A 55910-nucleotide genomic window follows, 5' to 3' on the forward strand; every position below is an offset into this window, starting at 1 on the left:
GCAGTGCGCGCCAACTGTCGCTGTGGTGACGGTCGGGGTGAGAGGAGTCGTCCCACCGACCAGGGTGTCGCGAGCGAAGGGCCGAAACGTCGAGGTGAGACGAGGCGACCGCCTCCTCCGGAAACGGTCACGAGAACGGATCCCGAACCGCCTGCACAACCCGGTCCATTTATTCCCGTGCGCCCAACCACCCGTCGATGACAGAGGGCGAACTCGAGTCGGAGACGGACAACCCCTACCTCCGAGCGCCGCCGACGGAGTTCACGCCGGTCGAGGAACTCTCACGCGAGGCGGCCGAGGAACAGGCGCGGCTCCTCCGCGAGGCGCTCCACGAACACGACCGCCGGTACTACGTCGAGGCAGATCCGGTGATCGCCGACCGGACGTACGACGCACTGTTCACCCGGCTGGAGAGCCTCGAAGCCGAGTTCGACCTCGCGACGCCCGACTCGCCCACACAGCGTGTCGGTGGCGAGCCGGTCGACGAACTCGACACGGTACCGCACGTCGCGCCGATGCTCTCGATCGACCAGTCCGTCGAGGAGCACGAGGTCAGGGAGTTCGACCGGCGGGTCCACGAGGCGGTCGGCGACGTCGCCTACGTCTGCGAACCGAAGTTCGACGGCCTCTCGGTCGAGGTGGTGTACGAGGACGGCGTCTTCGAGCGGGCGGCGACCCGCGGCGACGGCGAGAAGGGTGACGACGTCACCGCACAGGTACGGACCATCAGGGCGGTCCCCCTCCGCCTCCGGGGAGACCCGCCTCGAGAACTGGCCGTCCGCGGCGAAGTGTACATGCCCCGAGACGCGTTCACCCGGTACAACCGCGAGCGCGTCGAATCGGGCGACGAGCCGTTCGCCAACCCCCGGAACGCCGCCGCCGGCACCCTCCGGCAGCTCGACCCCTCGGTCGTCGCCGACCGGCCGCTCGCGTGTTTCTTCTACGACGTGATGGCCGCCAGCGACGGCGAAGAGCCAGAGACGCAGACCGAGTCGCTCGACCGGTTCGCGGCGTGGGGGCTCCCGGTGGCCGACAGAGTCGAGCGCGTCGACGACATCGACGCCGCCATCGCCTACCGGAACCGGCTCCGGGACGACCGCGACGACCTGGACTACGAGGTCGACGGCACGGTGATCAAAGTCGACGCGAGAGCGGCACGGAAGGAACTCGGGTCGACGTCCCGCGCCGTCCGGTGGGCGTTCGCCTACAAGTTCCCCGCACGCACCGAGGTGACGACCGTCGAGGACGTCGTCGTCCAGGTGGGGCGGACGGGACGGCTGACGCCCGTCGCACTCCTCGATCCCGTCGACGTCGGCGGCGTGACGGTGTCTCGGGCGACGCTGCACAACCCCGACGAGATCGAGAGTCTGGGGGTCGACGTCGGCGACCGCGTCCGCGTCAAGCGCGCGGGCGACGTCATCCCGCACGTCGACGAGGTTGTCGAGAAGCGTTCCGAGGGGGTGTTCGCGTTCCCCGACACCTGCCCCGTCTGCGACAGCCCGGTCGAGCGCGACGGCCCGCTAGCGTTCTGCACGGGCGGGTTGGCCTGCGAGGCGCAACTGGAGCGGACGATCCAGCACTACGGCTCGCGGAAGGGGCTGGACGTCGAGGGACTCGGCGGCGAGCGCGTCTCCCAACTGGTCGACGCCAGGCTCGTCACGGGGCTCGCTGATCTGTACCGGCTCTCCGTCGAGGAGCTCGCGGCGCTCGAAGGGTGGGGCCAGCGCAGCGCCGAGAAGCTCCTCGCCGAGATCGACGGCTCGCGGGCGCCGCCGCTGGACGACTTCCTCTCGGCGCTCGGCGTTCCCGAGGTCGGCCAGTCGACCGCGCGCAACATCGCCCGCGAGTTCGGCTCGATCGACGCGCTCCCGCTCGACGACGAGGGCGACTTCGACGCGTTCGAGGAGCGCCTGCAGACCGTCCCGGACGTGGGACCGACGGTCGCCCACCACGTCCGGGAGTTCTTCGAGAACCCCGAGAACCGCGCGGCCCTCCACGACCTGCTGGGAGAAGTCGATCCGCAGGACGTCGAAACGGACGACGGCGAGACACCGCTGGAGGGGCTGACGTTTGTCTTCACCGGGTCGCTGTCGGTCACTCGTGGCGAGGCGTCGGACCTCGTCGAGCGGCACGCCGGTCGCGTCACCTCGTCGGTGTCGTCGAACACCTCGTACCTCGTCGTCGGCGACTCCCCGGGGCAGACGAAGCGCGACGACGCCGAGACGAACGAGGTCCCCGAACTCTCGGAGGCGGAGTTCGAGACGGTGTTGCGAGAGCACGGGATCGACTATCCGCCGGCGTGAGACGCGTGACTGCGGAGGACGCCCGTTCCACGGGGTCACGACTCGGGCGGTAAATACGCCACAGGTGACACGCCAGCAACGTTTTTCTCGCTCACGCCCTGTAACAAGTGATGTCAACGCAACGACGGACCAGCAGTGAAGCGTACCGATGTCCGAAGTGTGACGGCGTTCTCGCGTACGCGGACGGGTCGTGGGGCTGTACAGACTGTCGGTACGTCCCCGGCCACGGCGCGGACTGAGACGCGACACGAACGAAAGCCCGACGCGGCGGTTACACGGCGGAGCCCCGTTCGGGGGCGGTCCCGGTGTCGGCAGTCGGTCGGCGTCGATGGAGGACGTCCGAGCCGGCGGTTCGGGAGCGGGAAGCGGCGAAGAAGCGGAGCGACTCGACGGAATCCGGCGCGGTGGCGCGTGCTGGCGCGACGGCGGTCGAGCACGGATGCGCGCGAGGGCCGGAACTGACGGTATCGACCGAAGAGAGGGTGGTATCGATCGAGGCGGTGGACGGGTCTCCCGGCCAGTCCGTCCCGCTCAGAGGTCCTGGTCGCGGAAGCCCCAGTAGCCGAGCACCGGCGGCACGACGATCCACGCGAGCAGCACGGCAAAGATGAACGGGCCGGAGAGGTACACCGGCACACCCTCCTGTAACACCTGCTGGGCCTGCATCTGCGTGAACAGCCCCTCCTTGACCAGGCGAGCCTGGATGGGGTCGCCGAAGTACACCTCCGCGACCAGCGTCTCGTACGCCCGGAGCGGGTTGAGGTATTTCACGAAGAGCCGCAGCTTCACCGTCAGCGCCCCCGACAGCGGCTCGAGCCCTGGAAGACGCTTGGCGACTTCGGTCAGGAGCTGTGGGAAGCCGCGGGCGACGAACGACCAGAGGAGCGCGAAGAGGAAGTACAGCCCGAGCGTCCCCAGCGTGGCCTGTCGTCCGGAGTCGGCGGAGGCGGAGACGCCGACACCGATGGAGACGAACGCCACCGCCAGGAGGGCGGTGAGTGCGACCTGCGGGAAGAAGTGGCCCGGGACGATCCGGGTGCCCGTCGCCAGGAGCGCGACGAGCGCGATGAGGAAGCCGACGAGCGCCGGAATGACGACCACGGCGCTCCGGCCGGCGATCTTCCCGGCGACGACGTCGCGGCGGTCGTGCGGGAGCGACAGCAGCAGTTTGAGCGTCCCGGACTCGCGCTCGTCGACGATCGCGCCGTAGGAGGTGATGAGGGCGATGAACGCGAGCGCGAAGGCGAGGAAGCCGGTGTACGAGAAGGAGAGGAAGCCCGAGGCGAACAGCCCGAACAGCGAGTCGGAGTTCGCGTCGGGGCCGGCGACGTAGACGTAAAACAGCACGGTCGTCCCGCCGAAGAAGAGGAGGAAAAAGGCCGAGAGTCCCCAGAGCCACCGCGAGCGGATGGCGTCCTCGAAGTCCTTCTGGGCGACGGCCTGCCAGCTCATGTGCGGACCTCCGTGTCGGCGTCCGACTCGGCGTCGGCGTCCTCTTCGGAGGGTTCGGCCGCCGCGTTCGAGGCAGCCTCCACGTCCGAGTCGGCTCCCGCGTCCGGGCCGGCCCGCCCGTCCGTCGGGTCGCCATCGTGCGTCGTGGCGGCGGGCCCATCGGAGCCACCCGACGCCTCGTCGGTGTACGCGAGGAAGAGGTCTTCGAGGGACGCCTCCTCGGTCTTGAAGTCCTCGACCGTCACCCCCGCCGATTCGAGCGCGTTGATGACGCGCGTCTTCGCGTCGCTCGAACAGGAGACAGTGAGTGTCTCGCCGTCGAGGCCGGCGTCGGTCACGCCGTCGAGTCCGCGGACGGAGTCGACCGCGCCGTCCACCCGACCGGCGACCGTGACGACGAGGCGGGTGTCGCCGCCGCGGGCGTCGCGGAGCCCTTCGATGCTGTCTTCGGCCACGAGTTCACCCTCGCGGAGGATGCCGACGCGGTCACAGACGGCCTCGACCTGGCCGAGGACGTGGCTCGAGAAGAAGATCGTCGTGCCGCGGTCGGCCTCCTCGCGGACGATGTCGCGCATCTCCTTCGCGCCCGCGGGGTCCAGCCCCGAGGAGGGCTCGTCGAGGACGAGCAGGTCCGGCTCTCCGACCAGCGCCATGCCGAGGACGAGTCGCTGGCGCATCCCCTTCGAGTACTCGTCGGCGCGGCGGTCGGCGGCGTCGGCGATGCCGACCCGGTCGAGAACGGCGTCGGGGTCGACCGAGACACCCTTCGACCGGGCGGCGAACTCGACGTGTTTTCGCCCGGTGAGCCGGGTGTACACGTCGTAGCCTTCGGGGAGCACGCCCGTCCGTGCGCGGACGGCGACGCTGTCGGCCTGGGCGTCCATGCCGAGGACGCGGACGCTCCCGGCGGAGGGCCTCACGAAGTCGAGGAGCATGTTGATCGTCGTCGATTTACCCGCGCCGTTGGGACCGAGGAAACCGTACACCTCGCCCTCCTCGACACGGAGAGAGAGGTCACGGACGGCGGTGACGTCTCCGAACCGCTTCGTCACCCCGTCGAGTTCGATGGCGGCCATGCAGGGGCTTTGTCCCACCACGCGGTAAAGCGTTTAGGTCCCGCTATCAGAGCTGACCTCCACTGCGGGGCCCGTCGTCGCCGTCGTCGGGCTACACCTCGTCACCGTCTCGGGCTACACCTCGTCGTCGGGGTCGTGTCTGTCGCGCATCCGCTCGGCCTCGGCGGCGTACCGGTCGCGGTCGACCGGATCGACCGGTGTCAACGACTCGACGGCGGCGTCGAGGGCCGCGGTGGTCCGGCTGCCCTGCTGTTGCATCACCGTCGCCGACCGTTCCTTGCGGAGGGCACGCTCGCCGTCCGGCGTGGCGTAGACGAGCGTGATGAGGTTCCGGTCGTCGTACGAGCGCTCAACCAGCCAGACGCGAGTCGACTCCGTCGCGTCGGTGGCGTCGTCAACGTCGGTCATACCGGGTACTCGAACCGACGGAATATACGCGCTCGCATCGACGGCGTCGATCCGCTCCGACGTGGCTCCGCGGCCCGATCGCCTGTGGCTCGGGAGTCCCCGGCGGACCCGTCACGCGCCTCGAACGGCGTTCGTGCCGGCCGACAGACCACATATCAACGAAGAGAACATACCCACGCGTTGTGGCTGGTAGTTAATACGGAGGCGGTCGATTTGGGTGACGATGGGGGACAGTCAGCACCAGGGGGATCAGGGAGACGTATTGACCAACCGACGACGTCGGTTGGTGCTCAGTCAACTACAGCGGCACGAGTCGATGACGCTCCGCGACCTCGCGGAACAGATCGCGGTCACCGACCAGGAGACGGACCTCGGATCGATGTGCGAGGAGGCCGTCACGGAGGTCGAAGTCGCACTCCACCACGTCCACGCGCCGAAGCTCGCGGAAGCGGGCTACGTCGACTACGACGCCCGGCGACAGCTCGTGGCACTGACCGGCAGTGGGCGACGGGTCCAGGTCGACACCGAGTGTGACGCGGGCCGGATCGAACCGTCGGAGACCGTCACGGTCGAACTCGGCATCGAGACGATCGAGAAGCTCCACGAGGCGATCACTCGGGACGAGCGGCTGAGCGCCCGAATGCGGTACGACGAGATCATCGGCACGCTCCTCGCCGACGCCGACCCCGGGACGGACCCGCGGGAAGACGAGACGGAAGCCCGGTAGGAGCGCCGTCCCGCTGTTTCGAACGAACGCCGACAGACACCGAGAGGCGCCGAGCCGCCGCTCCCGTCCACGCCGCAGACGGGGCGGACGGAGAAGCCTCAAGCCCGTCGGGGCGCTAGCGCGGCCGTGGAACCGAACGAGGTCCGCGCGCGGGCGAACGAACTGCCGCGGAGCCCGGGAGTGTACCAGTTTCTCGGGGGTGACACGACGCTGTACGTCGGGAAGGCGGTCGATCTCCGGGGTCGGGTCCGGTCGTACGCCGACCCGCGCGGGGAACGGATCCGGCGCATGGTCGCCGCGAGCGAGACGGTCGACGTCGCCGTCACCGAGACGGAGACGCAGGCGCTCCTCCTCGAGGCGAACCTCATCAAGCGCCACCAGCCGCGGTACAACGTCCGGCTGAAGGACGACAAGTCCTACCCGCTGGTTCAGCTGACCGACCATCCCGTCCCACGCATCGAGGTGACGCGCGACCCCGACCCCGGTGCGACGGTGTTCGGCCCGTTCACCCACAAGGGAAGAGTGGAGACGGTCGTCAAGGCGCTCCGGGAGACCTACGGGCTGCGCGGCTGCTCCGACCACAAGTACGCCGGGCGGGACCGTCCGTGTCTCGACTACGAGATGGGGCTCTGTTCGGCCCCCTGCACGGGCGAGATCGCCGAAGACGCCTATCGAGAAGACGTCCAGAGCGCAGTGCGGTTCTTCGAGGGCGAGACGGGCGTGCTCGCCGACCCGCTCTCGCGTGAGATGGAGGCCGCGGCGCAGGCACAGGAGTTCGAGCGGGCGGCGAACCTCCGGGACCGGCTCGCCGTGGTGGAGGCGTTCCACGGCGGCGGCGAGGAGGCCGTCAGCAGCCGGGGCGACGAACGCACCGTGGACGTCCTCGGGGCGACCGTCGAGGGCGACGCCGCGACGGTCGCACGTCTGCACGCCGAGCGCGGCCAGCTCGTCGACCGCTCTCGACACCGGCTCGACGCGCCCGAGGGGAGCGACGCGGCGGTGGCGACGCTGTTGGGCGCGTTCCTCCCGCAGTACTACGCCGAGCGGGAACTGCCGGACGCGATCCTCCTGTCCGAACGCCCCGACGACGAGGACGTCGTCGCCTGGCTCGAATCCGAGGGCGTCTCCGTGCGCGTTCCGGGGACGGGACGGGAGGCGAAACTCGTTGAACTCGCGCTGAAGAACGCCCGTCGCACCGAGGCGCGGACGGACGGGGTCGGTGCGCTCGCCGAGGCGTTCTCCATGCGGCGTCCCGAACGCATCGAGGGGTTCGACGTGAGCCACGCACAGGGCCGTGCCGTCGTCGGCAGCGACGTCTGTTTCGTCGGCGGCGACGCCGACACCGCAGCATACAGACGAAAGAAGCTCACGGAGGGCAACGACGACTACGAGCACATGCGCGAACTGGTCGCCTGGCGCGCCCGCCGCGCAGTCGAGGGCCGCGACGACCGACCCGACCCCGACCTCCTCCTCGTGGACGGTGGTCGCGGCCAGCTCGACGCCGCGCTCGCCGCGCTCGACGAGGTCGGCTGGGACCTGCCAGTGGTGGCGCTGGCCAAGGAGGAGGAGGTGGTGTTCACGCCCACCGACCGGTACGACTGGCCGACGACCGACCCGGGACTCCACCTGCTCCAGCGGGTCCGCGACGAGGCGCACCGCTTCGCCGTACAGTACCACCAGACGCTCCGCGACGATGTCTCGACCGTGCTGGACGACGTCCCCGGGATCGGCCCCGAGACGCGGACGAACCTGCTCCGACGGTTTGGTAGCGTCGACGCCATCAGGCGGGCCTCGGTCGACGACCTCACCGACGTCCCGGGCGTGGGCGAGAAGACGGCACGGACGCTCGGGGAACGCCTGTAGTCGGTCGACACGACGCCTGTCGTCGGGGCTATGCAGCCGCTGTCGCCGGGTCGAGAGCCGGATCGAGACGCTCGGGAGCGAGAGAGAGCCACACCGCGAGCACCGCCCACGGCACCACGACGACGACGCCCGTCACGGTCGGACCGAACAGGAGGGTCGGCGACGGACGCGAGAGGAGGACGCCGACGCCGCCGACCGCGTTGATCGCCCCGTGACCGAGCGCGGCGGGCCAGACGCTCCCGGACCGGAGCGTCACCCACGCGAGGAACGTCCCCGTGGCGGTCGTCATCCAGACCATCGCGAGCATTCCGATCCACGGCGCGCCGGGGTAGCCGACCCCGTAGTTGTACCCCATCGCGATCACCGGCCAGTGCCAGACGCCCCAGACGACGCCCAGGACGAGGACGGCGACCCGAGGACCGAGCGGGAGGAGCTTCGGGAGGAGGTAGCCGCGCCAGCCGAACTCCTCGCCGAACGCGAACAGCGTGTTGATCGCGGGGCCGATCGTGAGCGCCGCGAGGAGCTGCACGCCGACGAGCAGTTCGGGTGACAGCGGCGTCTCCGGCGGGAGCAGGTTCGAGACGGTCGAAAGCGTCGGATCGAACTGTCCGGGGAAGACCGCGAAGTAGAGGCCGACTCCGACCACCGTGAGTCCGGCGGGGGCGAACCAGGCGAGGAGGTACGAGCGGATCGCCGCGGGGAGGTTCGGCCGGAGGACACGCCGGGCCCCGTCGATCCCCTCGCCGGTCAGGAGACGCGTGAGGACGTGCGCGAGCGCGGGTGCGAACATGTAGCCGGTCGCGAGGAGGACGGTCGCGAGCGAGAAGCCGGCGGCGAGCGGCGGGCTGTTTCGGAGCCCACCCGTCGCCGCGATCAGTCCGCCGACGGCCCACGCGACCCCGAACGCGAGGGCGACGAAGAGGAGGACGCGACGGCGTTCGAACGTGTGAGGGCGGGAGAGCGAACCGGGGGCGGTCGCGGGCGGCGTGGAGGACGGGGACTGTGTGGCGGACGAGGACATGCGTATCGTTGCGTGCGTCGACCGCGGCCGTGTTCAGTGTAGCGGCGGGCTCGTCGGTGGTCGCACGCGAGGGTCGGCTCCCGTCACGGCGGGACTGTCTCGACGGCGCGTCAGGTCACGGACGAGGAAAACGGGGCGAGAGGGGGCGCCGACGCCGGCTCAGAGGTCGGCCGTCGTCTTCGCGTACTGCTCGGAGAGCTTCTCGCTCGCCTCCGCTAAGAGCGACTCCTCGTAGTCGTCGAGATCCCACTCGACGACCTCCTCGACGCCCTCGGAGCCGAGTTTGACCGGGACGCCGAAGGCGGTGTCCGACTGTCCGAACTCGCCGTCGAGTTTGACGGAGCCGGGGAGGACCTCGCCCGTGTCGCGGAGGACCGCCTCGGTCATGTGGGCGACGCCGGTCGCCGGACCCCACTCGGTCGCGCCCTTCCGAGAGATGACGTCCATCGCCGACTCTTTGAGATCCGAGAGGATCTCCTCCTTCTCGTCGTCGGAGAAGGAGGGGTCGGCGCCGTCGACGCGGACCTTCGAGAAGACGGGTACCTGGGCGTCGCCGTGTTCGCCCAGGATGGTCGCCTCGACGTTCCGGACGGGGACGTCGAAACGTTCGGAGAGGACGTAGCGGAAGCGTGCGGAGTCGAGTCGGCCGCCGAAGCCGATCACCTTCTCGCGGGCGCGGTCGCCGACCTCGTAGAGGTGGCGGTTGAGGAGGTCGACGGGGTTCGACGTCGTGATCGAGACGAAGTCGTCGTTGTACTCGGCCAGGGAGTCGTGGATGTCCGCCATGATGGGGGCGTTGTCACCCGCGAGGTCGATGCGCGTTTGCCCTTCCTTGCGCGGGATGCCCGCCGTGATGACGACGACGTCGGAGCCGGCGGTGGCCTCGTAGCCGCCCTGGACGACGCGCGTGTTCGAGTCGTAGGCGATGCCGTGGTTCGTGTCCGCGGCCTGCCCGACGGTCTTGTCCTCCATCTTCGGGATGTCGACGAGGACGAGCTCGTCGCAGACGTCCCGAAGCGCGATGTTGTAGCCGGCCGCTGCGCCGACCGTGCCGGCAGCGCCGACCACGCTCACTTTCGTCATACCACTTCGAAGGCCAACGGGACTCCGATTAAACGCTTCGGAACTACTGACAGCAGGGGTCGAACACGGCAGGCACCGACCCACGGGACGGCCGGTCGGCCCGGTGGCTTTTTCGACGCCAATCTCCTGCGTGGACGTATGAGCGACTTCGACAAGGAAGCGGAGCGAGAGAAGCTCCGCGAGAAGTACGAACGAGACCGGCAGAAACGCAAGGAGACCGAGCGGATGAGCCAGCTCCTCCTGCAGGGCGCGACGATGACGAACCACCACTGCGACACCTGCGGTGACCCCCTCTTCCGGTATCAGGGCCAGGAGTTCTGCGCGACGTGTGAGGGCCATGCCCAGGAGGCCGAAGCGCAGTCACAGGTGCAGGATGAAGCAGAGACCGCACCGGAGTCGGGACCCCCTCAGCGCACCGAGTCGTCACGGACGAGCGGAGCGGACGAGGGCGACGGCGGAGCCACGGCTGACGGCGAGAGGACGGCCGACGACGAACGAGCAGTGACGTCCGCGGCGGCGGATATCGACGCAGGAGGGCTGGCGACCGGGGACGAGGAGCCGACTCCGGACGCCCGGGCCGAATCGCCGCGAGCCGCCGAGGAGACCGCCAGCCGGTCCGAAGCCCCGGCAGCAGCCCGCGACGGTTCGTCGAACACTGGGACGCCGGGAGGAACGAGTCTGACGGGTGGTGAGGTGCCGACGACGACTGGGTCACCCGTGTCGCCAGCACCCACCCCACGCGACCAGGGATCGGGCCAGCAGGTCGAGGGCGATCTCGACGCGGCGCGCACGTCACTGGTCCGGACGCTGACGCGCCACGCCGAGCGGGCCGAAGCAGCTCAGGACCCCCGGCGGGCGACCGACCACCTGACGGCGGTTCGGGAGGCCGCCGAGGCACTCGCGGCGCTGGACGGGAGGCGGTGACGCGGATCCTCACCGCCGTCGACGGGAGCGGCACCGTCGGTCGGGCGATCCTCGGCAGCGCCGCCGAGACCGTCGTTCGCGCCGAATCGCTCCCTATCACGGTCGTCCCGTAACGGGCGGCCCACTCGGTCGGGGAACGAGGCGATCGGCGAGCTACCGGGTGGACGGCGGGCGAACAGCAGCGTCGCCTGTCCGGTCGTGGACCGGACGCCGACTCACTCCGGGCCGTTCTCGATGGCGAACTCGACGCCATCGGGCGTCACTCGCGCGGCGGCCGCACAGACGGGGTGGTCGAAGTCGAGGTCGTACGCCGCCGTCGCGGCGGCGGTGGCCGTGTCGGCCGCGAAGTCGAACGCGCGTGGGGCGTCTTCCTCGTAGGTGGCGACGAGTGTCGGTTCGTCGACCGCCTCGACGAGCAGTGCGTCGCGGCGGACGATGCCCACGGACGCCGCGTCGGCGGTGACGACGCCGGCGATCCGGGGCGTGTCGTAGTCGTCCTTCTCGAAGTCCAGCGCGAGCAGGGCGGTCGCGAGCGCGTCGCGTGCCGGATACCCCATGTCGACCTTCTCGGCGATGGGGTCGACGTGCGAGCCGTTGCCCAGGACGACTCCCTCGCCCGCCTCGCGGAGACAGTTGTACGAGACGTACGGGTTGTCCGTCTCCGCGGCGTCCGCCGTGGGACCGACGGTCAGCGTCCCCGCACGGTCGACGATGCGACGGTTCGGGAACGACCGCGACGAGACGCGGTACACACCCAGTCCGGGACCGACGACGACGAATCTCCCGACGTACATGCGCGAGAGTGCATAGCTCTGGGTCAAGTAGGTGACGGTGTGGACACGCTCGGCCCGTCGGCTCCGGGTCGAGTGGACGACGATACACGCACGTCCGGCGTCGCTGGCGGATCGAGACCTACTCGATCCCACTCGTACCGGAACCCGTGTTTCGTCCGGATCCTGGGAGTCGACCGCACTCTCGAAATGAAGCGACAGCGTTTTGTTTCGGTGACTCGTCCTCCCGCGTGCAGTCCCATGGGGTAGTGGCCAATCCTGTTGCCTTCTGGGGGCAACGACCCAGGTTCGAATCCTGGTGGGACTACTCAAATATTCTACATAATCCACACGTGGAGTGACCACGTTGGAGCCCACGCCTCTCGACTCGAAACGCCGGGGATAATTATCATCGAACGAAGATTTAGCCGGTGACGCTCTCACCCCACGGGTGGGAGCGGTTGATGAACTCGGCTCCTGGAGCGCACACTGCCGGCGCAGTTGCCGCCGCGATCGAGTACTTCCACGCTCGTCTCGACGATGAACTCTCTACCGATGCCGTAGACGTCGCGACCGCGCGAGAGTACTTCGTGGACGTTCGCGGGTGGAGCACGGAGACGGTCGAGACGAAACAGCTCGGGTACGCTCCAGCAGATCCGTCGGCGCTCCTCGACCACCTCATGCGTCGGGGGTTCGACCGCGACGCCATCCTCGGCACGGGGTTGTTCTGGAAGAACGGCCTGTCACCGATCTGTCGACGACTGTCCTCGCGGCGGGATTGGTTCTCTTGGGAATCGTGGTGGTGCTGTTCGGCGTTCGACCGCGTCGACGCGAGTCGGACCTGCAGTGACCGTTGGACTCCGACCAACCGGTAACTGTGTGTGAAGCGAGTCCGATAGACGAACGCTAGCTGTCCCGCGAATTCCTACCACTTCGACACAGCCGACAGCTTTTCGCGTCTTCACTCGGTGTTTTCACAGTGTGATACGCTGGTCCCCCAACGACGACCGCGTTCGCGAACCTGCTGTTCGACTCGACACGGAACCGCCCTGTTCGGGTCCGCGGCCCACGGAGCACTGTGACAATTGAACACGCCTCCGATACCGACGGCACCCCACTGACGTATCTCGGGGCGTTCGTCGTCGTGACGCTCGCGGTGAGCGGAACGGTCGCTGCAGTGACGATCACCGACACTGTCTCGAACGCCACAACCGTCCCGATCATGGTCACCCCCGCGGTGACTGCGCTGATCCTCCGTCGGCTCCAAGGGCGATCGATACGCACTACCATCATTGAGTCGCTCCGAGGGACAACACGCCTCTCTGTCGCGTTCGCGATCGGCTACCCGGTCGTGTTCATCGCTGCGGCGGCCGTCATCGCGCTCGGTACCGGACTGGGGACCTTCCAGCCCGGCGTTCAGAACGTCGTCGAACAGGGTCCGATCTATCTGTTTCCGCTGTTCGTGCTGGTGGCCGGGGCAATCACGTACGGCGAAGAACTCGGGTGGCGTGGCTACCTCCTGCCCGAGCTCACCGAGCGGGTTGGTGCGGTGGCCGCGACTGCGCTGGTCGGTCTCGTCTGGGCACTGTATCACCTGCCGGCGCTCTACTTCGGAGCCCAAGCGACCGGCCTCGGCGACCCGGTCACCGTCGCGGCCATCCAGATGGGAGCGGTATTCACGGCCGCCGCGTTCCCGGCTGCATACTCGTACTTCCTCTCGGAGGGGAGCGTAATTCCACCCGTGTTGTTCCACCTGACCTGGAACATCCTCAATCCGTGGGTGCTCGGGAACGTCTACACGAACGTGGAGGGGTTCGTCGCTGGACAGGTGATTCTCGTCAGCGGCGAGGGCGTGATTGGTCTTCTATTGGGCCTCGTGACACTGGCAGGGTTTGTTGCCCTCATCCGCCGACAATTCGACATCAACGGTAACGGAAGAAGTGAACGAAAGACGTCGCGCGGCACGTGAACGAGTGGTCTGACTGAGACGGGCTCCACTATTCCGTAGGTGAACTCCTCAACCACTGTCAGAAACTTCGTGCGAGATGCAGAGCATCAGTACAGCAGCCGCGGGGAGCGTATAGTGGATCGGGAGATGTCGAGGGTCGGTCTACGGTTCCAGCGACCCCCGATTCGACGGTCATTCGATCCGGGTTCTGAACTCGTCGAGGACCGAGGCCACCTCGTCGGGGCAGCTCAGCATCGGGAGGTGACCAGTGTCGAGTGTGACGACATCGTCGGTTCCGAGGGTAGTAGCCATCTTTGCCTGTTGGTCCGGCGTTATCGACTTGTCCGCACCCGTCTGAACGTATCGCGTCGGTACGTCAGGAATGATGCCGTCCACCGGATCGGTATAGAGATAGCGCGATTCGGGAACGAACTCAGTAACGATGCGGTCTGCTTGTTCGTCAGGTAACTCTGCACAGAGCGATCCACGGATAATTCGCTCCGGCGGCCGAGTTCCGGCGAACCGTAGTATGGCCTGCTGGACGACGCGCTGATGGAAGGGAAAACACGATAGGAACGACTGTCCGGGTTCCGGGATCCCCGCACTCAGACCGACGAAGCCCGTAAGACGATCTCCGAGCCGGGATGCGACCTCCATGCAGACTGCGCCACCGATCGAATGGGCGACGAGAATCACGCGAGACGTTTCCCACTCCTCGACTTGCTCGGTGACCGCTTCCGTGTAATCCGCTAACCGAAGGTCGTCTCGCACGGATTGATCGGCCTCCCGGGCGGGAAACACGGCTGATAATGTCGGAGCCTGCATGCGCGAGATCAGTTCATCCCAGACCCACACATCCAATCCGGCCCCGTGAACCAGCACGAATCCGACCTCCCCCGAAGAGTCGGCAGGTGCACTCATGTCCGACGTAATCCATCAGGCGGACATAAGTGTGCTCCGTGACATAGCCGATACGCGCGCTGTATTCAGCACGACCGCAGAAACCTAACTGAGTGTTGCCAGAAGAGGCGTGCAAGGTACAGAGGTTGAACGCAGCACGTCCAACCAAGTGGCGTTTAACCCCCCAATTATTTGTCATACGCCAAGAATAGATAGACACCTTATGAGCTCCGAAGGTGCTTCTCTCACCGGTACCGGCGACAAGCAAATCGCAGGAGCAAGAACTGGCGGGTTCTCGACACGGCTGTTCGTAACGATGCTGGGTATCGGTAGCCTCGGTATTGTAGGGTACATCCCGTTCGCATCAGCGGTTGGGTTACCCTCGGCAATACACGCACTGCAGGCGGGGTTGCTTTTCTTCGGAGCGTTCATCGGAGCCCGATACGCACGATCGTTAGGACTTGGGGCACCGTTCATTGAGGCGGCTCTCGCGGGCACTCTTCGCCCCCGGGCGGCTGTACGGTCACTCGTGCCCATGGTTGGAGTCGGTGTCGGTCTCGGAATTTTTGGGATCACGTACAATTTTGTTCTCACGGGGCCACTCGTCTTCGAGGCGTCGGGCGTCAATGTTTTCGAACCCATCGGACTCCCCCTGTCCGTTCAGTTGTTGGGTCCGCCGATATACGGAGGCATCACTGAGGAGATTATCTTCCGGTTCGGGTTCGTGACCGGAGCCGCCATCTTGGTCCAACGAGTACTACGCGCGGGCGGCCGGTCCAACGTCAGCAAGTCGGCTGTGCTCTGGACTGCGATCATTATCGTCGATATTCCGTTCGCGCTCGAACACCTCGTCTTCTACCCAGTCTTGACGCCGGCAATCGTCGCAGGGGTGTTCGGATCCACCGTGGTGCTCGGGACTGTCTTCGGCTGGCTCTACTGGAAGCGCGGGTTAGAGGCAGCCATGGTCGTTCATCTGTTTAGTAACGTGACGTACCTGATTATCGACACTGTGCTCCTCTGAGTCCAGATCAATGATACTCGAAACGTATCACCGGCTGAGAGTTCAACAAGGCCAGTGATTTGAGTATGACCACTGCTATGACAGTGAATCAGTCGAGCGGGTCGTTTTCAACACTCTCAGTGCGCGAAATATCGATGTATCTGATGGTCGCGTTTCTTCCGGTCGTTATCGCGCTGATACTAATCGAGTATATGGGTGTTGAAGGATTCCTTGATCGGGGACTTCTCATCCCGTTTTTCGCTGTCGGATTGGTAGCCCCGACCGCGGGAGCGTTTGTTGTGGCGTGGATGATGAGTGGGTCCTTCACACCAGTGTACAATCTGTTTGGCCGTCCAATCGGTTTCCGGACGGTCGCTCTCGCTCTGACCGGACAAGTCGTCGTGCTGGGAGGAACGTGGTTTCTGCTCGGACAAGTCTTCGGAGCTGATTTCGGCGTCATCGAGAACGTCACGACCCTTGTTGGGGTAAGTGTCACCTTCTTAGTCGGAGGGTTCACCGAGGAAATCGGGTGGCGCGGAACGCTTCAACCGGCACTTCAAGCGCGGTTCGGACCGTTGCCGGGAGTCTTGACGGTTGGTGCTGTTCACGGCGTCTGGCATCTGCCACTTCACGTAATCGAGGGAACCCCACCGGTCGGATTTACATTGATTCTCTGTGGATTGCTGGGGGCTGCAGTGTTCCACGGATGGGCATTCAATGCGGCCGAACGAGTCTATGCCCCAGCGTTCACTCACGCGTTGGGCAACATCATCGGACTCTGGACGACGCCGGCTCTCGTTCTGGCTGGAGAAATCGAACAAGCACTCATTATCGCATCTGGGTGGGTATTGCTTGGTATCATCGTTGCTGTAGCGACACGAGGACGGATCGGCCTCTCCAATCAGGCTCAAGGGAGTCGGTCTATCACCACGGAAGCCCGTTAGAACATGTTGATTACGCACAACGGGTGCGCTAAAGTGTTGGGCGAGGAATCTCCGTCAGACGGTCGTTAGAGAGGTGTCTGACCCCGTGGACTGTAATCGCACCCAGCGCCGCAATCCACAGCACGATCAGGACGAGCACGTTCGGAGAGACTCCTCCAGCACTCGTAATGGCAGGGCCGATAACGCCCTGGATGGCGTTCCATGTCGTGTGGAACAGCATTGCCAGCAACACGCTTCCTCGTGTGTTATTGTAGAGAACAGTGAGGAGAAACGTGAGTGGAAGGACACTCATGCCGTACAGAAAGAGAGAGGAACCCGCTTGATTCGTTCCTTGTGTGACGAACAACGGCAGATGCCACGTGGTCCAAATCACTCCGAGAACGACGCTTGCGATGGTCGCATTGAATCGCTTTTGAAGCAGGGGCAGCGCAATCCCGCGCCAGCCGGGCTCTTCGAGCCCTCCACGCAGGAAAGTTAAGAAAAAGATCGTGATGACCGAAGCAATCCCCGGTATACGTGCTGGGTCAAGCCCGCCGCCAAACACGACGCTTCCAACGGAAACGACACTGATGATTCCTATCGGGACAAGCACAGCATACGCCCACCACCGCAATGGAACCTGCCAGCGGACGAGTTGAGCGGCCCAGGGACGAACATCACCAGCAATCCAGGCGGTGATAGCAGCGGCGATCAACGGACCGAATCCGCCGATAAGTTGGAGAAGCATCGTCGCCGACGTTTCAACGAGTAAGACAGCGCCCCAGAACCCCCACGTCACGAGAAATGTGAGCGCGATATACGTGCTAAGGCGGTGGTTAGCAGCCCGTTGTCGGAGGGATGCGAGAGACGTCACAAGTCCGTCCTTTCTGTCCAACATCAAAGTAGTACTGTCTAACCCACCGCCCCTCATCTCCCGGATATTTAACAGTCACATACACGTGGAGCCGATAGATGAGTACATCACCCACTGCAAATTGGCGAACGACACTTCGTGGCACAGTGTCTCTGTTCCTGCTGGGGATGGTTGGCGTTCTCGTGGTCGCAGTGTCCGTGGTACCGACAGTACGGATGGTTCCAGAATTAGCGCGACTCCCCTATCCCCTACTCCTCCTTCTCGCTGCAGTGAACTCGACTGTCTTACTGGCTGTGTTCGTCACGCTGGGTACGTTGACGGCGCCAAAGATCAACCTTCACTCACACGTATTCAGCTGGGCGACGCGAGACGACTTCCAGTGGGAGACGTTTCGTACCTCAGTTCCTCAGGCCGTGGGAGTCGGGGTTAGCCTGTTCATCGTGGCGACACTCCTTGATGTCGTATTCACGCAGTTTGTGGCAATTGAGACTGCCACAGCCCTCTCGGATGCGGAGTCGCTACGGGCACTCGCAGAGTCGATCCCGATACGCCTGTTCTACGGTGGGATCACCGAAGAGCTACTGATTCGCTGGGGATTGATGGCCCCCATCGCGTGGGTAATCTGGCGCGTTCAGTCTCGAAATACAACCGGGAGCAACCCGCCCACCGAGACGACAATGTGGGCCGCACTTGTCCTCAGTTCAGTACTCTTCGGCGTCGGTCATTTGCCAGCCGCAGCTGCGACGTCTTCGCTTACCTTGCCGTATGTCGTACGGATCGTTTCTCTCAATGCGGTCGTTGGCATCGGATTCGGATGGCTGTACTGGCATCGTTCGCTCGAAACAGCGATGATCGCTCATATGATGTTTCACGTCACGCTCGTGGCGTTCTCGGCGACGCTCATAGTGCTCACATAGTTCATCAATTACTCACAATAGTCATCGAACCACTCTTCGCTTCGAGGAGGTCACTGTCACCCACGGAGCTGTATCGGTGCTCTCTCGATGGTCGGCATCGGAATCGTACTCCTGCTCCAAGGGGTGTCGGTCTCGCCGCATTTGAGGAATGGCTTCGTTGCCGGTGACAGCTCTCATCGCAGCCCATCTCGACGGACAGGCGACTCCCGTATTGGAAGTCACTGTCCAGTGGTGTCTGTGCGGACCTACCGAAGCTCCGGTACCCAGATTCTCCCCTCATCCTCGGCGAACGAGTCGGTCCAACGGACCCACGAGACGACGGCACCGATGCCTAAAAACACGGCGACCAGGCCGAGGAGGCCTGCTTCCGGCCCGAACGCACCACCTGTCACCACCGTCGGGCCTGTCTGTCTCGTCGCCACGACTTGCACGCCTGGGATGACGCCACTGACGGGGAACCCGTAGACAACACCTTGGACGTAGTTCCAAGTCAGGTGGACGCCCAGTGGAATCGCCAAGTCACCAGTGAGTACGTACCCCACCGCGAGAAACACCCCTCCAAAGGCGACGCCAGCACTACTGATCACTGTCGCATTGGGATTGTTCAGGTGCAGCACACCGAACAGAACAGAGGTAAGCAGCACGGCGACTGCGGTCCCGCCCCGCTCCGAGAGCGGGCCGAACCCGGCGAGGCCCTCCGCGAGGTTGGTCAACAGGATACCCCGAACGAGCAGTTCCTCCATAAGTGAGGTTCCAACGAATACCAACAATGTAGTGAATAACAAGACTGACGGCGCGAACCCTGGACTTGCAGTGAGGAATCCCGTAATCTGTATCCAGCCAAAAGCGAGTTCGATTACGAACACGAACGTCATCAGCGCGACCCCGAGGAACAGACCGAACCCAAGGTCGCGCCACCACGCCCGTCGAAACCGGAAGCCGTAGTCTCGCAACCGACGCCGGTCGACGAGAATTGCGGTCACGACCGCCGTGAGGACGGCAGTGAGCGCCCCGAACAGGCTGACGCTCGCTCGGATCGCCTCCCTAAAGTTCGTCTCGCCGAAGACGACGAACAGCCCGCCTTGGTACTGGTCCGAGATGGCTGCGAACAGACTCCCGGTGAGTTGCCCGACGAGGACGAACACGACGAGGGCTGTGAAGATGCGAAACGGCATCCGCAGTCGCCGTTCGTCTCGGTGCCAGACGAGCGAGAACACTCGAGCGGTGCCACGCGATATCGACACGACCGTCACTTCTGCCACCCTCTGTAAAAGCGTAGCGACGATCGAAGCGTCCCGACCAATCCTGCCCCGCCGTGCCGAGGCTCGTGCACGGAATCGGGTCGATTCGCAACCCCACGGACTTCACGATTCAAGATCGTGATTCGTTCGTACCGCTATGCGATACAAAGTGGGTTAGGACTCGTTCGATAGTTCCCCGGCGACCTGGTGAAACACGTCTGGCCAACTGCGTGATTGGAGACCGTATTCGACACCAGTGCGGACGATAACGAGCTGATTGGCTGGGGACACGTAGATGTACTGTCCGTGATCGCCGATCGCCGAGAAGTCCGGGGGGTCACCGTTCCGCTCGAGCCCCCACCACATGAACGAGTAGTACGAGTCCTCCGAATCGGTCGGCGCGCGCCCGGCCGGGTCGCGTCCCGTTGCGAGCGCCACCCAATCGGCCGAGAGAATCTTCTCGCCGTTCCACGCTCCCTCGTCGAGGAACAACTGCCCGAGCTTCGCAAAGTCGATCGCTCGGGCGTTGAGTCCCGCTTCCATCTTCTCGAACCCACTGTCCGTCGAGTCGAGACACCACGCCCCATCGAACTCCATTCCAAGTGGCTCCCACAGCCGGGTCTGTGTCCACTCGGTGACTGGCATCCCCGTCGTCCGTTCGAGGATCATCCCGAGCAACTGTGGGTGGTACTTGTTGTACTGGAAGTACTCTCCCGGTGAGTCGGCTATACGCGTGTTGTAGAGGCTGATGTATCGCTGATCCGGGTAGTAGGTGGTGAGTGGGTCGTCGCCGTTGAACAGCCCCCAGCGCGACGCCTCGTACGCAAGCCCTGATGACATCGAGAGGAGATGTCGGACCGTTATATCCCCGAATTCCGGATCACGGTCGGTGAGCTCGGGGAGGTACTCAGTTATCGGATCGTCAAGGCTCCCGATGTGTCCCTCTTCGATCGCGATTCCGACGAGCGTCGAAACGAACGACTTCGCGACCGAGAACGACGTGACCATCGAATCACGATGCCACTCGTTGAAGTACGACTCGTACACGATGCGACCGTTCTCGACCACGATGAACGCCTGCGTCGTGGTTTCGGCGAGGAAGGTTTCGAGATCATCAGTCGAAAGGACTTCTTCGAAGGTGTCTGCGACACGATTTTCGCCAGGTGCGTCTTCGAACTGAGTGGGCGAAGCTGCAGCTTTGAGCTGTCGTTGCGGGAAGTTGTCGAGATAGTCCCACACATCGGACTCCCGCCACGTCAACACACGCCGAACGTACTGTCTCGGGTAGACGACCGTCGCGATGGCAGCCCACAGTGTGGCGGCTACCGAGAGCGCGGCAGGAATTGCAAGAGTGGACTTCAGGAGATCTCTGCGGGATACTCGTCTCCTCACCCGAGAGACCAGCCGTCGTGGCGTGCCGTTGATACTATCAGTGTTCTCGACTCCCGGCTCACGCTGTCCATCCTCTGTGTCAGTGGAGGCTTTGGTACGCCAGAGGCTACTGGTCGCTGAATACAGGAGTCCAACGCCGAGGAGGCCAAGAGTTGCTCCAGCAACCGTTCTCGTTCCGGTCGCTGGTTGGATCCTTCCGACCCAGACTGCAACAGCTACAAACACCGCACCCCCGTACAGTTTTGCCAACTCCATCCCAAGTCTTCTGATTTACTCGCTACGTCTCAATCAAAGTATGGGACCGAACGCATTCATCACGTGATAGAGCGGTTCGATGTCTTCGTCCGGTTGGTCGTGCGCGACCACCTCGCTCAACAGTTGTTTGAACTGTCGGTCGAGGTTGTGTGTCGATGCCTCGAACGCCTCCGCCGCTGCTGCGACGTCTTCCGCTTCCATATAGAAACTCACGTAGTCCCCGTCAGGTCTCGATTCGAGAAACGCCGCTTCAGAGTAGACGTTCTCGTCTTGGAGTGTGGCGACTGGCTCGTTCCGTCGAGAGGTGGCCGTTTCCATCCACTCGTACAGTCGCTCTCGTTTCCCCTCTTTGAGTCGATAGCGGAGGAGCTATACTTCGGACATCCCCCGTGGCTTCCGGTTCCAGCGTGGTAAGGGCCGACCAGCTGAGGTACAGAGACGTTGACCGACTCGTGCTCTGTATTCAGCAGGACTGCTGAGAGCTATCACCGATTGAGGAGTTTTCACAAGGCCAAAAATATCGAATGCATGAGCAGGAACTACAGTAATCGCCCAGTCTGGGCGAATGACTCTAGTTTTAGTAGCATGGCTCTATGGGCGAAGAACGGACCTGTGGGTCAAAATAAAGGGTGTCTGCAGCACGGTCGCTCCCTCCTGTGGAGACGCCGTCACGACTCAAGGGTGGAGACGGGAGATCCGTTCAGTCGGGGAAACGGGCATCGGTCGTGGGGCCGTCCGCTCGTCGGTCGCTCAGGCACCCATGTTCGCCACCATCTCGGCGAACGAGGCGTCGAGGTCGGCGTGGTGGTGCACGACCTTCCACTCGCCCTTCTCCTTCCGGTAGACGTTGGTCGCTCGGCCTTCGAGGGACATCGGCTCACCCGCAAAGGTCCACGACACCGATTCGGTGCAAAGTTCGTACGCAGCGTTGCCGATGACGCGGATAACCTGGTCACTGCGGGTGAGCGTGCCATCCGTGCTCGCTGCCGCGACTCCCTCCCAGGACCCTCTGACAGCGTCCCAGCCCTCCTCCCGTCCACCGATCGGGTGCATGGTCGTCACGTCGTCCTCGTGTGACCAGATATCCCCCATGGAGCTGGCATCCCCGTTCGCCATCGCTTCCAGTGCACTGTAGAACTGGTCGGATGCTGCTCTGACGTCGTCTTCGGCCGCTACGCGTTTCGTGGACATTACAAACCTCAGTTCAATGACGACTCCTGAGTATATAAACTACATACGTCATGTGCTATCTCGGAGAGTCATATTTCTTATACGATGACCGCTTGAAAATTTAAATGTGTCTGACTGATCCCGATCGTGTCGGTTCTTCCGAGGAGATCGATCGCTGCATGTTTCGGTGACAGGCCGTTCGCCCTGTCCCTGGATGCAAGGCTCACTCTGTGCGTTCAGTGGTCTACGCCAACATTGTAGGTATTTTGGTATTTCGTCCGACTCAGTGGGTTCCACCTTAATCGAAGGAGGCTGCACTCCCAGTCGTTCGGCTTCGGTGAGGTACCGTTCTCTTCGATCACGGAGACGAGCGACCGAGCGTTCGGGGATTCCGGTGCGCCTACCGACCTCCCGAAGTGACGAGCCCCGACAAGGGGAGGAACCGCCCAAAGAGCCGTCTCGAACGTCCCTGGATTGGCCATCCATCGCTCACCCGCTTCGTCGAACCGACGTCTGAGGGATGGTCGTCTACTCGCCGGCGCGTCTCCCGCTTCGCACGTTCGATCTCCTCTCGCGTCCGACAGTCATCGGTCGCGGCTCTCATCGCCTCGACAGCGACGGGTACCCCACTTCGAGATCGACGTGTCCGCGTTCGACGGAGTGAAGCTCGACACCCACGTCGTCGAGGTCGGTTCGTGCGCTCGGCAGGAACGACAGCCGCCGAGAGAGGACCCCTGGAGACTGCGGAGAACCGATCAGCGGACAGATACGGCGGGACGCCACCGTATGCGACGTGGCTGGAGGGCCGACTACAGCCTCCGGGGCACCTGGGGATCGATGCCGTCCGGGCTTTACTCCACGGCGCGTGACTGGTACAGCGTCGGCAGTCCCGTCCCGTCGTCGTGGAATCGTCCAGCATCGCCGACCAGAGAGCTCGGTCTCGGGTATTTTCGTCCCGAGACGTGTACGAAACGCAGATCGATATACAGGCTTATTCCGGACCGTCCACGGACGTTACACACATGACCAACGAGTCCCCGCCCGCACTCGACGTGGTCAACGCCCTCCAGAGACGGTCGTCCCTCCTCGAACTGCTCGCCACGGAACCGTCCGACATCCGTGACCTCCGTGACGAACTCGACCTCTCGCGGTCGACGGTCTACAACGCGGTTCGGGAACTCGAATCGCTCGGCATCGTGACCCAGGTCGACGGTCGTTACCGACTCACGACGTTCGGGAGGGCCGCCTTCCAGCAGTACGACCAGTTCATCGCACGGTTCACTCGGCTCTGTGACGTCGGAACGGAACTCGCCGCGGTCCTCCCGTCGGTCGATGTTCCGCCGGACGTGTTCGTCGACGCCGACGTCGTGGCCGCCGAGTCACACGCCCCCGACCGACCGTTCGACGCCTTCGAACGGTTCATCGGGGCCTCCGACCGCGTTCGGGGATTCGCTCCGGTCACGGGCGCCCGCTACATCGATCTGGTCAACGACCAGCTCCGGTCCAGAGGAGTGACCGCCGACCTCGTCACCGAAGAACGGGTCGTCGAGTACATTCTGGCTCACCATCGGGCCGAACTCCTCGGTTCGCTCGCGCACGACGGCTTCCGGTTCTACCGGACGACCGAACGGCTCCCGTTCGGGCTCGTTCTCGTCGAGGAGCCCGATCCACGGCTCGGACTGCTGTTGTACGACGAACGGGGGCAGCTTCGGGTGTTCCTCACGACGGATTCGGAGATGTCCCTCGAGTGGGGTGCCCGGACGTACGACTCGTACCGGACGGGGGCGACGCGAGTCGCTCTCGACGACGTGCGGAAGTCAGAGCCGGCTGGTAAGTATCCATCCGAGCGGTGACGACGCAACTGTTTGGCGCGACGCTACCCTCACTGACCCGGACGGCTCGACACCCACGTCGTCGAGATCAAGGAGCAGACGAAATCGAGTGCACCGATCCCGGAGAGTCGCGACGGGGTCGGCACGAGACCGGGTCGGCGTCCACCTCGTGGAGGCCGGCGACCAGCTCGGCGAACTCCCGCCGGTCGTCGTCGAACCTGCTCGTCCCTTCACCGTCGTCGTATACGTCGACCTCGTCCGGCACGCAGCCCTGGACCTCCTCGGAGGCGTGGACGTTCGAAGGAAGCTCCCGCGAGCAGTGCTCGCGACGAACGGTCGAACGGGTGAGTAGCAGCAGCCCTCCTCTCTCCGTTCCCGTCACTGCGTACTCCGTTCCCCGGTCCCCCACCGGTCCCGTCCCCCGTCATCCCCGATGACGAGAACGGCTCGGGTGGAGAAAAACGCTCGCCGTACGATCTTACTCTTACCGAGATGATACGATCGCGTCCGACGGGTGTACGATTACTCCCGCTCGACCGACCGGACGTCGAGCCGTTCGTCCAGGTGGACGACGACGGCCTCGTCGTCGATCGGGATGCGCACCCGGAAGCGGTACGGGTCGGTGTCGATCACCTCCTGGGTGATCTCTCGGACGTACTCGGCGTTCTCCCACGTCAGTTTCCGGAAGGGGATGGTCTCGTCGAAGCCGTGGTCGTGGTAGAAGGCGATGACGGCGGGATGGTTCAGCGCAGCGAACCACATCGCGGCGTTCCGGTCATACTTGCAGTGGTCACACTCGTAGCGGGCCCACACCGAAAAACGGGTGTCACAGCGCGGGCACAGGCCGGACTCCTCGACGTGGTGGTCGTCACAGACGTCGAACGACAGTGAGACGCGGCCCGCACACTCGGGGCAGACGCCCTTCATCATGGGCGAGAGCTTCGAGTCGTAGAGAACGTGGGCGGCGTCGACGGCCTCCTCGCGAGTGCGTCCGACCAGGCCCGCGGGCGGGAAGCCGTAGTGCATGTACGTCCCGTCGGGGAACTCCCGTCCGACGACACCCGCGCAGTCGGTACAGCGGACCGAGATGCGCTCGCCGTCGTGAGACATCTCGGCGCGGCCCCCACAGTAGACGCAGCGTTCGCCGAGTTCGTCGGCGGGCAGCGGGTCGTTGTCGACGATGGTCCCGGCGAGGACCGCACGGACGACCTGTTCGCCGGCCAGTCGCAACACGTACCCGTCGTCGGTCTTCTCGACGAAGTGTTCCGTGAGTTTGCCGAGGTGGTAGCTGAAGTTGCCCTTGTCGTCGGGGGCGACCGTCCGGCGGAGCGTGGCGAACGAACTCGGCTCCTCGCTCTCCCACAGCGCGAGAAGCGTCCGAACCCGGGTCTCGTTGCCCAGGATGGCGAACGCCTCGGCGGCCGAGGTGCGACCGGCCTCGAGAGTGTCCGCGGACCGTTCCATACCCCAGACAGTACGGCGAGCGACAAGTAATCATAGGGGGTTCAGGCAACGAGTGCCGAACCCGGTGGCTCGTCGGCGTGAGCGTCGATTCAACAGCCGGTGCGACGGTCGGTCAGATGGCGGTCGACAGTCGATCCGGCCATCGAATCGGCGAGTCCGACGGGGAGGCTACACGACCGAAGGCTCGGCGTCGTCGTCCTCGAACCCCTCCTCGTCGATGACCGCGTGGAGGTTCGCGTAGGGGACGAACGCCACCGCGACGCCGTCCTCGTCGTAGAGATCGACGCCGTGGTCGGTTCGCTCGTAGCGCGCGCACTCGAGCTGACCCTCGGGGAACAGGACCCGATACATACTTCAGCTTGGCTCGTCAGCGGGTTGAATCTTCCGCGGTCTCCTCTCACGGTCCGGTGTGCTCGTCGGTGTGTCGTCGGTGTGTCGTCGGTCGTCGGTCGTCAGGCGAGTCGTCGCCGGAGCGCCCACGCGTACTCGGTCCGGTCGAGGTAGTCGTCGAGGCTCTCCTCGCGGATCTCGCCGCTGGAGTACACCCGGTCGCGGTCGTATGCGACGACGTGTCTCGGGACGGGAGCACGCGAGGGAAAGCAGAAGCCGAGTCCGACCGGCGTCCGTCCCTTCGCGAGCGCCCACGACGCCGCGACGAGGGCGTAGTCCTCGCAGTCACCCGTCCGCTCGTCGACGGTGTCGTCGGGTCGTCGAGCGACGTCGAGCCAGCCGTTCCACTCGTCCTCGGACCACTCGTACGTGGTCGACCACTCGTCGAAGTCGAACGTCGCCCACCGGTCGCCGCGGCCCACGTACCGCCGGGGCCAGGTGAAGACGAACGGCGTCCACCGGGTCGCCGCCGACAGGAGCCTTCGGAGTCCCATCCACGGACCCAGGTGCCCCACGAACCAAACTGTTTCGATGGATGACACGTCCCCTGTCGGGAGAGAATTATCAGTATCTGGATGCGAAATGGAGGGGTGTGGACTCACTTGCCGACGTCGAGCAGCGCGACCCGTTCGAGCACGAGGTCGGCGAGTTCGCCGTCGACCGCCCGGAGTTCCCGCTCGCCGACGTCGAAGTAGTCACGGACGCGATCGACGTCGTACGTGCCGAGCGTCTCCGCGGGATCGAGGAGCGCCTCGACCGCGGCGGTCGCGCCGGCCTCGCCTACGCCGATCTGGTCCACGTCGACGTCGTCGCCATCGGAGCCGTCTCCCGTCGCCCCGCCGTCGATCAGCACGACGACGGGCTGTTCACCAGCGTCGACGCCCATCTCGAGCGCGCGGTCGATCTGCCGGCGGCCGGCAGCGTAGAGGAGGATCTCCACCGCCCGGTCGTGGGCGACGTTCTCGTCGCGGGCGAACGCCCGATCAGCGAGTTCGACTGCGCGCACGAGGTGGGCGGACGAGACGACGTAGCGCGCGTCGAACGCCTGGACCGTCACCCCGTGGTCGGCCCCGATCTCGGCCAGCGACGCGACGAAGGCGTCGACGTCGTCGACGTGTGCGATCCCCTCGACGAGTCTCATCCGAAGTCACCTAGGCTGGCCTGGTCGCTCCCGTCGCCGTCGTCGCGACGGCGCTGGCTGCTCCCCGATGAGCCGGTCGTCGATTCGCTCACGGAGCCGTCGCCCGACTCGTCGGGCGAGACGTCCGCCATCGAGGGGTCCTGTCGACCGACGTTCTCGAGGATCGTCTCGGCCGTCTTTCTCCGGCCGCGGAGCGCGCCCAGTACCCGGCCCTTGTCGGCCGCGCGGAGGTCCGCGCGGGTCTCGATGCCGGCCTCGTACAGCCGTCGCGCCCGCTTTCGCCCCACGTTCCGCACGCCGGCGAGGTCGAGCAGTTCCTCGCGGACGCCGTACTCGACGCGCTTTTTCGCCTCGCGGACGGCGACGGCGTCGAAGCCGCGGTCGCCGGCGATCCGCTCCGCGGCACCGAGGAGCCACTCGGCCGTCTCCACCTTCCCCCGAACGTCGCCCGGGCCGACGCCGTAGCGCTCCGTGATACGGTCCTCGTCGACCTCGTTCGCCCAGTCTTCGAGCAGCCGGGCCGTCTTCAGCGCCGAGAGCCACGCCTCGAAGTCGCTGTCGGCGTACTCCGAGGGCGTCCGCCCGAGCAGTTCGGCCTCCCGCTCGTAACACTCCTCCGTGTACGTCTCGCGGTCGCCGGATTTCAGGTAGAGCTGGTACATGTCCGGGGTTCGGCAGACGAGGTGGTAGAGACCGAGCGGGGTCGGGTAGGTCCGTTCTGACTCGTCCGCCTCTCCGTTTTCCGTCCCGTGGTCGTCCGCGTGATCGTCCCCGGGTCTGGCGTCACCATCGGCGGCGACGAGGTCACTGGCTGGCTGGAATTCGGTGTTCGCGTCGCCGTCGGCCGCCGACACGCCGGTCGACGTCCGGGCCGGGCCGTCGGCGGAGACTCCCGCGTCGCCGGCGAGCTTCCGGCGCATCTCTGCCTCGTGCTCGTCGGCCCACGCCAGTCCGTCGACGATCTCGGCCGCGCTCATCGGGTCGAGGTACAGTCTGGAGACGGTGTGGCCGAGGTCCGTGGCTTTGAGTCGGACGTCGCCCTCGTCGTCACGCTCGCGCGTGAGGAAGTCGTTCGCCGCCAGGTAGTCGAGGACGGTGTCGGTCACCTGTTCCAGCCGGTCGGAGTCGTCGGTCTGGGTCGCGTACAGCGTCCGGTCGAGGAACTGGAGGAGCCCGGACCGGGTGTGGGCGAAGCCCGACGCCACGGTCGCGAGCAGGTGCGTCCGCATGGCGGGTTCGGCGGCCAGTTTCGAGCGCACGGGTTCGGGGTCGGCCCAGACGTACCGCTCGAACAGTTCGTCGCGCGTGTCGTAATCCGACGCCAGCAACACCGCCTCGCCGTACGGGTCGAGTCCGGGGCGTCCCGCCCGGCCCATCATCTGGTGGACCTCGAGCACGTCGAGGGGTTTCATCCCGCCGTACGAGCCGTCGTAGCGCTGCCAGTCGCGGACGATCACCCGGCGCGAGGGCGTGTTGACGCCCGCGGCGAGGGTGGGGGTGGCACAGACGCATTTGACGAGGCGGTCGCGGAACGCGTCCTCGATCAGCGTCCGGTGTTCGGCCGCGAGCCCCGCGTGGTGGAACGCCGCTCCCTTCCGCACGACGCGCGCGAGGTCCGTCGACGTCTCCGTGTCGGAAACGCTCTCGATCTCGTCGGCGAGTTCCCGGAGGGCGGCCCGTTCGTCGCCCGTGAGCCGCTTCTCGGTGACGCCGCTCAGCCGACGGGCGGCCGCCTCTGCGTTCCGCCGGGAGTTGACGAACACTAGCGTCGAGCCGCCCTCGTCGAGGGTATCGGCGACGAGCGCAGGTGTCTGCCGCTTCCCCTCGGCGGGGACCTCCCGCTGTGAGCCGTCGGCGAACGTGATGGCGTTGCCGTAGTGGACCCCCGTCCGGAGGTCGATGGGCCGCCAGTCGGAGTCGACGAGCGCCGCGTCGAGCCAGTCGGCGATCTCGTCGGCGTTGCCCACGGTGGCCGAGAGGGCGACGACCTGCAGGCCGGGGTTGATGCGGCGGAGCTTCGCGAGCGTCACCTCGAGCGTCGGCCCCCGGTTGCGGTCGTCGACGAGGTGGACCTCGTCGGCGACGACGCAGGTGAGCTGGTCGACCCACGGCGCGTCGTTCCTGACGAGGGAGTCGACCTTCTCCGACGTGGCGACGATGACGTCCCGCGAGGCGAGCCACTCGCCGCTCGACTCGTAGTTCCCGGTGGAGACGCCGACGTCTACTCCCAGGGCTCCCCAGCGCTCGAACTCGCGTTTCTTCTCCGAGGCGAGCGCGCGCAAGGGGACGATGTACAGCGCCTTCCCACCCCGCTGGACCGACGAGAGCATCGCGAGTTCCGCGACGAGCGTCTTGCCCGACGCCGTGGGGACCGCGGCCACGACGTTCTCACCCGTGGTGACGCCCTTCTCGACGGCTTCGGCCTGTGGCGGGTACAGCTCCTCGATCCCCTCGTCGCGGAGGCGGTCGGCGACGCCGTCGGGCAGGCCGGGGACGTCGGCGGGGTTCATTGGCTTCGCTTGGCTCCGTTCCCGGTTTTAAGTTTCGGGTCGACCGGAACGCTCTCCCGACCGGCGCTCGTCGGTCGGGCACTCGAACCCGGTCCCTCGAGCGCCCGGTCCTCTCAGGTAACACACGTCGACACCGGTGTCGCTCACTGTTGCTAACACACGTCCATACTGATTCATCATGTTACATGTCCTCGTAGAGTGAGGAGTAGTGAGATGGCTATACATGCGGACGTCACGGAGCAGAACAAGGAACTCGCCCGGGAGGAGTTCGCGAGCGCGTGGAACGGGGGATCGTTCGATCCCGCATGGTACACGGCGGAGTTCGTCTACCACGGAGCGATGCCGGAACCGCTCGACTACGACGGGTACGTCGAGGCCGTCTCGGCGTTCCGGACGGCGTTCCCCGATATGGACAAACAGGTCCGCGCGTGCCTCGGTGAGGACGACAGGGTTCTCGTCCAGTACGACGTCACGATGACCCACGAGGGCGAACTCATGGGGGTCGAGGCGACCGGCGAGTCCGTCGACGCGACCGGGATGGTGCTCTACCGGTTCGAGGACGGACGGATCGCCGAGGGGTGGATCAACTACGACGCCCTCGGCATCATGCAACAGATCGGCGCCGTTCCGAGGCCGTAACCCACGTTTCGACGACGGGACCCGACGCTCCAGGGTGTCCGACGTCTCCCCGTCCGGAAGGATGCGACAGTGACAACCGACGACGTGGCCGTGTGCGTCCCCTGGGTGCACGCGACGCGGCCGACGGCTCTGCCGTGGCGCCACGTCTATACCGTTCGCCGCGTTACCCCGTTCATGCACATCGAGTACGACCGCGACACCTGTATCGGGATGTTCCAGTGCGTCGACGAGTGGGACGCGTTCGAGAAGAACCTCGACGAGGGGAAGGCCGACCTCGTTGGGAGCGAGGAGCGCGAGGCGGACGTCTTCGTGCGCGAGGTACCCGAGGACGCCGAGTTCGACGCCGAGTACGCCGCCCGGGTCTGTCCCGTCGACGCGATCAAACTGTTCGACGACGACGGCGAACAGATCGTCTGATCCGTCGACTCCCGACGTCGTGGCCGTCGCTCACCGTCCACGGTGTCTCGAAAAAACGGAACCGCCGTCCGACCCGTGGGGGTCGAGTGTTCGCGATCCGATCAGTCCGCGGTCGCCGACGCGCCCGTCGACTTCGCCGCACTGAGGACGTCGCGGCTCTGGAGCAGGATGAACCCGAAGCCGACCTTCGCCGAGAGGTCGAGCACCATGAACGCCGCCGTCTCGACGCCCAGCGGGATGATCGCGAAGCCGCCCTCCGTACCGAGTATCCACACCACTGGATACGCCGACCAGAGGACGAGTATCAGGTTCCTGAGCCGACTGAACAGCGCGCCGACCTCACCGGCCTGGCGGCTGGCCTGCTCCGACAGCGAGCCGAGCAGGAAGTACAGGAGCACTAGGAGCGCACCGGTGCTGATCGCCCACCAGATGATCCGGAACACCTGTCCCTCGCGGGCCAGCGCGCCCACGAGGCCCGTCACGATCATGAACACGTCGAGCCCGACGAGGGTGTAGATCGTGTTCCGATCGGCTCCTGCCAACAGTGCGAGGTCGAGCAGGAGCAACGGCGTGGTGAACAGCCAGTCGGCGTACCGGGCCCAGTAGATGTCGAGCGTGCCGAGCCCCTCTACTGGGACTTCGACGAGGCCGAAGCCCGACGCCATCGCGAAGTACGACGCCGCCGCGATAGCGGGAATGAAGATGGTGATGATGTAGTACTCTTGCTGGTCGGGGTCACGGACGGACCATCCCTGTGCGACGAAGTACAGGGTGCCGAGCGTCATCCCGATCGTGCCGATCCACAGCGAAATCGATTCGAGGCCTGCACCTGGAGTTGCCATACCCGTTCCCGGCTAGGGAGTTTCCCGACTTATATTTGATGGCAGATCGGCCGAAAAATGAGGATATCGGGCGATATATAGCTCCTGTCGGCCAAAAGGTTAAAATACCGTTCTCCGACGAACGACGGATCGGCCGTGGGGTTCAATTCGGTCGGGGCCTTCGGTCCGCTCGAACAATGACGCCGACTCCAGCGACGTTCCCGGGCGCGCGGACGCGACGATGACGCTCACGTATCTGGGGTTTCACCTCGTCTTCGTCCTCCCACCGCTGGTGCTGCTCGTCCGGGCGGCACCGACGCTCCCGCCCGCCCGTCGCCGGGTCGCACTCACGGGACTCGTCGGGATCACGCTGCTCGCGCTCGTCTACACCACGCCGTGGGACAACTTCCTCATCCAAGAGGGCGTGTGGTGGTACGGTGACGGGACCGTCGTCGCCCGTCTCGGATCGGCACCCCTCGAGGAGTACCTCTTCTTCGTCCTCCAGCCCGTCCTCTCGGGGCTGTTCCTCTACACCATGGGGTTCTCGCCCACCTTCGAGGAGCGCGACACCCGATACCTCCCTCGACTGATCGGCACGGTCGGCTTCCTGGCGCTGAGCGCCGCCGGACTGTTCCTGCTCCTCCGCCCCGCGCCGACCGGCTACTACCTCGGGGCGATCCTCCTGTGGGCGTGTCCCCTCCTGGCGCTCCAGTGGGGGGTGGGGGGCGGCTACCTCCTCCGAACCCGCGGCGAGTGGCCGGTCGCCGTCGCGGTCCCGACGCTCTACCTCTGGTTCGCCGACCGAGTCGCCATCGAACTCGGCGTGTGGACCATCTCTACCACGCACACCCTCGGTGTCGATCTCCTCGGCCTCCCGCTGGAGGAAGCCGTCTTCTTCCTCGTGACGAACCTCCTCGTCGTGCAGGGGCTGGTGCTGTTCGAGTGGGTGATGTCCCGGTGGGACCGACTCGATCTCGACGCCGGCTCCCGACCCGTCGACGGGAGCGCCGACGCGGTCGACGCGACGGGGCCGTCCCCCGCGTCGCCGGTCGCCAACGGCGGGAGCGCCGGGAGCGGCGAGTCCGACGAACCGGCGACGGCCACGCACGACCACCCCACGACCGTCGAGCGAGGGCGATGAGCGTGACCGCCCGTGCCCCGGTGTCGGGGTCGCTGCCTACCCGGGTCCGTCGCACCCTCTCCGCGGCCGTCGTCCGTCCCTCGTGGATCGCCGTCGGTGCGGCGGTCCTCCTCTCGCCGCTCCTCGGTGTGCTCCCGCAGGCAGTGATCTACGCCCCGTTCGTCGCGAGCGTGCTCGTCTTCGGCCTGCCCCACGGTGCCGTCGATCATCTCGCGCCCGCCAGGACCGTCGACGGCAGTCCCCGGCGGTCGATCGTCGCCGTCAGCGTGCTGTACCTCGTCGCCGGCGGCGCCTACCTCGCGTGGTGGTTCCTCGCACCCGTCTCGGCGGCCGTCTTCTTCGTCCTCCTGACCTGGGCGCACTGGGGACAGGGCGACGTGTACGCGCTGCTCGCGTTCGTCGACGCGGAGCACCTCCCGTCGCGTGTCGAACGGGCGGTCGCACTCGTCGTCCGCGGTGGGCTCCCGATGGTCGCCCCGCTCGCGTTCCATCCGGCCGACTACCGCCGGGTCGTCCGCGGGTTCGTCGCGCTGTTCGACGGGCCGGTCGAGGCGCTCGACCCGTTCTTCACCCCGGAGGCACGCCTCGTCGCCGGCGGGGGCCTCCTCGCACTGACGCTCGTCGCGGCCGGCGTCGGCGCGTGGCGTGTCTACGGCGGGGCGGCCCGTCAGCCGTGGGCCATCGACGTCGGCGAACTCGCCCTGCTGTGGGTCTTTTTCGCCACCCTCCCGCCCGTGCTCGCGGTCGGGCTCTACTTCACCTGCTGGCACGCGCTCCGTCACATCGCTCGGCTCCTCTTGATCGACCCGGGGTCGGTGACGGCGTTGACCGACGGTGACGCGGCGAGTGCGCTTCGTCGGTTCGCCCGGGACGCCGCCCCGCTCACCGCCGTCTCGCTCGTGCTGTTCGGCGGGCTCGCGCTCGTCGTCCCGGGAGATCCGACGACGTTGGCGGCCGACGCCACGGGCCTCCTCGCGCTCTACCTCGTCGGGATCGCCGTGCTGACGCTCCCGCACGTCGTCGTCGTCACCTGGATGGACCGCGTCCAGGGCGTCTGGTGAATCGGCTGTCGCTGCCGGCACGCCGGACCACTGCGCCGGGTCTCTCGTCCGCCGGTCACCGATTCCCGGCGCACGGGACTGGACACAACGGTTATCCGTCTAGTTCGAGACGTCCCGCTAGAGGCGTCCACCATGACACCCCCCACCCCCTCGTCGCGACTGGCAGAGTGGGCAGACCTCGTCGGCGACTCCGTCCCGGAGAGCGTCGACGAAACCGACCGGTCGGAGACGGACCGTGCGTCGACCGAATCGACGTGACTCGCTCGCCGGACGGCTCCGATCGGCGACCGCCGACGACACACGCGACACGGCAGACACACGACACGGCTTCACTTTCACCACGGTTCGCCAACGCTTAACCGGCGCGGCGCGCAACTGAGAGCGATGGCGGCCACGCCCGAGAACGACGCGTACGTCGACCACCCGTTGCTCTCACCGGGGTTCATCGAGCGCCGTCGGTACCAGCTCAGCCTCGCGAGCGCCGCGACGGACGCCCACACGCTGGTCTGTCTCCCGACGGGACTGGGGAAGACGACCGTCTCGTTGCTCGTGACGGCCGAACGACTCCACGCCGTCGGCGGCACGTCGCTCATGCTGGCCCCGACGAAGCCGCTCGTCCAGCAACACGCCGACTTCTACCGCGAGGCGCTCTCGATCCCCGACGACGAGATCGTCGTCTTCACCGGCGAGGTCCGCCCCGACGACCGCGCGGCGCTCTGGGACGACGCACGCGTCGTGATCGCGACGCCGCAGGTCGTCGAGAACGACCTCATCGGCAACCGGATCTCCCTCGCAGGGGTGACGCATCTCACATTCGACGAGTGTCACCGCGCGACCGGCGACTACGCCTACGTCTACATCGCCGACCGTTACCACGCCGACGCCGCCGACCCGCTCGTGACCGGGATGTCGGCGTCACCGGGCGGCGACAAGGAGGCGATCCTCCAGGTGTGTGAGAACCTGGGCCTCTCGAACGTCGAGGTCATGACCGACGAGGACGCCGACGTCGCCGACTACACCCACGACACCGACGTCGAGTGGAACCGGGTCCAGCTGCCGGATCAGGTGCTTCAGATCCGCGACGCGCTCAACGAGGTCGTCACCGACCGCCTGGAGAAACTGAAGGAGATGGGGGTGACGAACAGGACCTCCCCCGACCTGTCCCAGAAGGAACTGAACGGGATGCGGGCGGAGTTGCAACGGCTGATCAACGCCGGGGAGTCCGAGGGTTATCAGGGGATGTCGGTCCACGCCGAGATCATGAAACTCCGCCGCGCGGTCGAGCTCGTCGAGACCCAGTCGGTGGAGTCCGTCCGCCGCTACTTCGAGCGCCAGCGCAACGCCGCCCGCTCGTCGGGGGCGTCGAAGGCGAGCCAGCGACTCGTCGCCGAACCCAAGGTACGAGAGGCGATGCGCCTCGCCGAGTCGTTCGACGGCATCCACCCGAAGTTCTCGAAGACGCGCATCCTCCTGGCAGAGACGCTGGGCATCGGCGGCGGCGAACGAGTCATCGTCTTCACCGAGTCGCGGGACACGGCGGAGGCGCTCGTCGACTTCCTCGCGGAGTCGTTCCACGTCCGGAAGTTCGTCGGCCAGTCCGACACCGACGGCTCGGAGGGGATGACCCAGACGGAACAGCAGGAGACGCTCGACGAGTTCCGCAACGGCGAGTTCGAGGTGCTGGTGTCGACCTCGGTCGCCGAGGAGGGGCTCGACGTGCCCGAGGTCGATCTCGTGCTGTTCTTCGAGCCCGTCCCCACGGCGATCCGGTCGATCCAGCGGAAGGGGCGGACGGGTCGCCAGGCGAAGGGCCGAGTGGTGGTGCTTCTGGCCGAGGACACGCGCGACGAGGCGTTCTTCTGGATCTCGCGACGACGAGAGCGCGAGATGGCCGAGGAGCTCCGCGATCTGAAGGGAGTCGCCGCCGAACTCGAACGCGAACTGGAAGAGACCACACTGGGGGAGTTCGAAGACGACGAGGGCGAATCGGACGGACGTACGGAGGACGACGCCGGGGCGGGCGAGTCGACCACGGGATCGGAGCCGGCGACCACCCCAGCCACCAACGGCAGCGGGGCCCGCGACTCGTCGCTGACGGAGTTCGCGTCGAGCGCGGGGACGACCGGAGCAGCGGAGACGGACACCGAGCGTCGGGATGCCGGCGGGGTCTCCGAAGCGATCGAAGAGACCGACGGGAGCGACGGGACCGACGAGGCCGGCGAGACCGGCGGGACCGGCGGGACCGGCACCGACGAGGCTCACGACGCCCGGGAGACGGGTACCGACGACGTCGACCCCGATCCGGAGGGAACGGTCGCCACCGCCGACGCTACCGACGACCCCGACGTCGTCGAGATCGTCGTCGACCAGCGGGAGCTCGACTCGACCATCGCCCGCGAGCTCTCGACGCGCGAGGGGGTGCGGACCCGGCTGGAGACGCTCGCCGTCGGCGACTACGTCCTCTCGGATCGGGTGGTGGTCGAACGCAAGACCGTCCCGGACTTCCTCGACACGCTGTTGGGGAGCGACCGCTCACTGTTCGCCCAGGCCCGCGACGCCAGCCGCCACTACGCCCGCCCGGTGGTCGTCATCGAGGGCGACGGCCTGTACGAGGAGCGGAACGTCCATCCCGGCGCGATTCGGGGAGCGATCGCCTCGCTCGCCGTCGACTTCGGCGTCAGCGTCCTCCACACGCGCGACGAGGCCGACACGACGGAACTCCTGTCGACCATCGCCACGCGCGAACAGACCGAGCGGGACAGGAAGGTGAGCGTCCACGGCGAGAAGGCGGCCAAGACGCTCGACGAACAGCAGGAGTACGTCGTGGGTGCCATCGCGGACGTCGGCCCCGTCACCGCGCAGTCACTCCTCTCCCACCTGGGGAGCGTCGAGGCCGTGATGACCGCGAGCGAGGAGGAACTGCAGGAGGTCCGGGGCGTGGGTGCGAAGACCGCCGCCCGCATCCGCGAGGTTGTCGGGAGCGACTACGCGTTCGAGGAGCGCGACGACGCGGCTCCCGGTGACGACAGCGACGGCTCCGACACCGATTCGACCGACGGCGGCGACGAGTAACGGCCTCGCGTCCCGGCCGTCGGAACGGACCGAGATCGGACACTGGAGACCGGACGGCGAACGACGAGACGGTCGTCGGGGCCGGATACTAATGTCCCACACCCGTAGGGAAGGTATGCGCCTGGGAGTCGTCTCCGACGTCCACGGGAACCGCGTCGCGCTCGAAGCCGTCCTCGACGACATGCCGGCCGTCGACCGGCTCGTCTGTGCCGGCGACGTCGTCGGCTACAACCCCTGGCCGGCCGAATGCGTCGCCGCCGTCCGGAACCGGGAGATACCGACCGTGATGGGCAACCACGACCGCGCGGTCGCCTCGGGAACCGCGTTCCGGTTCAACAGCATGGCGAAGGCCGGGGTGGAGTACGCCCGCGACCACCTCGACGACGACGCGCTCGCGTGGCTCGCGGAGCTGCCGGACGAGCGCACCCTCCTCGACGGGCGGGTCAAAGTCGTCCACGGCCACCCCGACGACCCCGACCGCTACACGTACCCGGCCGACTTCGCACCGGGACTCCTCGACGGCGAGGAACTGCTCGTGATGGGCCACACTCACGTCCAGCACCACGCGGTGTTCGGGGAGGGGATGCTCGTGAACCCGGGGAGCGTCGGCCAACCGCGGGACGGCGACCCCGACGCGGCGTACGCCGTGGTCGACCTCGACGAACGGGAGGTCGAGGAACGACGGGTGACGTACGACATCGATCGAGTCGTCGAAGCGATCGAGGACGCGGGGCTCCCCGGGCGACTGGGACAGCGGCTGTACGAGGGACGCTGACGTCGGCGTCCGGGCCGTCGAGGTGTTATGTATTGGCGAGAGTCATCGTACGTTTTCTCGTAATATATGTCCGACCTATCGATATCGCTGTGACCGAGACAGAGGATGTATGCATCACTCTCGACCGTGAATCAGGCTTGAGCAGTGTCGGAGATTCGCTCTCTGTTGGGAAAGACGACAATTCGGTGTCGCTGGTGACTGAAATCGGCTCTCGGACCGGGAAAACAGCTCGCAGTAACGGAGATACGTCGGAGACTCACTCTGAAAGGGTCGTGTTAGCTTTAGCATCGATTCCACCAGACGGCGGAGGCTTTGAGCCACGATTCGACGGTCGGCAGCTGCGCGTTCGAGAACGTATTTGAGAACGAAGAGGTTCGACGTTTTACCTCACAGAAGATATGTTCGACGGCGTTCCGATTTTCACGGCGGCACACGCGAAATCGAAGGTCGAGTCGGTCGAGTGCAGCTTTGAGATGAGCGGCGTCATCGACGAGAAACGTCACGTCCGAGACCTGCTGTTTCTCGCGGAGTTCACGAAGGAACAGCACGGTGAGTTGCGTCTTCCGCGTCTGAAGCAGCCGAATATGGATGAATTGGTTCGTATCGGGACCGACCGCCGCCAACAGCCAGTGGCGCTGGCTGTTGACACGGATCAGCGTTTCGTCAACCGCACTCTGATTCGGATCACCGTCACTGTCGGGCAGTGGGTCGGTGTTCTGTATCCAGGTGCAAGCTGCCGTTCGACTGCCTTCGACACACAAATTTTCGGTTTTCTGTGTAATATACTAAGGCGATAATTCAGTGAAATCGAACTGAAAACTGAATATCCACGTGGGTCACGACCTCGGGTGTCCGTTGTCGGGCCACACGTTCCACGGCGATCCACTCCGTATCTCGGCTGAGGCGGTCGATTACGGCCAGAGGACACTCGAACATCGATCGCTTCGTTCCCGACGTACCCACGGCGGGTAGGAGAGGCGCGTCAGCTACCCGTGGGTGAACGGGTCAAAGAGACACGTCTGTTTCGGACGCGACGTCGTTCCAGCGGGGCCTCGCCACCAGTCAGGTCGTGTTCGGCGAGACGACAGACCAGTTCGACGTGTCGACCGTGTGACCCTCGAACACCGAGTGTTCGGGATAGGCGGTCACGAGGAGGTACTCCGTACGAGTCTCGAGATACGAGACGAGCGTCTGCTGGTTCGCGTCTGTGAGGCCACCGAGGTTGTCGACGAGCATGATAGGCACCGAGTCGGGCGTGTCGAACGCGTCTCGCCCCGCCAGCGCCGCGACGATGCCGAGCAGTTCGACCTCCCCCTCGCTGAGCGCGTCCAGGCTGGCCTCCCGACCGTTGCGGGCCACGACGAGCTCGAACGCCGAAGTGAGTCTGGCCGTCTCGAATCCGGTGTCGAAGCGGTCGAGTAACGCGCGTAACTCGTCTTCGAACGCCTCGCGGGTCTGTCGCTTCAGGGACTGCTTCCGGGTCCGAAGCCGGGTTATCTCCTCGGCGAGTCGCTCGTACTCGGCCTCGAGTGTCTCCTGCTGGTCGGCACGCGTCTCCAGCGTTGCGAGTTCCTCTCGGGCTTCTTCGAGGCGCATCCGCGTGTACTTCAGTTCGCTCTCGACGTCGGTCAACCGGTCGTCCTCCGCGCTGACCTCGTCCGAGAGCTCCTCGATTCGACGCTCCAGTTCGTCACGGCGCTCACGAGCCCGCTCGAGGCTCGTCTCACGGTCTCCGAGCGTCGACTGGAGGTCTCTGATACGCTCTTCGAGGTCGGCCTGTCGGCGTTCAGCGTCGCGTCTGTCTTCGATGCGCTCCTCGAGTGTCTCGACCCGTTCGTGGGCGGCGTCGGCCTCCGAGCGGAGCGTTGTCACGCGCTCGCCGAGCGCGTCGAGTCGCTCCTCGACCGTCGCCTCGTCGGTTTCCTCCCCACAGGTCCAGCATCGGACGGTGTCGTCCAGAAGGTCGTGTTCGACGTCGGTGATGAGTTCGAGGCGGTCCTCGTCGAGGATGCGTTTGGTCGGCGCGTACACCGACTGCAACAGTTCGGTGTCACGCTTCCGGCGGTCGTATCGCTCGCGTGCCTGCTGGAGTTCCGAGGCGAGATCGTCCGCCGGGGCGGGGACGGACAGCGCTTCGAGCGACTCCCGGCTGTCGGTGAGTTTCTCTTGCGTCCGCTCGACGCTCCGCTCGAGGCGCTCGATCTGGCTCTCGAGGTCTTCCTGTTCGGCGAGGGCGTTGCCCAACTCCTCGCGCTCCGCCGAGGAGTCCTCGCCGATGCCCGACCGCTCGACGAGGTCGGCTCGCTCCTCGCGCAGCGCTCCGAGTTCCTCCTCGAGCGTCGTCACACTGGACCGTGCCTCGGGAAGCGAACTGGCGGCTTCGGTGGCGCGTTCCAGTTCCGCCTCGACGCTGCTCCGTTCGGCGCGTAGTTCCGAGATCTGTTCGTCGATGTTCTCGAAGTCCAGCGGGCGGGTAAGCACTGACTCCAAGTTCTCACCCTGCCTGACCGCTCGTCTGACCGCGTTGTCCTCTCCGAGGAACGCGAACAGCGACGCCGCCGTCCGCGTCGCCCTGTCCTCGAGGTACGGGTTCCCCCGGGTGGTGACTGTTCTTCCCTCCCGGACGAGTTCGACCTCGTACGTCTCCTCGCCGACGTCGAGGCGAACGCAGCCGTGGTCTTCGCTCTCAGTGAGGTCGCGTGCGGTCCCCATGACGGTCTCGACGGCGGTCAAGAGACTCGACTTTCCCTGCCAGTTCGACGCTCTGACGGCGTTCACACCGGGTTCGATCGTGACGTCTCCGGAGTGGATGCCCGCGATGTTCTCGATGGTGAGGTGCCAGGACATCTCACTCAGACACCGCCTCGGCGCCCAGGTGGTCCTCGCAGACGAAGCCCCGTTCGATGGCGTCGTCGAAGGGGATGCGAATCAGACAGTCCGGACAACTGAGCAGAATCTGCGTATCGACCTCCGCGCCGGAGCCGCCGGGGAGTCGGCCCTTCGAGTCGAGCGATCGAAGCGCCTCGTCGACCTTCGAGGCGGTGACTCGCCGGGCGACGCTGACGCTCTTCTGTTCCCACTCGGTCTCCGCCTCGCGGACGGGCTTCTCGCCCCCGAGACAGTCCTTGAGGTGGGTCCGCATCGTACTCCACGAGACCGTATCATCGAGGAGGCCATCGGCGTCGATACCTGCCCCACGGAGGTCGTCCAGCACGTCCTCGCGGACGAGGTCGTCGTCGCCAGTCAGCGCCTCGTAGTCGCTCTCGATTCGCTTCCCGGTGGTCTCACGACCGTGCTCGTCGTAGACGGTCTTCAGGAGACGCCTGTTGAACCACGCTGCCAGTGTCCGGTACCCCGCCGAGTCGCCCTCGTCGGCGCCCGTCCACCGGGTCAACAGCCGCTCGTCGACCGTCGCGTATCTCGTGACCGTGTCATCGAGGTCGTAACGCTCGGTCACGATGTCGATTTTACACCGGCCCTCGGTCATTGACACGTCATTGGTGGAAACAGGACATAAACCTGACCGTGATCTGATCGTGGTCACGGGTCCTGCCGTGCGCGCGACGTCTGGTTCACGGATGCCGACACAACGCTTTTGCCGTCACCCGAAGATACCGTTTCATGATACCGTTTGTCACGGTGTGTCGACTGACGACCTGGGGTGGGAACGGGACACGAGCGACGGGGGGAGACGGCCGACGATGAGCGCCGAGAGACCGTCCGTCGTCGTCAGGGATACCGACAGCCTACCGACCTTCGGCGGCGACGGGTTCGCCAGCCGCATCATCGCCGACGAGACGGTCGGTGTCGAACACGTCAGCGTCGGCGTCGTCGAGTTCGACGCCGGCGCACGGGGCGCTCGACACGTCCGCGAGGTCGAGGAGATCGTCTTCGTCCTCGATGGAAGGGGGCGCATCTGTACCGACGAGGAGGTGTTCGACCTCGCCCCCGGCCAGGCTGCGATCATCCCGCCCGGCGTCCACCACTACCACGAGAACGTCGGCGACAGTCGGCTCCGGAAGCTCTGGATATTCGCCCCACAGGGTCCAGAACGAGCGATTCGAGATCGCGGAAGTGAAGAGCCGTGAGTGACGTCCTCATCACCAACGTCGGCGTCCTCGTGACGGGTGACGTCGAGAACCCCCGCTCGAACGCCGAGTCGGTGTACGTCGCCGACGGCGTCGTGCGTGAGGTGGACGCGACCACGACGACCGCGGAGACAGTCGTCGACGCCCGTGGTGCGACGCTCGCTCCGGGTCTCATCGACTCGCACGTCCACCCGGTCTTCGGCGATTACACCCCTCGCCAGCGAACGCTCGGCTGGTGTGAGAGCTACCTCCACGGCGGCATCACGTCGATGATCTCGAACGGCGAGCCACACCTGCCAGGGCGCCCCCCGGACGTCGAGAGTGCGAAGGCGCTGGCCACGCTCGCCCACAAGTCCTTCGAGCGTGAGCGCCCCGGCGGCGTGAAACTCCGTGGTGGCACCCTCATCCTCGGTGACGGGATGACGGAGGACGACATCGAGGACGTCCACCGAGAGGGCGTCGAGCGACTGAAGTTCCTGATGCCGGTCGAGGACCGCTCGCTCGGTCGCGACCTGGTCCGGTGGGGACACGACCGCGACATGGTCGTGCTCATGCACTGCGGCGGGACGAGTCTGCCCGGCGTCGAGTCGACCGACGCGGAGCTGTTCGTGGACATCCAACCCGACATCGCGGCCCACACCAACGGGGGACCGACGCCCGTCCCGGACGAGGAGGTCCGAAAGCTGGTCACCGAAACCGATCTGGTGCTCGACCTCGTTCTCGCGGGCAACCAGCGCGTCGCGGTGGACATCCTCCAGCTGGCGGCCGACCGAGACGACCTTCACCGCGTCCAGCTCGGAACTGACACGCCGTCGGGAACAGGCGTGACGCCGCTCGGCGTCCTGCTGGAGGCGGCCATCCTCGCGAGCATGACCGACGTCCCCCCCGCCGAGATCCTCTGTCTGGCCTCGGGCACCACGGCGACACACCACGGGCTCGACACCGGCCGAATCGAACCCGGTCGGCCCGCCGACCTCGTACTCCTGGACGCGCCGAAGGGCGGCCCGCGGGACGACGCGCTCGCGACGCTGGCTCACGGCGAGTATCCGGCGGTCGACAAGGTGTGGGTCGACGGCGAGTTACTGGTCGAGCGCAGTCGGAACACGGCTCCAGCGAAGACGCCCGCGGAGGTGCTGTGAGTATGGCCGACTCCACACCCGAGGTCCGGAAACGCGTGCTCCGAACCGAGACGACGCTTCGAGACGGCGAGCGTGAACTCGCCGAGCCGGTCACGAAAGCCGCGGCAGTCGCCGTGCTCACGAACCCCTTCGCCGGCACCTGGCAGGACGACCTCGAACGCCTCACGGACTGGGGAGCGACGCTCGGTGAGACGCTCACCCGAGCTGCCGTCGACGCCCTCGGAGGGGCGGAACTCGTCGAGAGCTACGGGAAGGGCGGCATCGTCGGCTCGGCGGGAGAAGTCGAACACGTCGCGGCGATGCTCCATCCGGAGCTCGGTGGGCCGATGCGTGCGGCCGTCGGCGGCGGCGAGGCGATCATCCCGAGCGCGAAGAAACACGGTGGCCAGGGGACGTCGCTCGACGTCCCGACCCACTACAAAGACGAGGCGTACGTCCGCTCACACTACGACGCGATGGAGGTCCGGGTCCACGATGCGCCCCGCGACGACGAACTGCTCCTCGCGGTGGTCGTCACCGACGGCGGTCGGTTCCACCCCCGTATCGGTGGACTGACGAAGGGGGAAGCGAGCGAGCGACAGCGCGACGACAGGTGAGCAGATCGTGAAGGAGAGCGCACGCGGCGACACGTCGTGAGGAGTCTGGAGGCGCGTTCAGGGATCCAGGTGCTCGGACGGCATCCTCGTCGGAGAAACGGTCGGAGGTCCCCCGAGCTGTATCCGAACGTCTCCGGCATCTCTCGCGAGTGTTCGTCGAACGATGGCGGGTGTCGGCGGATGGCCGTCAACGCCGCCAACCGACCGTCTGTCCGGTGGCGTCGCCGGACTCGAGGCGGAAGCGCACCGCGAGGATGGCCCGTGCCGCGTACACTCCCGCGCCGACGTCGGCGAGTACGACGCCCACGCGAACGGGGTGGTGCCCAGGTGGTGGGCGGGGTGGTCCGAGTCGCCGTCCGTCGGCGGGTGCCACACCCGAGGTCCGGCCACCGAGTTACATCCTACAGAACGTCCCGACCGGCACCTGCGAGGCGACGAGACGGTCCCGCCGCCGAGCGGTCCCGTCGTCGAGCGGTACGGCCCCGGCGTCGAGGTCGCGTGGTGCTCCCACTAGCTCACTCGTAGGCGGCGAAGCCCGTGAGATCCTCGCCGAGGATGAGCGTGTGGATGTCGTGGGTTCCCTCGTAGGTGTAGACCGTCTCGAGGTTCGCCATGTGACGCATCGGCGAGTAGTCGGCCGTGATGCCGTTGCCACCCAGCATCTCGCGGGCGATTCGCGACTGGTCGCGGGCCATCCGCACGTTGTTCCGCTTCGCCATCGAGACGTGCTGAGGACGCAGGTCGCCGCGTTCCTTCAGGTCGGCGAGCCTGTGGGCCAGAAGCTGTGCGAGCGTGATCTGGGTCGCCATCTCCGCGAGTTTGTCCTGCTGCAACTGGAACCGGGCGATGGGGCCGCCGAACTGCTCGCGCTCGGTCGCGTACTCGCGGGCGGTCTCGAAGCAGTCCCGGGCGGCGCCGACGGCGCCCCACGCGATGCCGTAGCGGGCCTGGGTGAGACACGACAGCGGCCCCTTCATCCCGGTGACGCCCGGGAGGACGTTCTCCTCGGGGACGAACACGTCGTTGAGGCCGATTTCGCCGGTGATAGACGCACGCAGCGACAGTTTCTCGTCGATCTTGTTCGTCGTCACCCCGTCGCGGTCGGTCTCGACGAGGAACCCGCGAACCGGGGTTCCCTCGGTCGTGTGGTCCTTCGCCCAGACCACAGCGACGTCCGCGATCGGGGAGTTCGTAATCCACGTCTTCGACCCGTTCAGCACGTAGCCGTCCCCGTCCGCTTCGGCGCGCGTCTCCATCGCCGACGGGTTCGACCCGTGCTGTGGTTCGGTGAGTCCAAAACAGCCGACGACCTCGCCCATTCCCAGCCGCTCGAGCCACTCGTCTTTCTGTGCCTCGCTCCCGTAGGTGTAGATGGGATACATGACGAGCGCCCCCTGGACCGACGCCATCGAGCGCAACCCCGAGTCACACGCCTCGAGTTCCTGCATGAGCAGACCGTACGCCGCCTCACTCACACCAGGCAGGCCGTAGCCCTCCAGGTTCGGCGCGTAGAATCCCATCTCGCCCATCTCGGGGATGAGTTCGGTCGGGAACGTCCCCTCGATCCAGTGCTCGCCGACGTCCGGCCTGACCGTCTCCTCGACGAACTCCCGTGCGGTGTCCCGTATCAGTCGCTCCTCGGCGGAGAGGTCTGCCTCGAGTCCGACGTAATCCAGCATAGTTCCTCGTTGTATGCAGTGGGTAATAACCGTATGGTGGCGTTGAACAACGTGAAATACCATGGGCACGAACCGGGCGGATATGGCACGTGTCGTCCGCCGAGTCGTGGCAGTCGTCGTCGGCGTGCTCCTCCTGGCCGGGAGAGCAACGGCGCACGACCCGCCGGACACGCGGTTCGACGCGCCGATTCCGCTCGAGTTGCTCCTCCTCGGTGCAGCGGCGGCCGTCGGACTCACTGCGCTCGTGCTCACCGCCGGAACCGACGCCAGCCTTCGCGGCTCGGGTGGGGAACTCGCGCGACTCCCCGTCGGCGTCGTCCGATCGGTGCTGACCGGCTCACGCCTGGGGTTTTTCGCGCTCGTCGCCTTCGCCCTCGTCGCGGCCGTCTTCGGTCCCGTCGAGCGGAACCTCGCGACCCCCTTCGTCTGGGCAGTGTGGTTCAAGGGTGTCGGTCTGCTCGCGGCCATCGTCGGCAACCCGTGGCCGACCCTCTCGCCGTGGGAGACGGTAGCCCGTGGGGTCACACGACTCCGGGGTGGGCGGCCGACCCTGTCGTATCCCGCGTGGCTCGGCTCCTGGCCCGCGCTGGTCGGCGTCCTCCTCCTCGTCGGCGTCGTCGAGAACCTCACACGGGTTCCGGACGTACCGCGGGAAACGGCGGGACTGGTCGGTGGCTACGCCGCTCTCACGCTCGCCGGGGGCCTGGTGTTCGGCCGGACGTGGTTTCGTCGGGCCGACTGCTTCGACGTCCTCTACGGACTCTTCGGTCGGGTCGCTCCAGTGGAACTCCGCCGGACCGAGGACACGACCTGCTCGCTCCGCTGGCGCCCACCGTGGGAAGGATGTACGACTCCCGTCACCGGTACCGTCGCCGCCGCCATCGTCGTCGCCGCCGTATACATCGTGAGCTTCGACGGCGTCCTGAACACCATCCAGTACCAGTACTTCCTCGTCGACGTCGGCGTCCTGCTCGGGACGGGGGTCGGGGTCGAACTCCTCACGTTCCTCGGCGGCTACCTCCTGTTCGTGGCCGGCTTCGTCGTGCTGGTCGGGACGAGCGAACTGGTCGGCGGCCGTGATGACGTTCGCGGTGCCCTCGCGGCGTTCGCGCCGACGGTCCTGCCGATCGCGGTCGCGTACGAGGTGGCACACACCTACCCGTTCGTCCTCCGTGGCGTCGTCACCGTCGGGGCAACGCTGGTCGGGGTCCCGCCGGCCGACCCCATCGGGTGGCTCTCCGTCCCGGCGTTCTGGGCGTCGCAGGTCGTGCTCATCACCGTCGGACACGTCGTCGCCGTCGTCGCCTCACACGTCGTCACCGCACAGCGGTACGCCACGGCGCGCTCCGCCCGGCGGGCACACCTCCCACTGACCGTCCTCATGATGGGCTACACGGTGCTCTCCCTGTGGATCATCTCCCTTCCCGTTGTTCGGTGACGCTCCACCGCTCTCACACGCCGACGTCCCCCCACACTTATGCAGTGACACGTGTATGCGTACCACATGGAACCAGACGGCGCTGACGATGCCCAGCCCACGGAGACCGCCGACCAGGACTACGTCTTCGAAGCCGGAGAGACCGAGTTACGACTGAACGGTCGCCACGACGTGTCGAAGTTCGACCTCAAGGACATGGAAAAGATGGACCTGCTCACGTTCGAGACGGAGGAGCGCGACGGGGAGACGGTCGTCACCTCGTGTACGTTCGACATGACGGCGCTGGCGGCGGTCGTCGGCGAACTCGACGTGGTCGAGCGGAAGATGGGCAACGACTGGCGCGAGACGAGCTGGAACCCCAGGGTCCGACTGAAGTATCTCAAGTAACGAGACGGCAGGTCGGACGTCGGTGTCAGTCGTCGCTGGTGCCAGCCTGCGCGTACCGATCCGGTCGGGACATCGAATCCATCTGTTTGCCGTGGAACTCGTACGCGGCCTCGAACTTCAGGTCGACGATCTCCCAGACGCGCTCCTGTGTCTCCTCGTCCGTGGCGAACCGTTCGAGCACTTTCTTGCCGAGGTTGATGTGGTTTCCCTCGTCGATCTTCGCCTTGTGGATGACGTCCTTCGTGCGTGGGTCGACGATGTCCTTCTCCATGATGGCCTTGAACGCCTCGGCGAGCGCCGGTTCGCCGGCGCAGTTGAGGGCCGTGACTATCTCGATCGGCTCGTCCCAGTCTGCGGTCCGTTCGAGCAGGAAGAGGTCCTCGTCGGTCGGTTCGTAGTGGATGACGTTGGGGTCGCCGCCCAGTTCCTCGACACGCCGCGAGAACAGCTTCGAGTGTTTCACCTCGTCGCGGATCTGGTCGCCGAGCCCGAGCATGATGTCGATGTTCGAGGGGTCGATGTCCCAGGCACCGTCGTAGAGCATCGACATCACACGCACCGGCGGGATGACACCCAGGTAGAACTCCGACCACATGAACCCCTGTAGCATCGGGATGAGGTCGTCGCCGGTGATCGTGTCGTCGGCATCGAAGACGTCTTCGGCGAGCTGTTTCCCCCGTCTGTTCGACTCGCCGATGACCGCCTTGGCGAACTCCTTGCTATCCATTACCATTGTAGTAGATTGTTACCGTGAGACACACTTAGCAGTACCGGTGGTGGTGTCGACCGAACGCCCCGGGGCGGTCAGTCGAACTGGTCGTCGGCCCACTCGGCCTCAGCCTCGGTGAGTCGGCCCTCTTCGACCCACTGCTCCAGATTGGCCACGATAGCCATGTCGTGTTCCTCGCTCTCCTCGGTTATCTGGACCCACTCGGGCTCGTCGATGAGCTGGAGGTAGTAAAACTCCGTGTACACGTCGCTCTCGTGGTATCCGTAGCGGACGGCGTCGACGCGATCCCTGACGATGGCGCTCCGACCGTAGTGGACGTCGACGAGAATCGGGCGGCGTCCACCCGGGATGAAAAACGGCGGAAGTGTGCCGTCCTCGGTGGGTCGGCGCACCAGATACAGGTCACCGTCCAGCCGTTCGACACTGGCGTCGTCCCAGTCGTCGGGGAGGTGTCGCGTCAGGTCGCCCGGCGGCTCCGTCTCTTCGGAGGTCATTTCACTCGTACCACACGAGCGACACGCTTAGCTGTTCGGGCGACAGCGACGTGTGTCCGGACCGTGGCTGTGGCTCGTCCCCCTCGTCCCGAGAGCTGGACGCGGGCGACGACACCGTCGTGGGGACGGGGCCCGTTCAGAACGACTGGCTGGTGAAGTCGGCTGCCGGCGCCGTCGGCGGCTCGTCGAGTTCGAGTTCGGTGATCACCTCGAGGTCACCGTCGGTGATGCGGGTCATGTAGCGGTCCATGAACGCCTGGTGGTCCGCACCCCGGATGAACTTGTCACCCTGTGGGAAGTCCACGCCCTCGTCGACCGACGGGCCGGACTCGAACCACTCGATGAACGCCTGGTTGTCGTCCGCCGACGCCCAGCCGGACTCCTCGACAGCCATCTTGATGAACGAGAGCGCCTCGTAGGCCACCCAGTACTGCCGGACGAGGTTCTGGTCGGCGTCGTCCACGGCAGCGAGTTCACGGAGGTGGTTGTTCCCCTCCGTGTCGAGTGAGGGCGGCAAGCCGGTCAGGAACGTCGCACCCTCCCCGGCGTCCTGGATGTCGGTGACGTTCACGCCCTCGATGGAGGAGATGTCGCCCAGCCGTTCGCCGGGCACGCCGAGATCCGCCGTCTGCTGGAGGAAGTTTATCGACGACGGGAGGATGAGCGCGCTGAACAGCACCTCCGTCTCGTCGGGAACGTTGTTGAGATACGAGTTCAGGTCCGTGGTCCCGATCGGAACCGGGATCTCCTCGATGACTTCGCCCTCGCCGTCGATGAACTCCTTGATGGCGGCGAGCCACTGCTGACCGAACGCGTAGTCCTGATAGATGACCGTCCACTGCGAACCCAGGTTGTCGAGCCCCCACCGAACGCCGAGCGACGCGTTCTGTTTGATCTCGTGTGCCGTCCGGACGATCCAGCGGTTGCCGTCCTCGCCTGTCGTCGACGGTGCCGACCCGCTGGGGAAGTACGGCGTCTGCAACTGTCGCGCCAGCGGTGTCGTCGCCAGGTTCACACCAGACGAGAACGAGCCGACGACGAAGTCCGCGTCCTTCTGCTGGACGAGTTTTCGGAACGCCGTCGCGCCCTGCTTGCCGTCGGTCGCGGTGTCCTCGACCACCAGTTCGACGTCCATCCCGTTGATGCCGCCGTCGGCGTTGAGTTCCTCGACGTAGTTGGTGAGCGTCCGCTCGAACCAGAAGCCGTACGTCGAAAGCGGCCCAGTCATGTCACCCTGTAACCCGATGGTGACCGTGCCGGACATCGACCCGCCGTCGCCGTCGCTCCCGCCACTGCCGTCTCCGTCACCGTCGCCGCCGTCGCCGCTGCTCCCGCCGCCGCCGTCGCCACTGCTCCCGTCGCCACCGTCACCACCGTCGCCGCCACCGTCGCCACCGTCGCCGCCACCGCCGGTACACCCGGCGAGCCCGACGGTACCGGCCACGCCGAGGAGTTCGAGGACTGTTCGTCTGTCAAGGTCTTCGTAGGGTCGCTTCATGATTGTTTAGGGTATTGGGGGTTTCAGCGTGTGCTCGCCAACTTGACAGAGGTTCTCTGCCATGGTAGAGTACCACACATCCATCGTCGGATAACCCTCTTAAACCTATTGTAAGATGTGTTATATAACTGAGCCGACTGCTACAGTCCCGCGGCCAGGTCGCGGACCCGATCGACGAGGAGCGTCCCGTCGTCGAGGACGAGTTCGCCGTCGAGTTCGACGGTCGGGCGCGTGACGAGGCCGTCGAAGTGGATGTCGCTCCGCAGTTCGCCGCCGAGGCTCGTGTCGTCGCCGATGGCGAAGTGGACGGTGCCGCGTCGTTTCTTGTCCTCGGCGAGGTTGCCGATGAGCCGTGCGTGTTCGTTGGTCCCGATGGCGAACTCCGCGAGGTTGCCCGCGTTCTCGCCCGCCTCGTCGACGATGTCCCGGAGCTGTGCGGCCTCGTCCCCGCCGGCGATGTCGGTGACGGTTCCGTCCTCGAACGTGAGTTCGATGGGGTCGTCGAGGAGGCCGATGTTGTCCATCGAGTAGTCGATGACGACGGTGCCGTCGGTTCCCGGTTTCGCCGGACAGGTCGGCGACTCACCCGGCGGGAGCGCCGAGAAGCCGTAGTCGTGGAAGTAGCCGTCGAGGGAGAACGCGTCCGATCCCGCCAGGTTGAGGTGGATGTCCGTGCCCGCGGCGCTCGTGACGTGGGCGGACTCGGCCGCGCCGAGCACGTCGCGAACGGCCGCGGTCACCTCGGCCAGTTCCGCGAAGTCGGTGTTCATCCCGCCCTCGATCATCATCTCCTCGGTCACGCCGCGCAGGACGACGACGCGGGTGCCGGCCTCGGAGGCAGCGAGCCGGGATTGGGTGTGCGTGATGGCGTGTGTGGTGGCGGTGACGGCGACGTCGGCGGCTTTCATCCCGGCGGCGACGACGTCCGGCGGTTCGTTCCCGTGGGCGTCGAGCCGTGGCATGACCGCCAGCGTCGCGTTCGCGCCGACGGCGCGGGCCGCGTTCGTCATCGCCCGGCCGACCGAGACCTTCTCCGGGTCGGAGACGACGAACACCTCCTCGTCGGCGGTGACGTCCGTGAGTTCGGTGACGATTCGGCTGGCGACTGGACTGAGTTCGAGGTCTATCATGTTCGGTGTGCGTCCGTGTCCGTGTGGCTGTCTGACGGTACTCTCGGGGGGACTGAGAGCGTGCGGCCTCGCCGAAGGCGGTCGAGAGGCCGCCAGCACCGGCTGGGGAGCGGGTCCCGCTCCCGTGTCGGTCTCGAGGGGCGCACGTCACTGCACCCCGAGGTACCGCTCGAGGATCTCCTCGCTCTCGCGTAGCTGGTCGGGCGTCGCGTGCTCTTGGATGCGGCCGTTGTCCATCAAGTAGACGCGGTCGGCGATGTCGAGCACGAGGTCGACGTTCTGCTCGACGAGGACGATAGCGTAGCCCGCGTCGGCGATGTTCTGGGTGATATCGGCTATCTCGGGGATGAGCGCCGGCATCAACCCCTCAGTCGGTTCGTCCATCAGCACCAGTTTCGGGTCACGCACGAGGGCACGGGCCATCGCGACCATCTGCTGTTCGCCGCCAGAGAGCGTGCCGGCACGCTGGTTGAGGCGTTCCTCCACGCGGGGAAAGCGGTCGTAGACGGCCTCGAATCGGCTCTCCTGCCGGGGCGCTGTGCCGAGACCCATCCTGAGGTTCTCGTGGACGGTCAGGTTGGGGAACATTCCCCGGTTCTGCGGGACGTAGCCGATCCCACGGTTGGCGATATCGTCCGAGCGGTTGCCGGTGATGTCTTCGCCCTCGAACGTGATGCGACCGGACCGCGGCGGCGTCAACCCCATGACGGACTTCATCGTCGTCGTCTTGCCGACGCCGTTGCGGCCCAGCAGGGCGACCACCTCGTCACCCCCCGCCTCGAAGGACACGTCGTGGAGGATATGACTCCGGTCGTAGAACGTGTTGATGGACTCGACGGAGAGCATCAGTGACCCCTCCCGAAGTAGACCTCTTTCACCTGTTCGTTCTCGCGTATCTCGTCGGGCGTCCCCTCCGCGATGACTTGGCCGTTGTGCAGGACGGTGAGCGTGTCGGCCAGACGCATCACCACGTCCATGTCGTGTTCGATGAGCATGATGGTGATTTCGCCGTGCAGTTCCTCGAGGAGGCCCGTCACCTGCCGTGTCTCGCTCGCCGACAGCCCCGCGGTCGGTTCGTCCAAGAGGAGCAGGTCCGGGTCGCCGGCAAGCGCCAGGGCGATTTCCAGCACCTTCTGGTCGCCGTGTGAGAGGTTCTCGACGGTCGCGTCGGCGTTGTCCTCGAGCCCGACACGCGTCAGGATCTCCATCGCACGGCGCTTGCCCTCGACGTCGCCGGCGTAACTCCCCAGCGGGTTGAGGGCGGCTTTCTGACCGTTGAGTGCGCCGAGGACGTTCTCCATCACGGTCATGTCGGGAAAGACGCTCGTGATCTGAAACGCCAGCGACATCCCCTGCCGCGTTATCCGGTGTGGCGGCATATCGGTGATGTCTTCGCCCTTGAACCAGATGGTGCCCTGGCTCGGGTCGAGCATCCCCGAGAGCATGTTGAAGAACGTCGTCTTGCCGGCACCGTTGGGGCCGATGAGACCCCGGAGTTCGCCCGGCGCGAGCTCGAAGTCGACGCCGTCGACCGCGACGAATCCGCCGAAGCTCTTCCGCAGTCCCTCCGTCCGGAGGACGGGACCGGCGTCACTCATCCCCGGCCACCTCCCGGCCTGCGACGTCCTCGTCGGCGACACCGCCGCCGCCGCTGCCGAGGAGCCGATCCTTCAGGCGGGTCCACAGCCCGAGGAGCCCCTGGGGTTCGAGGACGGCCGTCGCGACGAGCAACACCCCGATGAAGAGTGGGTAGGCGTCGGTCAGTTCGCTGACCTGGTTCGCGGTGAGTTCGATGAGCGCCGCACCGAGCACGGCGCCGAACAGCGTCCCACGGCCGCCGACGAGCGTGAAGATGATCGCGTCGCCGGAGACGATGAGCGAGAAGTCCGACGCGCTCACGAAGCCGGTGATGAACATCGAGAGCGCCCCAGCGAGGCCGGCGAACGCGCCGCTGGCCATGAACGCTCCGAGTTTGTAGACCGTCACGTTGTACCCGAGCATCTGTGCGCGGGTCTCGTTCTCGCGAATCATCCGGAACGCGAGGCCGACCGGCGACGTGACCAGTCGGTACATCACCGCGAGCGAGACGAGCAGTAGCGCGAGCACGAAGTAGTACCGGAAGACGGGTTCGACCAGCGAGTACGAACCCAGCCCCGGGAGCGTTATCTGCGGCACGACGACCGTCAGACCGTCGGTCCCGCCGGTGATGTCCGTCAGCGACGCGGCCGCGAGGTGTGCGATGAGCGCGATGAGAATCGTCACGATGACGAACCCGTGCGAGGAGACCCGCACCGCGATGAGACCGAGACCGATGGCGACGACGCCGGTCACGAGGAACGCGATCAGGAGCGCGAGGAACGCGCCCATCCCGTAGTCGTTGATGGCGAACGTCGCAGCGTAGGCACCGACACCGAAGAACACGGAGTGACCGAACGACAAGAGCCCCGTGTACCCGTACAGCAGGTCGAACGCCGCGCCGTAGAGGCCCAGCGCGAGGATGGTCGCCCCCAGGAACAGTCCGAAGGGGTCCGCGAACATCGGGACGAGCGCGGCACCGACGACGATGGCTACCCAGAGGAGGTGCCGGGGGGTGAGTCGACCCAGTGGCGTCTCGACGTCGACGCTCATATCGCTCCCTCCTCGAAGACGCCGTCGGGACGGACGAGTACGAAGGCGATCATGATGACGAGGGTGAGGATGCGCGCCTCGACTGGCGCGATGAACACCGCCCCGAAGTTCTCGAGCAGTGCGTAGACGAGGCTCGCGACGAGCACCCCCTGTAGCGAGCCGAGACCACCGACGATGACGACGATGAAGGCCACCGCGAGGATGTCCAGCCCCATGAGGTGGTTGACGCTCACGATGGGCGCGAGCAGTACGCCGGCGAGTGCCGCGAACATCGCGCCGAGCGCGAAGGTGAGCATGTACACCTTCGAGGTCGGCACGCCGAGGGCCCCGGCTGTCTCACGGTCCTGTCGGACGCCGCGCATCCACATCCCGGTCCGCGTCCGCATGAGGAACAGATACAGCAGCCCCATGAGGACGATGGCTGCGATTGCGACGATGATGCGGTACGCAGAGTACGAGAGCCCGGCGAACTGTAGCGTCGCCGTCACCGGTGCCTCGATCGTCCGAGTGCCCGGTCCGAACGTCAGCAACGCGACCTGCTGGAAGATGAGCAGGAAGCCGAACGTCGCGATGAGCGTTATCGAGATGTCGTCCTCGATGGGCCGGAGGACTACCCGCTCGATCCCGAGTCCCAGTACGCCGACTAGGAGCGGCGCTAAGAGCAGCGCGACGTAGAAACTCCCGGTCGCATCGATGAGGAACCAGCCGATGACCGCCCCCAGCATGTAGAGCGTTCCGTGCGCCATGTTCACGATTTCGAGCAAACCGAAGATGAGGTTCAACCCCAGCGCGATGAGCGCGATGGTTATGCCCCAGGTGAGCCCGTTGAGCAGCGCGATAGCGAGGTCGCTTTCGAGGGCCATCGTGCTCAGAACGACTGGCTCGAGAGATTCGCCTGCACGTCGAACGTGGGGCTGTCAACCTCTACTTTCTGTACCACCGAGAGGGATCCGTCGGAGATCTCCTCGATGAACATGTCCATGAACGCCTGATGATCCTCCCCGCGGAAGAACTTCGGCCCCTGCGGATAGGCCGCCGACTGTTCGACCGAGGGGCCCTGCTCGAACCACTCGATGAACGCCTGATTGCCGTCAGCGGACTCCCAGCCGGTCGCCTCGACGGCGTCTCTGATCCACGACAACGCCTCGTAAGAGACGAAGTAGTGCCCGCCGTTGAGTATCTCGTCCGACGAGTCGACCCTGGCGATCTGTCTGAGTGTTCGGTTGTGTTCGTTGTCGAACTCCGACTGTTCGCGTGGGAGCATGGTGACGTACGACGCCCCTTCGGCCCCCTCGTCGAGGCCGCTGACGTCGACGCCCTCGACGGACGCGATGGGACCGAGCCGCGAGCCCGGCGTCCCGAGGTCGGCACTCTGCTTGAGGAAGTTCAGCGCCGACGGACCGACGAGTGCGTTGAACAGCACTTCGGTGTCGTCGGGGACCTTGTTCAGATACGAGTTCAGGTCGCTCGTCCCGACCGGCACCGCGATCTCCGCCAGCACCTCGCCGTCGGACTCCTCGAGTTCCTGCTTGACCCAGTCGCGGTACTGCTGGCCGAACGCGTAATCCTGGTACATGATGGTCCACTTCGACCCCAGGTTCTCCAGCCCGTACTGGACCGCGATGATGGCCGCGTGACCGGTGCTGTGGTTGTTCCGGACGACCCAGCGGTTCGAGTCAGCGCCGGTGATAGAGGGTGCCTCCCCGATGGGGAAGTACGGCACCTTCAGTTGCTTCGCGAGCGGGTTCGTCGCGATGCTCACGCCGGAGGACTGCGACCCGATGACGAAGTCCGCACCCTCCGACTGGACGAGTTTCCGCATCGCCTGTACGCCCTGTTTGCTGTCCGTCTCCGTGTCCTCGACGACCAGCTCGACGTCGCGGCCCGCGATACCGCCGTTGCTGTTCAGTTCCTCGACGTACCCCTCGAGGACACGCTGGTGCCAAAACCCGTAACTGGCGAGGACGCCCGTCAGGTCCGCCTGGAGGCCGATAGTGATCGGCTCTGACATCGACCCACCGTCGCCGTCGCTCCCGCCGCTGCCCTCTCCGCCACCGTCTTCACCACCGTCGCCGCCGTCGCCGCTGCTCCCGCCGCCACCGTCTCCACCGCCGTCACCGCTGCTCCCGCCGTCTCCACCGCCGCCGGTACACCCGGCGAGTCCCGCCATTCCGCCGACCCCTGCGATGCCGAGGTTGCGGAGCGTCCGACGTCGGGAGATGGTACGACCCTGGACTCGTCTCTCGTCGTCCGGATTGCTATTCGTTGTCATAGGTCACGACTCTACGATTTTTACTAAGTATATATAAATGTTGCCGACAGCACGCTCCTCCACCCGACGGCTACCTGCCGACGCTCGACACACCACGGAGGGCCCCGATTCAGGGGTCAACGGTAGTTTTAACACCTCTCGACGGACACACCTCCAGGTGGTGGTTGTGTGAACTATTACCAACCAGGGTCGCTATCCGAGGCATCTGAACTGCTGTCGGCCGAGCAGGGAGCGAAGGTCATCGCGGGTGGGCAGAGCATGATGCCGCTCATCCGACAGGACATCGCTACCCCCGACGCGCTCGTCGACATCACCCGCGTC

53 protein-coding genes, 1 tRNA gene and 2 pseudogenes (1 of these 56 cut by a window edge) are annotated in these 55910 nt (G+C 65.8%); 24 read left to right on the forward strand and 32 right to left on the reverse strand.

Annotation, left to right across the window (positions count from 1 at the left end):
* Positions 1 to 197: 197 nt before the first annotated feature.
* Both ligA and FZP69_RS23170 read left to right on the forward strand, forming a co-directional pair.
* A complete protein-coding gene (gene ligA, locus FZP69_RS00500; protein WP_152039445.1) occupies positions 198 to 2303 on the forward strand; it encodes an NAD-dependent DNA ligase LigA in 2106 nt (701 codons plus the stop codon).
* A 110-nt stretch (positions 2304 to 2413) separates the two neighbouring features.
* The gene (locus tag FZP69_RS23170; RefSeq protein WP_275689330.1) at positions 2414 to 2542 is read left to right on the forward strand and encodes a hypothetical protein; all 129 of its coding nucleotides are present in this window, start codon (positions 2414 to 2416) and stop codon (positions 2540 to 2542) included.
* Between the two features lie 292 nt (positions 2543 to 2834).
* On the opposite strand, the gene FZP69_RS00505 is transcribed toward FZP69_RS23170, so the two are convergent.
* From FZP69_RS00505 to FZP69_RS00515, 3 genes are all read right to left on the reverse strand, one after another.
* Positions 2835 to 3755 (reverse strand): ABC transporter permease, encoded by a 921-nt coding sequence (locus FZP69_RS00505; protein WP_152039446.1) that lies wholly within the window; start codon positions 3753 to 3755, stop codon positions 2835 to 2837.
* A complete protein-coding gene (locus FZP69_RS00510; protein ID WP_152039447.1) occupies positions 3752 to 4831 on the reverse strand; it encodes an ABC transporter ATP-binding protein in 1080 nt (359 codons plus the stop codon). The genes FZP69_RS00505 and FZP69_RS00510 overlap by 4 nt, the downstream gene beginning before the upstream one ends.
* A gap of 114 nt (positions 4832 to 4945) precedes the next feature.
* A complete protein-coding gene (locus FZP69_RS00515) occupies positions 4946 to 5239 on the reverse strand; it encodes a hypothetical protein (protein ID WP_152039448.1) in 294 nt (97 codons plus the stop codon).
* A 223-nt stretch (positions 5240 to 5462) separates the two neighbouring features.
* Between FZP69_RS00515 and FZP69_RS00520 the strand changes: the two genes are divergently transcribed.
* Both FZP69_RS00520 and FZP69_RS00525 read left to right on the forward strand, forming a co-directional pair.
* Positions 5463 to 5966, forward strand: coding sequence for a DUF7344 domain-containing protein (locus FZP69_RS00520; RefSeq protein ID WP_449329017.1), 504 nt, complete (start codon positions 5463 to 5465; stop codon positions 5964 to 5966).
* A 126-nt stretch (positions 5967 to 6092) separates the two neighbouring features.
* Complete coding sequence (locus FZP69_RS00525; protein WP_152039450.1) at positions 6093 to 7829, forward strand: excinuclease ABC subunit C; 1737 nt, start codon at positions 6093 to 6095, stop codon at positions 7827 to 7829.
* Positions 7830 to 7857: 28 nt separating this feature from the next.
* Here the strand turns inward: FZP69_RS00525 and FZP69_RS00530 are convergent, their stop codons facing one another.
* Complete coding sequence (locus FZP69_RS00530) at positions 7858 to 8850, reverse strand: CPBP family glutamic-type intramembrane protease (RefSeq protein ID WP_152039451.1); 993 nt, start codon at positions 8848 to 8850, stop codon at positions 7858 to 7860.
* 159 nt (positions 8851 to 9009) lie between these two features.
* Positions 9010 to 9933: a malate dehydrogenase gene (gene mdh / locus FZP69_RS00535; protein ID WP_152039452.1), complete on the reverse strand. Its 924-nt coding sequence runs from the start codon at positions 9931 to 9933 to the stop codon at positions 9010 to 9012.
* 138 nt (positions 9934 to 10071) lie between these two features.
* Here mdh and FZP69_RS00540 point away from each other — a divergent pair, with 138 nt between their 5' ends.
* On the forward strand, positions 10072 to 10857 hold the full coding sequence (locus tag FZP69_RS00540; protein WP_152039453.1) for an Sjogren's syndrome/scleroderma autoantigen 1 family protein: 786 nt from the start codon (positions 10072 to 10074) through the stop codon (positions 10855 to 10857).
* Positions 10858 to 11072: 215 nt separating this feature from the next.
* On the opposite strand, the gene FZP69_RS00550 is transcribed toward FZP69_RS00540, so the two are convergent.
* Positions 11073 to 11651: an IMP cyclohydrolase gene (locus FZP69_RS00550; protein ID WP_152039454.1), complete on the reverse strand. Its 579-nt coding sequence runs from the start codon at positions 11649 to 11651 to the stop codon at positions 11073 to 11075.
* 231 nt (positions 11652 to 11882) lie between these two features.
* Here FZP69_RS00550 and FZP69_RS00555 point away from each other — a divergent pair.
* Together FZP69_RS00555 and FZP69_RS00565 are read left to right on the forward strand one after the other, a co-directional pair.
* Positions 11883 to 11955, forward strand: a tRNA-Gln gene (locus FZP69_RS00555).
* A gap of 816 nt (positions 11956 to 12771) precedes the next feature.
* Entirely contained in the window at positions 12772 to 13596 is an 825-nt protein-coding gene (locus FZP69_RS00565) for a CPBP family intramembrane glutamic endopeptidase (RefSeq protein WP_152039456.1), read from the forward strand.
* Between the two features lie 171 nt (positions 13597 to 13767).
* On the opposite strand, the gene FZP69_RS00570 is transcribed toward FZP69_RS00565, so the two are convergent.
* Positions 13768 to 14496 carry an alpha/beta fold hydrolase gene (locus FZP69_RS00570; protein WP_152039457.1) on the reverse strand — a complete coding sequence of 243 codons (729 nt, stop codon included), beginning with the start codon at positions 14494 to 14496 and terminating at the stop codon, positions 13768 to 13770.
* 202 nt (positions 14497 to 14698) lie between these two features.
* Here FZP69_RS00570 and FZP69_RS00575 point away from each other — a divergent pair, with 202 nt between their 5' ends.
* The gene (locus tag FZP69_RS00575) at positions 14699 to 15496 is read left to right on the forward strand and encodes a CPBP family intramembrane glutamic endopeptidase (RefSeq protein ID WP_152039458.1); all 798 of its coding nucleotides are present in this window, start codon (positions 14699 to 14701) and stop codon (positions 15494 to 15496) included.
* 134 nt (positions 15497 to 15630) lie between these two features.
* Positions 15631 to 16419 (forward strand): CPBP family intramembrane glutamic endopeptidase, encoded by a 789-nt coding sequence (locus FZP69_RS00580; RefSeq protein ID WP_192918405.1) that lies wholly within the window; start codon positions 15631 to 15633, stop codon positions 16417 to 16419.
* Between the two features lie 28 nt (positions 16420 to 16447).
* Here the strand turns inward: FZP69_RS00580 and FZP69_RS00585 are convergent, their stop codons facing one another.
* Positions 16448 to 17146 carry a CPBP family intramembrane glutamic endopeptidase gene (locus FZP69_RS00585; RefSeq protein ID WP_192918406.1) on the reverse strand — a complete coding sequence of 233 codons (699 nt, stop codon included), beginning with the start codon at positions 17144 to 17146 and terminating at the stop codon, positions 16448 to 16450.
* Between the two features lie 224 nt (positions 17147 to 17370).
* Between FZP69_RS00585 and FZP69_RS00590 the strand changes: the two genes are divergently transcribed.
* Positions 17371 to 18189 carry a CPBP family intramembrane glutamic endopeptidase gene (locus tag FZP69_RS00590; protein ID WP_152039461.1) on the forward strand — a complete coding sequence of 273 codons (819 nt, stop codon included), beginning with the start codon at positions 17371 to 17373 and terminating at the stop codon, positions 18187 to 18189.
* A gap of 245 nt (positions 18190 to 18434) precedes the next feature.
* Here FZP69_RS00590 and FZP69_RS00595 read toward each other — a convergent pair whose 3' ends face one another.
* From FZP69_RS00595 to FZP69_RS00610, 4 genes and pseudogenes are all read right to left on the reverse strand, one after another.
* On the reverse strand, positions 18435 to 19406 hold the full coding sequence (locus tag FZP69_RS00595; RefSeq protein WP_152039462.1) for a CPBP family intramembrane glutamic endopeptidase: 972 nt from the start codon (positions 19404 to 19406) through the stop codon (positions 18435 to 18437).
* 198 nt (positions 19407 to 19604) lie between these two features.
* Positions 19605 to 21077 (reverse strand): serine hydrolase domain-containing protein, encoded by a 1473-nt coding sequence (locus tag FZP69_RS00600; RefSeq protein WP_152039463.1) that lies wholly within the window; start codon positions 21075 to 21077, stop codon positions 19605 to 19607.
* A 33-nt stretch (positions 21078 to 21110) separates the two neighbouring features.
* A pseudogene (locus FZP69_RS00605) lies at positions 21111 to 21434 on the reverse strand (DUF6176 family protein); the annotation flags it as partial.
* Positions 21435 to 21827: 393 nt separating this feature from the next.
* Positions 21828 to 22268, reverse strand: a complete 441-nt coding sequence (locus FZP69_RS00610; RefSeq protein ID WP_152039464.1) for a YybH family protein — start codon at positions 22266 to 22268, stop codon at positions 21828 to 21830.
* Between the two features lie 1001 nt (positions 22269 to 23269).
* On the opposite strand from FZP69_RS00610, the gene FZP69_RS00615 reads away from it, so the two are divergent.
* The gene (locus FZP69_RS00615; RefSeq protein WP_152039465.1) at positions 23270 to 24100 is read left to right on the forward strand and encodes a helix-turn-helix transcriptional regulator; all 831 of its coding nucleotides are present in this window, start codon (positions 23270 to 23272) and stop codon (positions 24098 to 24100) included.
* A gap of 67 nt (positions 24101 to 24167) precedes the next feature.
* Here FZP69_RS00615 and FZP69_RS22220 read toward each other — a convergent pair whose 3' ends face one another.
* The 6 genes from FZP69_RS22220 to FZP69_RS00640 form a co-directional block, all read right to left on the reverse strand.
* Positions 24168 to 24344 (reverse strand): hypothetical protein, encoded by a 177-nt coding sequence (locus FZP69_RS22220; RefSeq protein WP_192918407.1) that lies wholly within the window; start codon positions 24342 to 24344, stop codon positions 24168 to 24170.
* A gap of 257 nt (positions 24345 to 24601) precedes the next feature.
* Positions 24602 to 25543 (reverse strand): winged helix-turn-helix domain-containing protein, encoded by a 942-nt coding sequence (locus FZP69_RS00620; RefSeq protein ID WP_152039466.1) that lies wholly within the window; start codon positions 25541 to 25543, stop codon positions 24602 to 24604.
* Positions 25544 to 25711: 168 nt separating this feature from the next.
* The gene (locus FZP69_RS00625; RefSeq protein WP_152039467.1) at positions 25712 to 25894 is read right to left on the reverse strand and encodes a hypothetical protein; all 183 of its coding nucleotides are present in this window, start codon (positions 25892 to 25894) and stop codon (positions 25712 to 25714) included.
* A 101-nt stretch (positions 25895 to 25995) separates the two neighbouring features.
* A complete protein-coding gene (locus tag FZP69_RS00630) occupies positions 25996 to 26427 on the reverse strand; it encodes a hypothetical protein (RefSeq protein WP_152039468.1) in 432 nt (143 codons plus the stop codon).
* A 104-nt stretch (positions 26428 to 26531) separates the two neighbouring features.
* Positions 26532 to 27074, reverse strand: coding sequence for a KEOPS complex subunit Cgi121 (cgi121, locus tag FZP69_RS00635; RefSeq protein WP_152039469.1), 543 nt, complete (start codon positions 27072 to 27074; stop codon positions 26532 to 26534).
* Complete coding sequence (locus FZP69_RS00640; RefSeq protein WP_152039470.1) at positions 27071 to 29584, reverse strand: ATP-dependent DNA helicase; 2514 nt, start codon at positions 29582 to 29584, stop codon at positions 27071 to 27073. Before FZP69_RS00640 ends, cgi121 begins: the two co-directional genes overlap by 4 nt.
* 213 nt (positions 29585 to 29797) lie before the next feature.
* On the opposite strand from FZP69_RS00640, the gene FZP69_RS00645 reads away from it, so the two are divergent.
* Together FZP69_RS00645 and FZP69_RS00650 are read left to right on the forward strand one after the other, a co-directional pair.
* Positions 29798 to 30223, forward strand: coding sequence for an ester cyclase (locus tag FZP69_RS00645; protein ID WP_152039471.1), 426 nt, complete (start codon positions 29798 to 29800; stop codon positions 30221 to 30223).
* A gap of 174 nt (positions 30224 to 30397) precedes the next feature.
* A complete protein-coding gene (locus FZP69_RS00650) occupies positions 30398 to 30640 on the forward strand; it encodes a ferredoxin (protein WP_152039472.1) in 243 nt (80 codons plus the stop codon).
* Positions 30641 to 30741: 101 nt separating this feature from the next.
* Here FZP69_RS00650 and FZP69_RS00655 read toward each other — a convergent pair whose 3' ends face one another.
* Positions 30742 to 31482, reverse strand: coding sequence for a bacteriorhodopsin (locus FZP69_RS00655; protein ID WP_152039473.1), 741 nt, complete (start codon positions 31480 to 31482; stop codon positions 30742 to 30744).
* 220 nt (positions 31483 to 31702) lie between these two features.
* Here FZP69_RS00655 and FZP69_RS00660 point away from each other — a divergent pair, with 220 nt between their 5' ends.
* The 5 genes from FZP69_RS00660 to FZP69_RS00675 all read left to right on the forward strand — a co-directional run bounded on the left by FZP69_RS00660 (position 31703) and on the right by FZP69_RS00675 (position 37510).
* Positions 31703 to 32602, forward strand: coding sequence for a lycopene cyclase domain-containing protein (locus FZP69_RS00660; protein ID WP_152039474.1), 900 nt, complete (start codon positions 31703 to 31705; stop codon positions 32600 to 32602).
* Positions 32599 to 33663 carry a Brp/Blh family beta-carotene 15,15'-dioxygenase gene (locus FZP69_RS00665; RefSeq protein WP_152039475.1) on the forward strand — a complete coding sequence of 355 codons (1065 nt, stop codon included), beginning with the start codon at positions 32599 to 32601 and terminating at the stop codon, positions 33661 to 33663. Before FZP69_RS00660 ends, FZP69_RS00665 begins: the two co-directional genes overlap by 4 nt.
* Before the next feature lie 132 nt (positions 33664 to 33795).
* Positions 33796 to 33921, forward strand: coding sequence for a hypothetical protein (locus FZP69_RS23175; protein ID WP_275689331.1), 126 nt, complete (start codon positions 33796 to 33798; stop codon positions 33919 to 33921).
* A 126-nt stretch (positions 33922 to 34047) separates the two neighbouring features.
* On the forward strand, positions 34048 to 36735 hold the full coding sequence (locus FZP69_RS00670; RefSeq protein ID WP_152039476.1) for a DEAD/DEAH box helicase: 2688 nt from the start codon (positions 34048 to 34050) through the stop codon (positions 36733 to 36735).
* Between the two features lie 115 nt (positions 36736 to 36850).
* Positions 36851 to 37510: a metallophosphoesterase family protein gene (locus tag FZP69_RS00675; RefSeq protein ID WP_152039477.1), complete on the forward strand. Its 660-nt coding sequence runs from the start codon at positions 36851 to 36853 to the stop codon at positions 37508 to 37510.
* Positions 37511 to 37791: 281 nt separating this feature from the next.
* Here FZP69_RS00675 and FZP69_RS00680 read toward each other — a convergent pair.
* The 3 genes and pseudogenes from FZP69_RS00680 to rdfA form a co-directional block, all read right to left on the reverse strand.
* Positions 37792 to 38431 (reverse strand): annotated as a pseudogene (locus FZP69_RS00680) (DDE-type integrase/transposase/recombinase).
* Between the two features lie 141 nt (positions 38432 to 38572).
* Positions 38573 to 40357 (reverse strand): archaea-specific SMC-related protein, encoded by a 1785-nt coding sequence (locus FZP69_RS00685; RefSeq protein WP_152039478.1) that lies wholly within the window; start codon positions 40355 to 40357, stop codon positions 38573 to 38575.
* A gap of 1 nt (position 40358) precedes the next feature.
* Entirely contained in the window at positions 40359 to 40997 is a 639-nt protein-coding gene (gene rdfA / locus FZP69_RS00690) for a rod-determining factor RdfA (RefSeq protein WP_152039479.1), read from the reverse strand.
* Positions 40998 to 41211: 214 nt separating this feature from the next.
* On the opposite strand from rdfA, the gene FZP69_RS22225 reads away from it, so the two are divergent.
* From FZP69_RS22225 to FZP69_RS00705, 3 genes are read left to right on the forward strand one after another with little or no spacing between them, the layout of a single operon-like run.
* The gene (locus FZP69_RS22225) at positions 41212 to 41598 is read left to right on the forward strand and encodes a cupin domain-containing protein (RefSeq protein ID WP_192918408.1); all 387 of its coding nucleotides are present in this window, start codon (positions 41212 to 41214) and stop codon (positions 41596 to 41598) included.
* Positions 41595 to 42737 (forward strand): amidohydrolase family protein, encoded by a 1143-nt coding sequence (locus FZP69_RS00700; RefSeq protein WP_152039481.1) that lies wholly within the window; start codon positions 41595 to 41597, stop codon positions 42735 to 42737. The genes FZP69_RS22225 and FZP69_RS00700 overlap by 4 nt, the downstream gene beginning before the upstream one ends.
* A gap of 2 nt (positions 42738 to 42739) precedes the next feature.
* A complete protein-coding gene (locus FZP69_RS00705) occupies positions 42740 to 43333 on the forward strand; it encodes an amino acid synthesis family protein (protein WP_152039482.1) in 594 nt (197 codons plus the stop codon).
* A gap of 515 nt (positions 43334 to 43848) precedes the next feature.
* On the opposite strand, the gene FZP69_RS00710 is transcribed toward FZP69_RS00705, so the two are convergent.
* Positions 43849 to 45012 carry an acyl-CoA dehydrogenase family protein gene (locus FZP69_RS00710; protein WP_152039483.1) on the reverse strand — a complete coding sequence of 388 codons (1164 nt, stop codon included), beginning with the start codon at positions 45010 to 45012 and terminating at the stop codon, positions 43849 to 43851.
* A gap of 82 nt (positions 45013 to 45094) precedes the next feature.
* Between FZP69_RS00710 and FZP69_RS00715 the strand changes: the two genes are divergently transcribed.
* Complete coding sequence (locus FZP69_RS00715; protein WP_152039484.1) at positions 45095 to 46450, forward strand: hypothetical protein; 1356 nt, start codon at positions 45095 to 45097, stop codon at positions 46448 to 46450.
* 66 nt (positions 46451 to 46516) lie between these two features.
* Positions 46517 to 46837: a hypothetical protein gene (locus FZP69_RS00720; RefSeq protein WP_152039485.1), complete on the forward strand. Its 321-nt coding sequence runs from the start codon at positions 46517 to 46519 to the stop codon at positions 46835 to 46837.
* 25 nt (positions 46838 to 46862) lie between these two features.
* Here the strand turns inward: FZP69_RS00720 and FZP69_RS00725 are convergent, their stop codons facing one another.
* The 9 genes from FZP69_RS00725 to FZP69_RS00765 all read right to left on the reverse strand — a co-directional run bounded on the left by FZP69_RS00725 (position 46863) and on the right by FZP69_RS00765 (position 55589).
* Positions 46863 to 47570, reverse strand: a complete 708-nt coding sequence (locus tag FZP69_RS00725) for a ferritin-like domain-containing protein (RefSeq protein WP_152039486.1) — start codon at positions 47568 to 47570, stop codon at positions 46863 to 46865.
* Positions 47571 to 47641: 71 nt separating this feature from the next.
* The gene (locus FZP69_RS00730) at positions 47642 to 48061 is read right to left on the reverse strand and encodes a hypothetical protein (protein ID WP_152039487.1); all 420 of its coding nucleotides are present in this window, start codon (positions 48059 to 48061) and stop codon (positions 47642 to 47644) included.
* A gap of 136 nt (positions 48062 to 48197) precedes the next feature.
* Positions 48198 to 49559 carry an ABC transporter substrate-binding protein gene (locus FZP69_RS00735; protein WP_152039488.1) on the reverse strand — a complete coding sequence of 454 codons (1362 nt, stop codon included), beginning with the start codon at positions 49557 to 49559 and terminating at the stop codon, positions 48198 to 48200.
* Positions 49560 to 49699: 140 nt separating this feature from the next.
* On the reverse strand, positions 49700 to 50689 hold the full coding sequence (locus FZP69_RS00740) for an aminopeptidase (protein WP_152039489.1): 990 nt from the start codon (positions 50687 to 50689) through the stop codon (positions 49700 to 49702).
* Positions 50690 to 50836: 147 nt separating this feature from the next.
* Positions 50837 to 51535, reverse strand: a complete 699-nt coding sequence (locus tag FZP69_RS00745) for an ABC transporter ATP-binding protein (RefSeq protein WP_152039490.1) — start codon at positions 51533 to 51535, stop codon at positions 50837 to 50839.
* Complete coding sequence (locus tag FZP69_RS00750) at positions 51535 to 52287, reverse strand: ABC transporter ATP-binding protein (RefSeq protein WP_152039491.1); 753 nt, start codon at positions 52285 to 52287, stop codon at positions 51535 to 51537. Before FZP69_RS00750 ends, FZP69_RS00745 begins: the two co-directional genes overlap by 1 nt.
* On the reverse strand, positions 52280 to 53317 hold the full coding sequence (locus tag FZP69_RS00755) for a branched-chain amino acid ABC transporter permease (protein WP_152039492.1): 1038 nt from the start codon (positions 53315 to 53317) through the stop codon (positions 52280 to 52282). Before FZP69_RS00755 ends, FZP69_RS00750 begins: the two co-directional genes overlap by 8 nt.
* Positions 53314 to 54180 (reverse strand): branched-chain amino acid ABC transporter permease, encoded by an 867-nt coding sequence (locus tag FZP69_RS00760; RefSeq protein WP_152039493.1) that lies wholly within the window; start codon positions 54178 to 54180, stop codon positions 53314 to 53316. Before FZP69_RS00760 ends, FZP69_RS00755 begins: the two co-directional genes overlap by 4 nt.
* Positions 54181 to 54185: 5 nt before the next feature.
* A complete protein-coding gene (locus FZP69_RS00765; protein WP_192918409.1) occupies positions 54186 to 55589 on the reverse strand; it encodes an ABC transporter substrate-binding protein in 1404 nt (467 codons plus the stop codon).
* 168 nt (positions 55590 to 55757) lie between these two features.
* On the opposite strand from FZP69_RS00765, the gene FZP69_RS00775 reads away from it, so the two are divergent.
* Positions 55758 to 55910: the 5' portion of an FAD binding domain-containing protein gene (locus FZP69_RS00775; protein WP_152039495.1), read on the forward strand. The gene runs 720 nt beyond the window's last position; the window shows 153 of its 873 coding nt (coding positions 1–153); its start codon is at positions 55758 to 55760; the stop codon falls past the right edge of the window.

Origin of the sequence: Salinigranum salinum (genome assembly GCF_009176545.1) — an archaeon.
In the GTDB taxonomy this organism is placed as follows: Archaea; Halobacteriota; Halobacteria; order Halobacteriales; family Haloferacaceae; genus Salinigranum; species Salinigranum salinum.

What these genes read in the sequence shown, in the direction of transcription:
- FZP69_RS00550 (WP_152039454.1), bottom strand. Translation starts at nt 11,651, where the DNA reads ATGTACGTCGGGAGATTCGTCGTCGTCGGTCCCGGACTGGGTGTGTAC.
- FZP69_RS00665 (WP_152039475.1), top strand. Translation starts at nt 32,599, where the DNA reads ATGAGCGTGACCGCCCGTGCCCCGGTGTCGGGGTCGCTGCCTACCCGG.
- FZP69_RS00705 (WP_152039482.1), top strand. Translation starts at nt 42,740, where the DNA reads ATGGCCGACTCCACACCCGAGGTCCGGAAACGCGTGCTCCGAACCGAG.
- FZP69_RS00755 (WP_152039492.1), bottom strand. Translation starts at nt 53,317, where the DNA reads ATGAGCGTCGACGTCGAGACGCCACTGGGTCGACTCACCCCCCGGCAC.
- FZP69_RS00720 (WP_152039485.1), top strand. Translation starts at nt 46,517, where the DNA reads ATGGAACCAGACGGCGCTGACGATGCCCAGCCCACGGAGACCGCCGAC.
- rdfA (WP_152039479.1), bottom strand. Translation starts at nt 40,997, where the DNA reads ATGACCGAGGGCCGGTGTAAAATCGACATCGTGACCGAGCGTTACGAC.
- FZP69_RS00585 (WP_192918406.1), bottom strand. Translation starts at nt 17,146, where the DNA reads ATGCTTCTCCAACTTATCGGCGGATTCGGTCCGTTGATCGCCGCTGCT.
- FZP69_RS00520 (WP_449329017.1), top strand. Translation starts at nt 5,463, where the DNA reads ATGGGGGACAGTCAGCACCAGGGGGATCAGGGAGACGTATTGACCAAC.
- FZP69_RS00715 (WP_152039484.1), top strand. Translation starts at nt 45,095, where the DNA reads ATGGCACGTGTCGTCCGCCGAGTCGTGGCAGTCGTCGTCGGCGTGCTC.
- FZP69_RS00570 (WP_152039457.1), bottom strand. Translation starts at nt 14,496, where the DNA reads ATGAGTGCACCTGCCGACTCTTCGGGGGAGGTCGGATTCGTGCTGGTT.
- FZP69_RS00730 (WP_152039487.1), bottom strand. Translation starts at nt 48,061, where the DNA reads ATGACCTCCGAAGAGACGGAGCCGCCGGGCGACCTGACGCGACACCTC.
- FZP69_RS00735 (WP_152039488.1), bottom strand. Translation starts at nt 49,559, where the DNA reads ATGAAGCGACCCTACGAAGACCTTGACAGACGAACAGTCCTCGAACTC.
- FZP69_RS00615 (WP_152039465.1), top strand. Translation starts at nt 23,270, where the DNA reads ATGACCAACGAGTCCCCGCCCGCACTCGACGTGGTCAACGCCCTCCAG.
- FZP69_RS00710 (WP_152039483.1), bottom strand. Translation starts at nt 45,012, where the DNA reads ATGCTGGATTACGTCGGACTCGAGGCAGACCTCTCCGCCGAGGAGCGA.
- FZP69_RS00505 (WP_152039446.1), bottom strand. Translation starts at nt 3,755, where the DNA reads ATGAGCTGGCAGGCCGTCGCCCAGAAGGACTTCGAGGACGCCATCCGC.
- FZP69_RS00640 (WP_152039470.1), bottom strand. Translation starts at nt 29,584, where the DNA reads ATGAACCCCGCCGACGTCCCCGGCCTGCCCGACGGCGTCGCCGACCGC.
- FZP69_RS00760 (WP_152039493.1), bottom strand. Translation starts at nt 54,180, where the DNA reads ATGGCCCTCGAAAGCGACCTCGCTATCGCGCTGCTCAACGGGCTCACC.
- FZP69_RS00765 (WP_192918409.1), bottom strand. Translation starts at nt 55,589, where the DNA reads ATGACAACGAATAGCAATCCGGACGACGAGAGACGAGTCCAGGGTCGT.
- FZP69_RS00575 (WP_152039458.1), top strand. Translation starts at nt 14,699, where the DNA reads ATGAGCTCCGAAGGTGCTTCTCTCACCGGTACCGGCGACAAGCAAATC.
- FZP69_RS00750 (WP_152039491.1), bottom strand. Translation starts at nt 52,287, where the DNA reads ATGAGTGACGCCGGTCCCGTCCTCCGGACGGAGGGACTGCGGAAGAGC.
- FZP69_RS00625 (WP_152039467.1), bottom strand. Translation starts at nt 25,894, where the DNA reads ATGTATCGGGTCCTGTTCCCCGAGGGTCAGCTCGAGTGCGCGCGCTAC.
- FZP69_RS00645 (WP_152039471.1), top strand. Translation starts at nt 29,798, where the DNA reads ATGGCTATACATGCGGACGTCACGGAGCAGAACAAGGAACTCGCCCGG.
- mdh (WP_152039452.1), bottom strand. Translation starts at nt 9,933, where the DNA reads ATGACGAAAGTGAGCGTGGTCGGCGCTGCCGGCACGGTCGGCGCAGCG.
- cgi121 (WP_152039469.1), bottom strand. Translation starts at nt 27,074, where the DNA reads ATGAGACTCGTCGAGGGGATCGCACACGTCGACGACGTCGACGCCTTC.
- FZP69_RS00600 (WP_152039463.1), bottom strand. Translation starts at nt 21,077, where the DNA reads ATGGAGTTGGCAAAACTGTACGGGGGTGCGGTGTTTGTAGCTGTTGCA.
- FZP69_RS00675 (WP_152039477.1), top strand. Translation starts at nt 36,851, where the DNA reads ATGCGCCTGGGAGTCGTCTCCGACGTCCACGGGAACCGCGTCGCGCTC.
- FZP69_RS00590 (WP_152039461.1), top strand. Translation starts at nt 17,371, where the DNA reads ATGAGTACATCACCCACTGCAAATTGGCGAACGACACTTCGTGGCACA.
- FZP69_RS00660 (WP_152039474.1), top strand. Translation starts at nt 31,703, where the DNA reads ATGACGCTCACGTATCTGGGGTTTCACCTCGTCTTCGTCCTCCCACCG.
- FZP69_RS00650 (WP_152039472.1), top strand. Translation starts at nt 30,398, where the DNA reads ATGCACATCGAGTACGACCGCGACACCTGTATCGGGATGTTCCAGTGC.
- FZP69_RS00740 (WP_152039489.1), bottom strand. Translation starts at nt 50,689, where the DNA reads ATGATAGACCTCGAACTCAGTCCAGTCGCCAGCCGAATCGTCACCGAA.
- FZP69_RS00620 (WP_152039466.1), bottom strand. Translation starts at nt 25,543, where the DNA reads ATGGAACGGTCCGCGGACACTCTCGAGGCCGGTCGCACCTCGGCCGCC.
- FZP69_RS00610 (WP_152039464.1), bottom strand. Translation starts at nt 22,268, where the DNA reads ATGTCCACGAAACGCGTAGCGGCCGAAGACGACGTCAGAGCAGCATCC.
- FZP69_RS00655 (WP_152039473.1), bottom strand. Translation starts at nt 31,482, where the DNA reads ATGGCAACTCCAGGTGCAGGCCTCGAATCGATTTCGCTGTGGATCGGC.
- FZP69_RS00670 (WP_152039476.1), top strand. Translation starts at nt 34,048, where the DNA reads ATGGCGGCCACGCCCGAGAACGACGCGTACGTCGACCACCCGTTGCTC.
- ligA (WP_152039445.1), top strand. Translation starts at nt 198, where the DNA reads ATGACAGAGGGCGAACTCGAGTCGGAGACGGACAACCCCTACCTCCGA.
- FZP69_RS00630 (WP_152039468.1), bottom strand. Translation starts at nt 26,427, where the DNA reads ATGGGACTCCGAAGGCTCCTGTCGGCGGCGACCCGGTGGACGCCGTTC.
- FZP69_RS00515 (WP_152039448.1), bottom strand. Translation starts at nt 5,239, where the DNA reads ATGACCGACGTTGACGACGCCACCGACGCGACGGAGTCGACTCGCGTC.
- FZP69_RS23170 (WP_275689330.1), top strand. Translation starts at nt 2,414, where the DNA reads ATGTCAACGCAACGACGGACCAGCAGTGAAGCGTACCGATGTCCGAAG.
- FZP69_RS00530 (WP_152039451.1), bottom strand. Translation starts at nt 8,850, where the DNA reads ATGTCCTCGTCCGCCACACAGTCCCCGTCCTCCACGCCGCCCGCGACC.
- FZP69_RS00540 (WP_152039453.1), top strand. Translation starts at nt 10,072, where the DNA reads ATGAGCGACTTCGACAAGGAAGCGGAGCGAGAGAAGCTCCGCGAGAAG.
- FZP69_RS00580 (WP_192918405.1), top strand. Translation starts at nt 15,631, where the DNA reads ATGTATCTGATGGTCGCGTTTCTTCCGGTCGTTATCGCGCTGATACTA.
- FZP69_RS00745 (WP_152039490.1), bottom strand. Translation starts at nt 51,535, where the DNA reads ATGCTCTCCGTCGAGTCCATCAACACGTTCTACGACCGGAGTCATATC.
- FZP69_RS00510 (WP_152039447.1), bottom strand. Translation starts at nt 4,831, where the DNA reads ATGGCCGCCATCGAACTCGACGGGGTGACGAAGCGGTTCGGAGACGTC.
- FZP69_RS22225 (WP_192918408.1), top strand. Translation starts at nt 41,212, where the DNA reads ATGAGCGCCGAGAGACCGTCCGTCGTCGTCAGGGATACCGACAGCCTA.
- FZP69_RS23175 (WP_275689331.1), top strand. Translation starts at nt 33,796, where the DNA reads ATGACACCCCCCACCCCCTCGTCGCGACTGGCAGAGTGGGCAGACCTC.
- FZP69_RS00685 (WP_152039478.1), bottom strand. Translation starts at nt 40,357, where the DNA reads ATGTCCTGGCACCTCACCATCGAGAACATCGCGGGCATCCACTCCGGA.
- FZP69_RS00725 (WP_152039486.1), bottom strand. Translation starts at nt 47,570, where the DNA reads ATGGTAATGGATAGCAAGGAGTTCGCCAAGGCGGTCATCGGCGAGTCG.